This window comes from Streptomyces sp. NPDC046261 (assembly GCF_040646235.1).
In the GTDB taxonomy this organism is placed as follows: Bacteria; Actinomycetota; Actinomycetes; order Streptomycetales; family Streptomycetaceae; genus Streptomyces.
In genome coordinates, this window is record NZ_JBEYZU010000005.1 from 171218 (window position 1) to 228286 (window position 57069).

Consider the following 57069-nt stretch of genomic DNA (forward strand, 5'->3'; position numbering starts at 1 on the left):
ACGGTCGGGTGGGAGTCCTTGGGCACCTCGGGGCGCTTGACCGTCGACGGAAGCTTGCCCGCCGCCGTGGTCTCGCCGGTGATGAAGACCGTGCCGCCGGGCGTCGAGGACAGATCCATCGCGGTGAGCTTGCCGGTGGCCAGGGTCGTGGCGCGGTTCTTGGCCGCGTCCGCCGTGGCTATCTCCCCCGCGGAGACCCGGTTGACCGCACCCTGCGGGACCGCGGTGCTCGCGGCGAGGCCCTTGGCGGCCTTCGCGGCGGGACGGTCCATGTAGACCAGGCCGCCGTCGGCGTCCGGCTTGAGCTGGAAGGGGATCCCGTTGGTCTTCACCACGGGGGTCCGCTTGCCGCTCTTGTCGTCGATCTTGACGACGCGGGCGGAGTCCGCCGCGAGGATCTTCCCGCCGGCCGCCGGAACGGCCGAGGTGACCTGGCCCTCGAGCTCGACGGGTGTGGCGGTGGCACCGGTCGCCGCGTCCACCTTCACCAGGCGGGTGGCGTTCTTGTCCTCACCGGCGTACTGCGAGAGCACCGCGCTCTCGCCGGTGCCGCAGCCGGGGCTGAAGTGGGCGAGGGATGCCTGCAGGCCCAGCTTGTTGACCGCGCCGGTGCCCAGGTCCACGATCGCCGTGAAGGCGCCGTGGTGCATCAGGTCGGCCTTGTTGGTGAACGTACGGGGCGCGTAGGCGACCACGGCGCGCTTGCCGGAACCGGTCACACAGGCGTTGCCGATCCAGGTGTCGGTGTCGAAGCCCGGCTCGGACAGGGTCGCGGCGGTGCGCCAGGTGAACCCGTCCTTCTCGTCGGCCACCAGCAGGTGGAAGCCGTCGCCGTCACCGGACGTCGTCCACGCGTGGTCGGTGGACTTCTTGTAGTCCTTGCCCAGGATGCCGGCGCGCTGGGACGGCTCGACCGTCAGGCCCGCCTTCCCCTTGGTGTCCGCCGACGGGACGGGGGACGGCGCGGGCTTGCCGTCGGCCGCCCAGGCGGCGGCGACGCTGCCCTGGGTCAGACCGGCGACCATCAGAGCGGCGGCCGCGGCCGCTATGGGCACCCGCGCTCTTCGTCGGAATCTCAACGATTCTCCTTTTTCGCAGGGTCGAACCGCGGTCGGCGCACGCCGGACGCGGAGAGCGGCCGCCCCCGACCGGGCCCGTGGCAACAGGAGGGTCACCGGGCCGGAGGGCGGCACAACGTGGGGTTCCGGGTGAGCTCGGGCAGTCGACGCCGGGACGGCGGAGGGCATCCGAGGGGACCGGGAACGGTGCTCCTACAGGGAAGTTAATCGGGCGTCATCGAACGCGGGCACAGCCATGAGCGGCACAAACATCCCGGTAGGGCGAGGAGTTGAAAAGTCTCGTACAGGTGTCCGTAGCAGTTTCATAAAGGGCACTTAAAGGCACAAGATCTTTCAGTCGACTTGGCCGAAAAGGGCAAGGAGTGGCGTTAAGTGATCCAGGAAGAGGAAGCTCCGGATCAGGCGCAGATGTGATGAGCTGGTACGCCCGCCGGTTCAGCACACGGCTGTGACCGGCCGATAGAGATCGGGACAGACGGTACGCACGAGGAGGGCGGAGACGGCATGGCGATGGTCCACGAGTGGCACATGGCGGCCAACATCGGAGCGGGGCTCGGCTTCGGCGCGATCATCGGGCTGGAGCGACAGTGGCGGGCCCGGATGGCCGGGCTGCGGACGAACGCGCTCGTGGCCGCCGGCTCCGCCCTCTTCGTCCTGCTGTCGACCTACGGCTTCGCCGACGCCACCAGTTCGACCGGCTACGACGGCTCGCGCGTCGCCGCGCAGATCGTCTCCGGCATCGGCTTCCTCGGCGCCGGCGTCATCATGCGCGACGGGCTGAGCGTACGGGGCCTGAACACCGCCGCGACCCTGTGGTGTTCGGCCGCCGTCGGAGCCCTCGCCGGAACCGGCCTGTATGTGATCGCCGCGCTCGGCACGGTCGGCGTCGTCGGCGCCAACACCCTGCTGCGCCCGCTGGCCCGGGGCCTGGACCGCGGACCGCACGGCGGTGCGGAGATCTCCACCGACTACCACTTCGAGGTGGTGTGCACCGAGCCCGAGGAGGCCCACGTGCGCACCCTGGTCGTCCAGGCCGTCACCCGCCCCGGCTTCCGGCTGCGCTCGGTGGACAGCCGTGACGCGGAGACCGCGGGCAAGGTGACGGTCTCGGCCGAGCTCACCACCGAGCGCCGCGACGACAGCCTCCTGGAGGAGGCCGTCAGCAGGCTCTCGCTGGAGCCCGCCGTCTCCGCCGTCGGATGGACCGTGCTGCACGGCCCGGACGACGACAACGGCGATGCGGACGACGGCTACGACTCCGGCCGCCGCCGGGGCAGGCGGCGGGTGCGGAACCTGTTCACCGGGCGGTGAGCCCCGCCGCCGGCACCGGGGTCAGTCGGCGATGCCGCGGAAGGAGATGACCCGCTCCACGGTGGCGCGCACCAGGTACTCGCCGGCCACGGAGTTGCGCTCGCCGTACGCCGCCGCCCGCTCGGTCCCCATGTACCGGCCGCCGATGCGGGTGGCCCAGGCGCGCAGCTCGCCCGGGTCGTCGGTGAAACGGGCCGTGCACTCCAGGGTGACGTAGCTGTAGGGCGGTTCCTGGTCGTCCACGCACAGGGCGAAACGCGGCTCGCGGCGCAGCGCCCGGTACTTCAGCGACTCGTGCCAGGTGGTGAAGACGACCTCGACGGTGCCGGGGCCGGCGGTGTCGTCGAGGAGGAACCACACCGGGGTGACGTGCGGGCGGCCGTCCTTGCGGGTGGTCGCCAGCTTGCCGGTCCGGGAGCCGGACACGACGAACGCCCGCCACTCGTCCTCGGTCATGGGTCGCACGGGTGTCTCCCTTCTGCCTAGCGGGCGCTCAGGTCCGCGATGGTCTCGTTCAGCCAGGTGAGTTCGGCCTCCGAGGTGGCCCTGGCGATGGTCAGGACGCCGCGCCGGAACGGGTCGTCGACGTCCTTGATGCTCAAGGGGCGGTCCCCGCTGTAGAAGAAGCTGCTCGGCTCCTGGAGGAAGGTCAGCCGCCGGCGCAGCACGTCCGCCTGCGCCTGCGGCTCCGGAAGGTGACGCAGGAAGGCGAGGAGGGTGAACCAGCGGTTCTCGTCGGTGATGAAGGGGTCGTCGGGTTTGCGGAGCAACTCCAGCAGCGTCTGCCGGCCCTGGTCGGTCAGGCTCAGCATGTGCCGGGGCGCGGCCGCCGCGCCGGGTTGTGACTCCCGTACCAGCAGGCCGGCCTTCTCCATGCGCTTGATGGCGGGGTACAGGGTGCCGTGGCTGATGGCGCGTACGTGGCCGGTCAGCCGGGCGATGCGGGTGCGCAGCTCGTAGCCGTGCAGCGGTTCTTCGTAGAGGAAGCCGAGGGTGGCGAGGTCCAACATGCTTGACATGGTCGGACAGCATAGGGCTAGAGTTGGGCATAGGTCGATACGACTCATGGCGTATACGACATACATAGATGACGATGCCTGGCCTGCTGCGTGTCTTCCATCCGCGGATCCGGGCAAGGAGGTACAGCCTTGTCGGCCTCATCCATGCCGCAAACCGCCGAGAGCGCGACCCGGGGAGGATTAGCCGCCCCGCCGCCGGCGCCCGCGGCGTTCCCTGTCGCGGCGCTGGCCGCACTCTCGCTCTCGGTGTTCGCCCTGTGCTCGGCCGAGTTCGCCCTCATCGGCCTGCTGCTCAACGTCTCGGAGGACCTGAACGTCTCGGTGGGCAGCGCGGGTCAGCTGCTGAGCGCCTACGCGATCGCGGTCGCGGTCGGCGGTCCGCTCGTGACCGTCGCGACCTCGCGCGTCGCACCCAAACTGCTCGCGCTGGTCCTGCTGCTGGTCTTCGCGGCGGCCAACGTCCTCGGCGCCCTCGCGCCGTCCTTCTCCCTGCTCATGGGCGCCCGCACGCTGGGCGCGCTGACCCACAGCACCTTCGCGGCGGTGTGCATCCTCATCGCCGTACGCCTCTCGCCCCCCGACCGTCGCGCGTCCGCCATCGCCTGGGTGGCGGGCGGCCTCGGCCTGGCCACCGTGCTGGGCGGGCCCATCGGCACCGCGATCGGCGAACAGTGGGGCTGGCGCGCCACGTTCTGGTGCGTGGCCGGTGCCGCGGTGGTGGGCTTCGCGGCCCTGTCCTTCCTGGTCCCCGGCCACCTGGACCGCGGTGAGAGCGAGTCCATGCGCAGCGAACTGGGCATCCTGCGCCGCCCGCAGGTGCTGTGGGCCCTGGCGGTCACCGCCGTCTCGCAGGCGGGCTGGTTCCTGCTCTACAGCTACATCTCGCCGCTGCTGCAGAACGTGACCGGCTTCGGCGCGGGAGTCGCCACCATCCTGCTCTTCGTCTTCGGCTTCGGCGGCTTCGTGGGCAACGCCCTGGGCGGCAAGCTGGCGGACCGGACCCTGCGCGGGACGCTCGCGAGCATGCTCGTCCTGCTGGCGGCCACGTTGCTGCTGCTCTCCTTCACGGCCGAGTCCCGGATCGTCGTGCCGGTCGCGGTCTTCCTCATCGGCCTGGCGTCCGGCGCCCTCGTGCCGCCGCTGCAGTCCTGGGTGCTCGGCGCGGCGGGCGGCGGATCGGCGCTGGCCCTGGCGGCCAACACCTCGGCCTTCAACCTCGGCAACGCCGTGGGCTCCTGGTCCGGCTCGCAGTTCCTGGACTCCGGTACCGACGTCACCTCGCTGGCCTGGATCGGGGCCGTGGTCGTGGTCGTCGCGCTCGCCGGCGCGTGGGTGGCCCTCGGCCGCCGGAAGCGGGAGACCACGGGCAGCTGAAAGACCGCGGGCCCGCGTGGGGACCCCCGCTCCGCGCAGGCCCGCTTCCCCGGCCGGCCGGCAGACGCCGGCCGGCCGGCTCGTGCGTTCCGGGCCCGGGCCGCGGTCCCTCACGGTTGACCGATTCGCAGGGGTCCGCCGCGCCGGACTCTTCTGAACAGGCCCACTGCTGGTGAAGAATGAGACCGATCGGTATGAGTTGTGGACCAACCCCCGAGGAGAACCTGTGCCGAAGCCGAAGCAGTTCCGGTCCGAGCAGACGCGCCAGGCGCTGATCCTGGCGGCCGCGGAGCTCTTCGATCGCTACGGCTACGGCGCGACCAGCGTGAGCGACATCCTGGAGCACGCGGCGTCCTCGAAAGGGGCGATGTACTTCCACTTCGCCGGCAAGGAGGAGCTGGCGTACGCGGTGGTGGAGGAGCAGCACCGGCTCTGGACGGCGGAGGCCGAGGTGCTGGCGAGCGCCCAGGGGTCGGGTCTTGAACTGATGCTGCAGCTGTCGCGGGATCTGGCCGAGCTCCTGCGCGTCAATGTGGTGGTGCGCGCCGGCATCCGGCTCACCTTCGAGAACGCGACGTACCGGGACCCGGTCCCCGGGATCTACGGGGACTGGGTCGGCGTCATCACCGGCCTGCTGGAGCGGGCCCGTGACCAGCGGGAGCTGCGGGCGGACGTCCAGCCGGACTTCCTCGCCAGGGTCTTCGTCAGCTCCTACACCGGGGTACGGGTGCTGTCCCAGGCGCTGGGAACGGAACTGGCCCCGCAGCTGGGCGAGATGTGGGAGGCGCTTCTTCCGTGCGCCGTGCACCCGCGCAAGCTCGCCCACTTCCGGGCGTACGCCAGGGCCCTGCACTGCGGGGGGGTCGCCGTCGCGCGACCGGTCTGACCGGCAGGCACGGGCGGGCGCCGTCTGGCGCCCGCATCAGGGGAGTTGCTGATCCTTACGCGCCAATTCTGCGTCAAAAACGTGGAGTTGGGTCTGTGGTGGACGACAGGACGCGGAATCGCGGTCTCGTCCGCCGGTGCGAACCAGGGCGCGTGGGGCAGTAACTCCCCTTTTTTCGCTGCGCCTTCAGTGATGTCCCCCGTTGCCGACATGGTCAGCCCTTCCTGAACGTGTATGTAGCAGCCAGATATTCGTACCACGCGGTCTTGCTTGGCGCCCAGATTCTTTGCTCGGTCTTGGTGATCCCCGAACGCCCCCTTCTCGCGCTGCCCATATATCCGCATTCGCGCGGATTGCTCCGGTGAGTACTCCGCTGTCGGACGGATGAAACAGGGGCAAACCGGGCCATGGATCGAATCGATCTATGTCTGTTGACAAGGACGATCGGTTTGGTTTTAGTTGGGGTCTGGCGGCGGCCGGATCCGGCACGGACCCGGCACCGAGGACGCACATGTCCCCCCGCACACAGCGGAGTTGAGGACGCGTCACCACGACGACTGCCCTACACCCCAGCTCACCCCCCACCCCGGCCATCCGGCGCCCCGGCCCAGGCGCGCCGGACGCCGCTGCGGTGCGGCCGGCCGAAGAGGAGCGAACACCGTGAGGTTCGGCAACGACTTACGCATCAGAGCGGTCGGTTCCTGGTTCCCCGATACCAGCGAAACCGCTGCTCAGGCCATGGAGGACGGCCGTCTGGACGAGGGCTCCGCCCGACGCGCCGGCATCAGCGCTCTACCGGTCTCCCACGTCCCGGCACCCGACATGGCGGTGCTGGCCGCACGCACTGCACTTGAACGCTCCGGCTGGCAGTCGAACGACATCGACCTGCTGATCCATACCTGGCTCTACTACCAGGGCCACGAACTCTGGTCGCCCCCGCACTACATCGCCCACCGGCTCGGCGCCACCTCCTGCCTGCCCCTGGCCATCCACCAGGGCTGCGACGGCGGGGCGCTCGCCCTCTACGACGCCGCCCTGCGGCTGCGGGCGGACCCCGGCGTCTCCAAGGCCCTGGTCACCTCCTCCGACCGCTTCGTGCCACCCGGCATCGACCGCTGGAACTCCTACCCCTCCATGGGACTCGGCGACGCCGCCGCCGCGATCCTGCTGCACCGGTCCACGTCAGGCGACGACGCGTTCATCCTGCCGGCGCTGAACACCGTCTCCGCCGTCGAGATGGAAGTCGTCCTGCGCGGACACGCCCCCCTCGCCGCCGCACCCCTGGAGGCCGGCGCGCCCGTCGACGCCGTGACCGCCGCCCGCCAGGCCACCGCCGACATGGGCAAGGGCGTCTTCGACGCCATCGCCCGCGAACGCATCCGCACCGTCCTGCAGAACACCCTGCGCGACGCCCTCGTCGAACCCGACGACCCGCGCCTGCGCTGCCTCGTGCTGCCCCGGGTCGGCGCGCGCACCCTCGACGCCCAGTACCTCCCCGTCCTCGAGGACGTTCTCAAGTGCGAGCAGCTGCGCTTCGACGACCGCACCGGCCACCTCGGCTGCAGCGACTGGGGAGCCGACCTCGACGAGCTGTACACCCGCCAGCTCCTCGCCCCCGGCGAGATGGCCGTCCTCATCGGCGCGGGCGGCGGCTTCACCTGGGTGTGCGCCCTCGTCCAGGCACCCGGCACCGACTAGCGAGAAGGCGAGAGAGTGAACACCGGACTGTTGTCCCTCGGCACCCACCTGCCCGAGAACGTCATCGACAACCACCGCATAGCCCAGTGGACCGGCGCCGAAGCCGAGTGGGTGACCGAGCGCACCGGCGTCCTGGAACGGCGCTACTGCGCCCCCGGCACCACCACCTCGGAGATCGCCTACCGGGCGGCGGCCCACGCCCTGGACGGACTGCCCCAGCTCGCCCAGCAGTTGCAGCACATCGTCGTGGCCACCTCCACGCCCGACCAGCCGCAGCCCTCCACGGCCGCCGTCCTCCAGGACCGGCTCGGACTGCCCGGCGTGCCCGCCTTCGACGTCAACGCGGTCTGCTCGGGCTTCCTCTACGGCCTGTCCATCGCCGACTCCCTGCTCGCCACCCGGACACCCGGACGCACCGCGCTGGTCGTGGGCGCCGACATCTACTCGACCATGATGGACCGGACCGACCGTCGGACGGTCAGTCTCTTCGGCGACGGAGCCGGGGCCGTGGTCCTGGGACCCGTACCCGAGGGATACGGCATCCGCCACGTCCACCTGACCGCCGACGGCGCCCACCGCGAGTACGTCGAGGTCGTCGCGGGCGGCACCCGTCAGCCGCTGGACGCCGGGGCCCGCGAGCGCGGCGAACACCTCTTCCGCATGCGGGGCCGCGAGGTGCGCGAGTACGCGATGCGCACCTTCCCCAAGGTCATCTCGGAGGCCCTCGCCGGAAGCGGCCTGCGGCTCGAGGACATCGGACGCTTCATCTTCCACCAGGCCAACACCCGCCTCATCGAGAGCTGTGTCCGCGAGATGGGCCTCGACCCCGCCCGGGTCCCGCTCACCGCCCCCTTCCTGGGCAACACCGCGGCCGCCTCCATCCCGCTCACCCTCCACCACGAGCACGCCCGCCGCCCCTTCGAGCGCGGTGAACACCTGCTGCTCGCCGCCGTGGGCGGCGGCATGACCGCCGGCGCCGCCGTCGTCACCTGGTACTGACCGCGTTCCGCGCACCCCACCGATCCCCAAGGAAGGAGACCAGCGTGCGACTCGCTGGACGAACAGCAGTGATCACCGGAGGCACCCGTGGCCTCGGGCGTGCCATCGCGGAGCGCTATCTGGACGAGGGCGCCAACGTGGTGGCCGCGGCACGCAGCCCCTACGACTTCAAGGAGGTGCTGGACCGGCACCCGGACCGGGCCCGCCTGGAGATCGTGGACGTCACCCGCGCCGACTCGCTGCGCACCCTGATGGCCTCGGCCCGCGCCTGCTTCGGAGGGGTCGACGTGGTCGTCGCCAACGCCGGGGTCAGCCGCGACGGCCGGGTCGAGAAGCTGTCCGAGGAACACTGGCAGGAGATGGTCGCCACCAACCTCACCGGCACCTTCCTCACCACCCAGGCGGCCGTGCCGGTGCTGAGCGAGCGCGGCGGCCGGATCATCAACGTCTCCTCCAGCATGGCGACGCGGGTCGCCGTGGGCGCCGCCGGCTACTGCGCGACCAAGGCTGCCATCGAGATGTTCACCAAGGTCTCCGCCATCGAACTCGCCCGCAAGGGCATCCTGGTCAACGCCCTCGCCCCGGGAATCATCGACGCGGGCATGGGCGAGGACCTCAAGAGCAACGACAAGGCATGGGAGACCTACCGCACCCGCTTCGCCCTCGGCCGGGCCGGGCGCGCCGAGGAGGTCGCGGACGCCGCGGTCTTCCTGGCCGACGAGGCCAGCTCCTACGTCAACGGCCATGTGCTCGAGGTCAACGGAGGTCTGCTGTGGGCGTGATCGCAGACCGTCAGCACCCGGCCGGCGCCGGGTCCGGGCAGCGGCGGCCCGCCTCCCGCGGTGAGGTCCGGCTCGAGACGCTGCCCGGCGCGGTGGCCGTCATCCGGCTCGACCGCCCCCCGCTCAACATCCTCGACCGCGACATGCAGGCACAGCTGCACCGCGCCGCCGACGAGGCCGCGGAACGCGACGACGTCCGGGCGGTCGTCCTTTACGGCGGTCCGCGGGCGTTCTCCGCCGGCGCCGACATCCGCGAGATGGCCGGCATGTCGCACCTGGCCATGTCACGCCACGCCCCCCTTCTCCAGGCGGCGTTCAACGCCGTGGCCGCCATCCCCAAGCCGGTGATCGCCGCCGTCAACGGACCGGCGCTGGGCGGCGGATGCGAGCTGGCCCTCACCGCCGACCACCGCGTCTGCGGCCGCGGCGCCCGGCTGGGACTGCCGGAGGTGCTGCTGGGCGTCATGCCCGGCGCGGGCGGCACCCAGCGGCTGCCGCGCCTGGTCGGGCCCGCCCGCGCCAAGGACCTGATGATGACCGGCCGGGTCGTCAGCGCGGCCGAGGCCCGCTCCATCGGCCTGGCCGACGAGGTCGTCACCGACTCCCAGGTACTGGAGACGGCCGTGGCCCGGGCCACGGCCCTGGCCAAGGGCCCCGCCGTCGCCCTCGCGGCCATCAAACAGGCCGTCGACCAGGGCGGCACGACCGACCTGGGAACGGGACTCGCCCTGGAGACCCGGCTGTTCTCCGCCCTGTTCGCCACCGACGACCGGACCGCCGGCATGCGGGGCTTCCTCGAGAACGGGCCCGGCCGCGCCGAGTTCACCGGCCGGTGACCGAGCCCGCAGCAGACCACCGCACGACCCCCGAGGACACCGAGGAACAAGGAGCCAAGAGGTGACGACGAGCACACCGCCGCGGTCCGCGGCCACGGACACCAGGCCCATCACCCTGGTCGACGGATACGTCCCCGTCATCGACATCTCCGGAGCCCGCCAGGGCGACCGGGACAGCCGCCTCAAGGTCGCCCGGACCATCGGCGACGTCTGTGAGACCAGCGGCTTCATGGCCATCGCCGGGCACGGGGTGTCCCCGACGGCCATCCGCGACGTCTACGAGGCCACACGGGCCTTCTTCGCCCTCCCCGACGCACACAAGCAGCGCCTCCTCGCCGATGAGGACGACCCGCTGATGCGGGGGTTCGGCCGCAAGGGCAACCTGGCCGCGGCCAACACCGGGGCGGACCCGGAACAGGCCCGCCGGCTCGCGGACCTGTCCGAGACCTACACCTACAACCGGCTCGGCGACCCGGGAGCCACCGGCATCCCCGCCGACGCCCCCGCCCGGCTGAGCCTGCCCAACAAATGGCCGGACCTGCCGGGATTCCGGGAGGCCTACACCGCCTACTACGCGGCCATGGAGGAGCTGGCCCAGGAGCTCATGCGCCTCTTCGCGCTGGCCCTGGACCTGCCCGAGCACTGGTTCGACGACAAGATCGACCGGCACATGACGAACCTGACGGCCAACTACTACCCCGGCCAGCAGCACCCGCCGGCCCCCGGCCAGCTGCGCAAGGGGGTCCACAGCGACTGGGGCAGCCTCACCATCCTGTACCAGGACGGCGCCCCCGGCGGCCTCCAGGTCCTCGGCAAGGACGGCCGCTGGGTGGACGTGCCGGCCATCGCCGGGACGTTCGTCATCAACATCGGCGACCTGATGGCCTTCTGGACCAACAACCGGTGGGTGAGCACCGTCCACCGCGTGGTCAACCCGCCGCGCGAAGTGGCCCTGCGCGAGCGCTACTCCGTACCGTTCTTCCTCCAGCCCAACTACGACGCCCCCATCGAGTGCATTCCCACCTGCACCGGGCCGGGCAACCCGCCGCGCCACCCCGCCACCACCTCCGGGGCCTATCTCACCGGCAAGCTCAGCGCCGCGTACGGGATATGAGCGCCGGCCCACAGCCGCGGGCCGGGGCACGCGGCCGGCCCCGGGGATGGGCGATCTGTGCCGCCACCGCCGCGGGGGCGGTGCTGGCCCTGCAGGCGTGGGTCAACGGCCGGCTGGGCGAGGCGGTGCACGACCCGGTGGCGGCGGCCGCCGTCTCCGACGGCCTCAGCTTCGCGGTGCTGGCACTCGGCTGCCCCTTCCTGCCGGGATTCCGCCGCGGCGCCGCCAGGCTGGCCCAGCGCACCGCGCCCGGACCCGCCCGGGGCGCCGCCCCGGCGCCGGTGCTGCGGCCCTGGCACTTCCTCGGCGGCATCGTCGGCGGCGTGGTGGTGCTCTCCCAGGCGACGAGCACCGCCGCACTGGGCGCGGCCCTCTACACGATCGCCCTGGTGGCGGGCCAGAGCCTGAGCGGGCTGTGGGTCGACCACCGCGGCGTCGGCCCGGGGGAGGCCACCAGGGCCGACGCCCGCCGCCTGGCCGGCGCCGCGCTCGCCCTGGCCGCCGTGGCCGTACCGCTCCTGGGCTCCCTCACCGCCCACACCCTCTGGCTGGCCCTGCTCCCGTTCGCGGCGGGCATCGGCCTGTCCTGGCAGATGGCCGTCAACGGCAGGCTCAACGCCGTGGCCGGCAGCCCCTATCCGTCCGTGGCGCTGAACTTCCTCCTCGGCGTCCTCGTCGTCGCGGCCGCCCTGGTCGTCGACCTCGCCGCGTCGGGAGCGCCGGCGCACTGGCCGCACGATGCCCTGCTCTACAGCGGCGGCCTGCTGGGCGTGGTCTTCGTGCTGGCCTCGGTGCTCCTGGTGCGGCACACCGGCGTCCTGGTCATGGGCCTGGCCATGACCGCCGGGCAGACCCTGGGCTCCCTCGCCCTGGACCTCGCCGCCGACGGCGGCGGGCGGACGGGCATCACCACGCTTCTGTCCTCCGCGGCGATCCTCGTCGCCGCCGTCCTCGCCGCCCGGCCGCCCGCCGCGCGACGAGCCGATCCACACACTCCCCTTCCCGAAAGGCAGTTGACATGACCCTCCAGATCAGTGAAGAGACGACGGCCGGCACCGCCCTCGCCGGGCGCCCGGACATCGAGCTCCGCAGCGACATCACCGTCGAGCTCGTGGACCACAGCGCCAGCGACCTCAGCGTGGTCCGCGCGGCACGCGTCTCCACCGCCGGCGAACGCGCCCAGCGCGAGGACAAGGGCGACGGCTACACCGAGGGCCTGATCAAGTACCTGATGCGCTGCCGCCACGGCAGCCCCTTCGAGCACAACTACATGACGTTCCTCGTCAGCGCCCCCATCTTCACGGTCCGGCACATGATGCGGCACCGCACCTGGTCCTTCAACGAGGAGAGCGCCCGCTACCGCGAGCTGGAGCCGGTCTTCTACGTCCCCGACGAGCAGCGCCTGCTGCGCCAGGAGGGCAAGCCGGGGCACTACCAGTACGTCCCCGGCGGGCCCGGCGACCTCGAAGACGTCGTCACCTCGGCCAGCGAGGTCTACCTGGCCGCCTACCGCGAGTACAGCCGGATGCTGGACTCCGGCATCGCCCGGGAGATCGCCCGCATGGTGCTCCCGGTGGCCACGTACTCCTCGGTCTACGCCACCTGCAACGCCCGTGCCCTCATGCACTTCCTCGGCCTGCGCACCAACCGCCCCGACTCCGCCTACCCGTCCTCCCCGCAGCGGGAGATCGAGCTGGTGGCCGAGGGCATGGAGGCCGAGTTCGCCCGTCTGATGCCCCTCACCCACGCGGCGTTCGAGTCCTACGGGCGCGTCAGCCCGTAACCCCGCACGCCCCCACGACGGCCGGCCGGGCAGCGTCTCCCCCTTCCGCCGCCCGGCCGGCGCCCCCTCCTCCCTCACCCAGACAGGTTGGATTCCACGTGCGCGTCACCATTTATGCGGGATCGTCGTCCGGCAACCGTCCGGCCTTCGCCCAGGAGGCGGCCGCCTTCGCCCGCCGGCTGGCCCAGGCCGGGGCGGACATCGTCTACGGCGGCGGAAGCGTCGGCCTCATGGGAGTGGTCGCCGACGCGGCCCTCGCGGCCGGCGGCAAGGTCATCGGCGTGATCCCGACGTCCCTGGCCGATGCGGAGGTCGCCCACACCTCGCTCACCGAACTGCACGTCGTCGACACGATGCAGGAACGCAAGCACATGATGGAGACCCTCGGCGACTGCTTCGTCGCGATGCCCGGCGGCGTGGGAACGCTGGAGGAGACCTTCGAGGTCTGGGCCGCGCTGGTCCTCGGCCACCACGGCAAACCCGTCACCCTCCTGAACACCGAGAACTACTGGAGCCGTCTGCTGTCGCTGGCGACGAAGGCCGCCCACTACGGCTTCATGAGCCCCCGCGAGAGCGCCTCGCTGCTGCCGGTGCGCGACGCCGACGAACTGCTCCAGCTGATGAACCACTGGACCCCGCCGCCCCCGCGCTGGCAGCGGCCCGCCGCCGTCCCCGCCGCCCTGACCGCCGCCGGCTGAGGGATAAGGAGAGCCGCCATGGAAGCCGAAGCCCTCATCGAGCAGCTCCTCGGCCAGGACTGCGAGACCGTCGTGGACATCGCCGGCCTGCTCTGCGACCGCCACCCGCGCGAGCGCCGGGCGCTGAGCGTCGTCCACCCGGACGGGGAGCGACTGCGGGTGGAGCACGTCACGTACGGCGAACTCGCCGACCGTTCACAGCACCTGGCCGGCGGCCTCGCCGGCCTGGGCATCGGCCCCGGGGACCACGTGGCCACCCTCATGGGCAAGTCCGCCGAACTCGTCGTGGTGCTGCTCGCCCTCTGGCGGCTCGGCGCCGTCCACGTCCCCCTGTTCACCGCCTTCGCGGACGCGGCCATCGCCGCCCGCACCACCACGGCCAGGGCCCTGGTGACCGACGCGGACCTGCTGGCCAAGCTGGACCCGCTGCGCGACGCCGCCGGCGCGACGCCCTGGACGGTGGTCGTCAACGGCGACGCGGCCACGGCGGCCCCGGCCACGGGCACCGCGCCGACGCTGCGCGCGCTGGAGGCCGAAGGAGCCGCCGCACCCCCGCCGGCCCGCGTCCGGCGGGCGAGCGACGCCCCCTTCCTCACCCTCTACACCTCCGGCACCACGGGCGCGCCCAAAGCGGTCCCCGTCCCCGCCCGGGCCCTCGCGGCGTTCGTCTCCTACCAGCACCACGCGCTGGACCACCGCGCGGACGACGTGTTCTGGAACATGAGCGACCCCGGCTGGGGATACGGCCTCTACCAGGCCGTCATCGGACCGCTGGCCCTGGGCCGCCACACCCTGCTGCTCGCGTCCGGGTTCGACGCCGCCCTGACCCTGCGCGTCCTGGCCGAGCTGAAGGTCACCAACTTCGCGGCCGCGCCCACCGTCTACCGCGCCCTGCGCAATCACGACGGCCCCTTCAGCCGCCCGGCCGCCCTGCGCTGCTGTTCGGCCGCCGGTGAACCCCTGAACCCGGACCTGCCGCGCTGGGCGGAGGAACACCTGGGCGCGACCATCCACGACCACTACGGCCAGACCGAACTGGGCATGGTCCTCGGCACCGCCTGGCACCCCGGCCACCGTGCGGCACCCGTCCCCGGCCGCATGGGCCCGGCCCTGCCCGGCTGGACCCTGGCCGTGATCGACGAGAGCACCCACCGGCCGCTGCCCGCCGGGACGGTGGGCTGCCTCGCCGTCGACGTGCCGCGCAGCCCCCTGATGTGGTTCACCCACTACCTCGGGGGCCGGCCGCGGACCTCCGGGCGGTTCAGCCCGGACGGCCGGTGGTTCCTCACCGGCGACCTGGCGAGCGCCGACGACCAGGGCCGGTTCGCCTTCGCGGGCCGTGACGACGACGTCATCATCATGGCCGGCTACCGCATCGGCCCGGTGGACGTGGAGAACGCCCTCCTGGAGCACCCGGCCGTCGCCGAGGCCGCCGTCACCGCCGTCGACGACGATCTGCGCGGCGAGGTACTGGAGGCGTTCGTCGTCCTCACCCCCGCCTCCATCCCCGGCGACGACCTGGCCGACGCCCTCCGCCTCCACGTCAAGCACCGCCTCGCCGCCCACCTCTACCCCCGTGCCGTGCACTTCCGGCACTGCCTGCCCAGGACGGAGAGCGGAAAGGTGAAGCGGAAGCAGCTCCGCCACGAGCGCGAGCGGGAACTCGCGACGGTGTGACGGCCTCCCGGCAGGCACCCACGGTGAAGGCCGGGTGACCCGGCGTCGCTTCGATGAATCTTCACATGTGGGTGTGACCGGCGGTACGGGCCGCCGTGGGGCCCTCGGTATGCCGGTTATGCCCCGTGCGCTTGGTGAACCTGTGTCCATTTATGTTCCACGAGCGCCGAGGGCCCCTCGTATCTGTTACTCGATCCTGTGAAGAAGTTGTGATGGTTGGGTAAAGGAATCGGATAGCAGGTCCCTCCCGTGCGTCGTCGGACGTCAACGCGGTTGGCCGTGCCACCTGTTCGCGTGCTTATATCTGCGCACCGCAGCGGTCCTGAGAACGGTGGTCGGTCAAGACCGGGCCGCTGAGGTGCACATTGAGAAACATTCAGACAAATGAAGGGTGCGCGAATAATGCGTGACAACCTCGAGACCCGTGAGATCGCCGACGCCGAGCTGGACGCCGTTTCCGGCGGTGTCAGCATTTCCGGTGGCCTCCTCGGCGCCGTGACCGGCGACGTCCACAACGTGCTCGGCACCGTGACCTCGCTGCAGACCGTCCAGGCCGCCCCCGGCGTCGTCGGCCAGGTCGAGGGCATCGTCGGCGTGCAGGCCGGCGTCGCGGGTCTCTGAGCCCCAGGGCGCGATATCCGTATCCCGTGAACCCCGGAACCCCGGAACTCCCCTCCCTGTTCCGGGGTTCACGGCTGCCCGGAATTCCGCCGCACCCATCGGTACCCGTGTCACGAATGCAGTCGAAGGAATAGTTCGTGCAGTTCCGCCAGAAGGCGCTTTCCAAGCTGCAATCGCCCGAAGAACTCGATTTGCCCGTACGCTTCGCGCGCCCGCAAGGCCGGCTCGTCCTGGCCGTCACGGTCGTCGTCATGGCCGCCGCGAGCTTCTGGGCATTCACCGGATCGGTCTCCTCCAAGCTGAGCGCACCCGGCATCCTCACCCATGCCGAGGGCAGTTACCTGCTGCAGAGCCCCTTCGCCGGACAGATCACCACCGTCCTCGCCAAGGAGGGCCAACTCCTGCCCCCCGGCGCCCCTCTGCTCGAGGTCGGCACGGACCGGGGCGCCCGGACCGTACGCGTGGTGGCCGGGGGACGGGTGACGACCCTCGTCGCCAAGATCGGGTCGGTCGTCACGACCGGCGCCGACGTGGCGACCGTGGAACGGGGGACGAACCCCGACGACCCCATGGTGGCCGTGCTGTACGTGCCCGGCGGCAGCGGCGCCACGATCCCCGTGGGCGCCCCCGTCGACCTGAGCGTCCAGTCCGCACCCCGGCAGCGGTTCGGGGTGCTGCGCGGCCGCGTCAAGACGGTCGGCCGCGCGCCCCAGACACCGGCGCAGATCGGCGGCTTCCTCGGCGACAACCGGCTCGCCGCCCAGTTCACCCGGCAGGGCAACCCCGTCGCCGTGGTCGTCCAGCTGGAGCGCTCCGCCGCCACCGCCTCCGGCTACCGGTGGTCCTCCGCGGACGGACCCCCCTACGCCGTCGACTCCACGACACCGGTCACCGGCGCCGTCCACCTCGCCGCCCAGCGCCCCGTTGACTGGCTGCTGCCATGACCGCGCCGACGACCACCGGGCACCGCTCCGCGCGCCGCAAGCCCGCGCCCGTTCCCCGGGGCAGGGGCCGCAAGGCCGTCCGCACCCCCACCGTGCTGCAGATGGAGGCGGTGGAGTGCGGCGCCGCCGCGCTGGCCATGGTGCTCGGCCACTACGGCCGCTTCGTGCCCCTCGAAGAACTGCGCATCGCCTGCGGCGTCTCCCGCGACGGATCCCGCGCCAGCAACCTCCTCAAGGCCGCCCGCGGCTACGGGCTGAAGGCCAAGGGCATGCAGATGGACCTGGCCGCGCTCGCCCGGGTCGGCCCACCCGCCATCCTCTTCTGGGAGTTCAACCACTACGTCGTCTACGACGGCATGGGCCGCCGCCTCGGCCGCCGGGGCGTGTACGTCAACGACCCCGGCAAGGGCCGGCGCTTCGTGCCCATGGAGGAGTTCGACACCAGCTTCACCGGTGTCGTCCTCACCTTCGAGCCCGACGACGGTTTCCGCCGCACCGGCCGCAGGCCCGGCGTCATGGGCGCCCTGCCGGCCCGCCTGCGCGGCACCTCGGGCACCCTGCTCGCCGCCGTGATCTCCAGCCTCCTGCTGGTGGCCGTCGGCGCGACGGTGCCCGCGCTCAGCCGTACGTACATCGACATGTTCCTGATCGGCGAGCAGACGTCGGCGCTGGGCGTGCTGTTCGCGTCGATGGCGGCCGCCGTGGTGCTCACCGCGACGCTCACCGCCCTGCAACAGGCCAATCTGCTGCGCGGGCGCATCATCTCCTCCACCCTGGGCAGCGCCCGCTTCCTGCGGCATCTGCTCAGGCTGCCGGTCACCTTCTACTCCCAGCGCAACCCCGCCGACCTCGTCCAGCGCCTGCAGTCCAACGACGCCGTCGCCGAGACCCTCGCCCGGGACCTGGCCGCCGCCGGCGTCGACGCGGTGGTCGTGGTCCTCTACGCGGTGCTGCTGTGGACGTACGACCCGCAGCTCACCGTCGTCGGCGTCTCCATCGCGCTGCTCAACGTGGTGGCCATGCGCGTCGTGATCCGGGTGCGGGCCACCGGCACCCAGAAGCTGCGCGCCGAGAGCGCCCGCCTCACCAACACCTCCTACAGCGGCCTGACGCTCATCGAGACGATGAAGGCCACCGGCGGCGAGAACGGCTTCTTCCGCCGCTGGGCCGGCCAGCACGCCCTCACCCTCGACGTGCAGCAGCGGCTGGGCGTGCCCAGCGCCTGGCTGGCCGTCGTCGCCCCCACGCTGGCCGCGCTCAACAGCGCGCTGATCCTGATGACCGGCGGCCTGCGGGCCGTGGAGGGACACCTCTCGGTCGGACTCCTCGTCGCCTTCCAGGCCCTGGTCACCAGCTTCACCGCGCCCCTCACCCGCCTCAACGGCGTGGCCGGGCGGATCCAGGACTTCGCCGCCGACGTCGCCCGCCTGAAGGACGTGGAGAACTTCCCCGTCGACCCGCTCTACTCCCGCCGCGAACCCGCCGCCGGCACCCGCCGCCTCAAGGGCCACGTGGAGCTGGACGACATCACCTTCGGCTACAGCCCCCTGGACGCACCGCTGCTGAAGAACTTCTCCCTCTCGGTCGGCCCCGGGCAGCAGATCGCGCTCGTCGGCGGCTCCGGCAGCGGCAAGTCCACCGTCTCCCGGCTGATATCCGGCCTCTACGCCCCCTGGGAGGGCACCATCCGCATCGACGGGATGCGCCTGGAGGACATCCCGCGCGGCGCGCTCGCCGCCTCCGTCTCCTTCGTCGACCAGGACGTCTTCCTCTTCGAGGGCACCGTCCGCGACAACGTCGCCCTGTGGGACCCCTCCATTTCCGACGAGGCCGTCGTCGCCGCCCTGGAGGACGCCGCGGTGTACGACGTGGTGGCCCGGCGCCCCGGCGGCATCCACAGCCGCGTCGAGCAGGACGGGCGCAACTTCTCCGGCGGCCAGCGTCAGCGCCTGGAGATCGCCCGGGCGCTGGTGCGCCGCCCCAGCGTCATGGTCCTCGACGAGGTGACCAGCGCCCTGGACGCGGTGACCGAACAGGTCGTCATCGACAACCTGCGGCGCCGCGGCTGCGCCTGCGTCGTCATCGCCCACCGGCTGAGCACGGTGCGCGACAGCGACGAGATCGTCGTCCTCGACCGGGGCACGGTCGTCGAACGCGGCCGGCACGAACACCTGGTCGCCGCCCAGGGCGCGTACGCCGACCTGGTCAAGGAGCACTGAGGTGACGGCTCTGCATGACGCCCAGGCCCCCGACGCCGTCGTGGCGGCCCTGGGCGGACTGGGCACGGAGGTCGACTGCACGGGCCTGCGCAGCCTGTCCCTGGAAGGACCGCTCGTACTGTGGCTCGTCGTGGACGGCGAGCTGGACCTGTTCGCGGTCGACGCCGACCGGGCCGGCCACTGGCACTTCCTGGGCCGGCTGGAGCCGGGCACGCTGCTCCTGGGCCCGGCCGAGGGCCCCGAGCACACCCTGCTCGGCCGGCCCCTGCAGGGCTGCCGGCTGCGCCGCATCGAACTGCGCGAGCTGTACCGGCCGGAGTACGGCGCACACGGCGGCCAGTGGTACGAAAGCGCCGACGGGGCACTCAGCCCCCTGGAGCACGCCTTCGCGCTCGGCGTCGGCCGCGGCCTGCGCGTGCTCTACCAGGCACCGCTGGAGAGCCGGACCACCACCGGCCGGGCCGGGGCCGACGACGACATCCTGTGGATGCACATCACCCCGGGCCATGTGCAGTACGGCGCGGCCTACGAGGGGTACACCGCCGGCACCCTCCTCGTCGACGGGGCGATGTGGCAGGGCATGGTCGACCAGCAGTACCGGCTGCTGTACGCCCTGGACCGCTGGATCGAGCAGCTCGAGCGCGCCCACGAGGACCGTGCGGCGGCCGGCATCGAGGCCGGCGAGGCCGCCCGCACCCAGGCGGACCAGGCGCTGCTGGCCTCCATCGACCGCTCCGGCAGGCGCTCCGGGCGCGGCGCGAGCGACGACGCGACCTTCGCCGTGTGCCGCCTGGTCGCCGACGAGGCCCGCATCGCCCTGTCCGACCCGGGCGAGGCGGGCGCCGGAGCGGAGCGGCTGGACCCCGTCGAACGCGTCGCCCTCGCCTCGCGCGTCCGCACCCGCACCGTCCGGCTCGGCGGACGCTGGTGGCGCGAGGACAGCGGGCCCCTGGTGGGCCGGCGCGCGAGCGACGAGGCACCGGTCGCGCTGCTGTGGCGGCGCGGCGGATACGAGGCCGTCGACCCCGCCACCGGCGAGCGGGAGCGCGTCGGCAAGGCCAACGAGGCCCGCTTCGCACCGCAAGCCGTCATGTTCTACCGCCCCCTGCCCGACGGGAAGCTGAGCCCCCTGCGGCTGCTGCGCTTCAGCGTGCGCGGCACCCGCGCGGAGATGCGCGGCCTGGCCCTGGGCGCTCTGGTCGCGATCGGCCTGGGCGCGCTCGTACCCATCGCCACCGGCAGGGTGCTCGGGTCCTACGTGCCCGCCGCCGAGAACGGCCTCATCGTCCAGACGTGCCTCGCGCTCATCGCGACCAGCGTCGTCTCGGCCGCCTTCATGCTGCTGCAGAACCTCTCCCTCCTGCGCATGGAGGGCCGCATCGAGGCCACCTTGCAGCCGGCCGTCTGGGACCGGCTGCTGCGGCTGCCGACGACGTTCTTCGCCGGCCGCTCCACCGGCGAACTGGCCGGCGCGGCCATGGGCATCAGCGCCATCCGCCGCGTGCTGTCCGGCATCGGCTCGGTGTCCGTACAGGCGGGCACCGTCGGCACGATGAACCTCGTGCTGCTGCTCGTCTACAGCGTGCCCCTGGCGATGGCGGCCGTCGCCATGCTGCTGGCCGTCGCCGCGGTCTTCCTGGGCCTGGGCCTGTGGCAGCTGCGCTACCAGCGGCAGCTGATCAGGCTCGGCAACCAGCTCAACAACCAGGCGTTCCAGACCCTGCGCGGGCTGCCCAAGCTGCGGGTGGCCGCGGCCGAGTCCTTCGCCTACGCCGCCTGGGCACGGGAGTTCGCCCGCACCCGCGAGCTGCAGCAGCGCATCGGCCGCGTCAAGAACGTCATCACCGTCCTCAACGCCGTCTACCTGCCGCTGTGCACGCTGGTGATGTTCATGCTGCTGGCCGGGCCGGCCCGGGGCAGCATGTCCGCCGGCGAGTTCCTCACCTTCAGCACCGCCGTGACGATGCTGCTGTCCTCGGTCACCCAGCTGACCGGCGCGCTCCTCTCGGCCGCCGCCGTGCAGCCGATGTTCGAGCAGGTCAGGCCGATCCTGCGGGCGACCCCCGAGGTGCGCGGATCCAGCACCCGGCCCGGCGAGCTGAGCGGCGGCATCGAGGTCCGCCGGCTGTCCTACCGCTACGCCGCCGACGGCCCGCTGGTGCTCGACGACGTGTCCTTCCAGGTGCGGCCGGGCGAGTTCGTCGCGATCGTCGGGGCCAGCGGCTGCGGCAAGTCGACCCTGCTGAGGCTGCTCATCGGCTTCGACAAGCCGGCGTCCGGCAGCGTGCTCTACGACGGCCAGGACCTGGCGGCGCTCGACCAGGCGGCGGTGCGCCGCCAGTGCGGCGTCGTCCTGCAGAACGCCCAGCCCTTCTCCGGCTCGATCCTCGACTGCATCTGCGGCGCCGAGGCGTACTCGCTCGAAGAGGCGTGGGAGGCGGCCGCGATGGCGGGTCTCGCCGAGGACATCAAGGCCATGCCCATGGGCATGCACACCGTCCTGTCCGACGGCGGCGGCACCGTCTCGGGCGGCCAGCGCCAGCGGCTGATGATCGCCCAGGCCCTCATCCGCAAGCCACGCGTCCTCTTCCTGGACGAGGCCACCAGTGCCCTGGACAACGAAGCCCAGCGCGTGGTCATCGAGTCCACCCGCGCCCTGCGCGCCACCCGCGTCGTGATCGCCCACCGGCTGTCGACGGTCATGGACGCCGACCGGGTCGTCGTCATGTCGGAGGGACGCGTCGTCCAGCAGGGGACACCGGCGCACCTGCTCGCGGACGCGGGCGGCCTCTTCCACGAACTGGTCCGCCGCCAGATCAGCTGACCGGTGGCCGCGCCGGCCTGGGTTTGTCACGGCAGGCGCCGTGGTAATCGGTGAGTCGTCGGGGACGCAGGCGGCTACGAAAGGCGTGAGTGAGGATGAACATCGGCCACGATCCGCTCAAGGCGCCCTGACCGGCGGTGCGCACCCCACAGCCGTGCCGGTGACCGGCGCCCCGGACGACGATGGCGTGGAGCTGGTCGTCTTCGTCGGTCTCCAGGCGTCGGGCAAGTCCACGTTCTACGCCCGTGCCTTCGCCGGTACGCACGCGCACGTGAGCAAGGACCTCTTCCGCCGGGCCCGGCACCGGCAGCGCCGCCAGATGCGCCTGGTCGACGAGGCCCTGGCCCAGGGGGTGCCGGTGGTGGTGGACAACACCAACCCCTCGCCGCACGAATGGGCACCCCTGATCGCCGCCGGCCGCGCGCACGGCGCCCGCGTGGTCGCCTACTGGTTCCCGCCCGACGTCAGGGGCGCGCTCGCCCGCAACGCCGCGCGGCAGGGGCCCGAACGGGTGCCGGACGTCGGGGTGTACGCGACGCTGAAACGGCTCCGCAGACCGCTGCGGTCCGACGGTTTCGACGCGGTGTACGAGGTCCGGTTCGACGGCGAGGGCGGATTCCTGGTGGACTCGGCGGAGGATCCCGGGCCGGGCCACGAGTCCACCTGGGGCCTCGACGTGCCCCCGTGGCCCGCCCCCGGCCAGGAGCCACGGCCGCTCGCCGTCTTCGACCTGGACGGCACGCTGGCCGACGTCCGCCACCGGCTGCACCACCTGGAGAGCCGGCCGCGCGACTGGGACGCCTTCTTCGCCGCCGCCGCGCAGGATCCCCCGCTCGCCGAGGGCGTCGCACTGCTCACGGCGGCCGCCCAGCGGTGCGAGGTGGCGTACGCGACCGGCCGCCCGGAGCACTGCCGCCAGGACACCCTCGACTGGCTCGCCCGGCACGACCTGCCCGAGGGCCGGCTCCTGATGCGCCGCCGGGGCGACCGCCGGCCGGCCCGCGTCTGCAAGCCGGAGCTGCTGCACGAGCTCGCCCGCGACCGGGTCGTCGCGGTGGTGGCCGACGACGACCACCAGGTGTGCGACGCCTATGAAGCCGAAGGCTTCCAGGTGCTGCGGGCCACCTGGATGACCCGGCAGCCTCTCCTGGAACAGGTCCAGGAGAGCGAGGGCCGCACGTAGCGGGGCCGGGGGTGGTCACTCCTTGCCGAAGACGGCCTTCTGCACGTCGGCAGGGGTCTCGTACTGCTTGTCGGGCAGGTGGGAGATCTTGTCCACCACGTCGCGGCCCGCCTTGTTCTTCTTGGCGACCTCGACGAGCTTCTCCCGGTCGGTGGGGTAGGGCGCGTCCTTGAGCGCCTTCTGGAACTTGATGGGGTCGGACTCGGCCATGGCAACCTCCAGGCGATGGGTACTGCCACCCGGAGGAACCGGGCGCAGAGCCTCCCAGTACCCCTGAAACACCCCGATATGCCGAGTCTGTCTCGTCTGTCAGGATTTACCGGTTCGCCGGGCGCAGTGAGTCCAGGTGCCGGCGCAGCACCTGCCGCATCGCGCGCGGGGTCACCTCGGTGGGCCCTTGTGCGACGGCCTGCAGGGCCAGGCCGTCCAGCAGCGCCGACAGCCGCAGCGTCTCCACCGCGATGTCCAGGTCCTCGGCCAGTCCGCCCGCCCGTCGTGCCTCGCCCAGGACGCGGGTGAGCAGCTCGCGCATGCCCTGGTGCGTCCGCTCCGCGCGGGGCCGCAGTTCGGGCCGCGTGCGGGCGGCCGTGGTGAAGGTCAGCCAGAGCGCGGCCTCTTCGTGACGGGCGCCGTCGAGCGGCAGGAACTCGGCCAGCAGCTCCTCGGTTCCCGTGCGGCGGTCCGCGGCGTCGGTCGCCGGGTCCAGCAGGGCGCCGGCGTGGTCGCGTACACGGCGCTCGATGCGGTCGGCCAGCTCGTCCATGGCGAAGAGCAGCATCTCGCCGTGGTCGGTGAAGTAGTGCCGGACCGAGCCGACGGCCAGCCCCGCCTCCTGTGCGACGTTGCGCAGCGACGCGCTCTCCAGGCCGTCCCGGCCGGCCACCCGCAGCACCGCGTCGGCCACTGCCTGGCGGCGGGCCTCACGGTCGACGATCTTCGGCATGTTGCCTTTATAGCACGGTCGGGCTAAATTCGATTTAGCACGACCGAGCTATTTAAGGGGTGGGAGTGAACGTCTGGCTGCTGGCCGGCCTCATCGCGGTGGGCGTCGTCGCCGTCGTGATCAAGCGGCTGATCGGTGAACCGCTCACCGTACGGGACCTGTTCGGGCCGCCCGTCGTCCTGACCGGCCTCGGCGTCTGGGCACTGTGCGGCGCGCGGGGCCTCGACGGCGCCGACATCGCGTGGGCCGCGACGGGCGCCGTCCTGGGCGTCGCGCTCGGCGCCGTGCGGGGGCGGACCGTCCACGTCTTCGAGCGGGGCGGCGTGCTGTGGCAGCGCTATACCGGGCGCACCTTCCTCGTCATGGTGGTGTCGGCGGTGGTGATGGGCGGCTTCGGCCTCCTCGCGGTGCGGATGGGCATGCACGAGGAGGCCCGGCCGGTGCATCTGTCCATCGGTGTGGGGTTCCTCGGCGAGGCGTTGGTGATCGGCCGGCGCGGACTGGCGAGCGGGGTGCGGTTCGCGCCCGAGCGGAAGCGGTGACGCGACGGGCCAAGGGGCCGGCCGCGGCGAAGCCCTACTCGCCCACGTCCCGGCTGCGCAGGTCCGCCAGGGTCTCGCGGCGTACGAGCAGGCGGGCGCGGCCGTCCGAGACGGCGGCCACCGGGGGTCGGCCGACCAGGTTGTAGGCCGACGCCATCGACACCTGGTACGCCCCCGACGCCGGGACCGCCAGGACGTCGCCGGGACGGACGTCGCCCGGCAGCGCCACGTCCTCGGCCAGCACGTCGCCCGCCTCGCAGTGGCGGCCCACCACGCTCACCCGCCGCTCGGGCACCGCGGAGGCGCGGCCCACCAGCCGGACCGTGTAGCGCACGCCGTACAGCGCGGGGCGGGGGTTGTCGCTCATGCCGCCGTCGACGGCCACGAACACCCGGTCGCCCGTGGACTTCACCGCCAGCACCCGGTACAGCGCCACCCCCGCCGGCCCCACGATCCAGCGGCCCGGCTCGACCGTGAGCCGGGGGACCGGCAGATCGGCGTGGGCGCACCGCAGGGACAGCTCGCTGCCGACCCGGGCGGCATAGGAACGGGGATCCAGGGTCGGGTCGCCGTCGCGGTAGGCGATGGCGAAGCCGCCGCCCAGGCCGAGTTCGGGGAACGTCACGCCGTGCAGGTCGCGGAGGCGGGCCAGCAGGTCCACCAGGCGCCGCACGGCGGTGACGTACGGCCCCACGTCGGCGATCTGGGACCCGAGATGGCAGTGCAGACCCATGAGTTCGAGGCGGGGCTGGCCCAGGACACGGGCCACCGCGTCCTCCGCCTCGCCGCCCGCGATCGGCAGTCCGAACTTCTGGCCCTCGACCCCCGTCCGTACCGCCGCGTGCGCGCCGGCCTCGACGCCCGGCACCACGCGCACCAGCACCCGCTGGCGGGCGCCCGGCGGCACCAGGGCCGCGAGCCGGGCGATCTCGCCGGTGCCGTCCAGCACGATCCTGCCGACCCCCAGCCGCAGCGCGGTACGCAGGTCCTCGGGGCTCTTGGCGTTGCCGTGCAGGACGACGCGCTCGGCGGGGAAGCCCGCGTGCGCGGCGAGTTCCAGCTCGCCCGCCGAGCAGACGTCGAGCGAGAGCCCCTCCTCCCCGATCCAGCGGATCATCGCGCGGGAGAGGAACGCCTTGCCGGCGTAGGCCACGCCGGCGTCCGGCAGGGCGGTGCGCCAGGCCCTGGCCCGGGCCCTGACCTCGTCCTCGTCGAGGACGTAGCAGGGCGTGCCGAAGCGGTCGGCGAGCTCGGAGAGGGCGACGCCGCCGACGGCCAGGTCGCCCGGGGGCAGGGTGCGGGTGGAGGCGGGCCAGACCGGGGCGGAGCAGGGCTCCCCGGGCGGCGTCGGGAGCACGGCGGGGGCCAGGGGAAGGGACACGGATGAACTCCTTCGAGGGACAGGGAACGGGTGCGAGGAGTCAGCCGGGGAACGTCGGCAGGAGGGGCGTGGTGTCCTCGGGGGAGGGCCGCACGGGCGGCGCCGTCAGCTGCGGGTCGACGGACACCAGCGTGACGCCGAGCGGCGCCGCCAGGGAGCGCACGGCCGGCAGGGCGAGACGCACCGACGGCACGGCCCGGCCCAGGCAGTCGGCGAGCCGTCGCCGGCTGGTGAAGGCGACGACCGTTCGGGCACCGAGGGGTGTGCGGTAGACGCGCAGGGAGAAGCCGCCGGGGCAGGGCCGCACGGGCACGTAGAGCGGATCCTCCCGGCCGGGATGGGACGGTTCTCCGTCGTCGGCCGGATGGCTCTCCGGGCTCGCGGGAGTGTCGGGGCGGGCGACCGCGGCCACGGCGGCCGCCTCGGCGGGCGTACGGCTCACATGCATGACGGTCCTTGGGAGGAGTCGGGAGGGTGCGTCGGTCACGCTATGCCCGGCGCCCGCCCGCGCGAGCGCCTCCTTGACAGCACGTTGACCCCTCCCGGCGGTCCCTTGACGGCTCGTTGACACCCGCGCGCCCCCGCGGCGGCGTCCCCAGGCCGCCCGGTCCCGGCCCTGCCGCGCCGACGCCCGCCTTGAGATATTTGGAACAATCGCGAACACGGGGCAACGGGAGGACATGTGACGGCTGTGGACCCGACCGGAACGGCCGGTCAGGCGGACGGATTCCGGGCGGCCCGGGACTTCCTGCTCGCCCACCGCGAGGACTACACGGCGGCCCGCGAAGGCTTCGTCTGGCCCCGCCCCGCCCGGTTCAACTGGGCGCTGGACTGGTTCGACGCGATCGCCCGGGACAACGACCGCACCGCCCTGTGGATCGTGGAGGAGGACGGCGGCGAGACGCGCCTGACCTTCGACGCGCTGCGCCGCCGCTCGGACCGGGTCGCCAACTGGCTGCGCGCCCAGGGCGTACGCGCCGGGGACCGCCTCGTCGTCATGCTCGGCAACCAGGCCGAACTGTGGGAGACCGCCCTCGCCGCGATGAAGCTGCGCGCCGTCGTCATCCCCGCCACGCCCCTGCTGGGCCCCGCCGACCTCGCGGACCGCATCGCGCGCGGCCGGGCCCGTCATGTGATCGTACGGGCCGGGGACACCGGCAAGTTCGCGGACGTACCCGGCGACTACACCCGCATCGCGGTCGGGGCCGCGCCCGCGGGCTGGCTGGCGTACGCCGACCACGAACGGCATCCCGAGGAGACCTTCACCCCCGACGGCCCGACCCACGCCGACGAACCCCTGCTGCTGTACTTCACCTCCGGCACCACCGCTCGCCCCAAGCTCGTCGAGCACACCCACATCTCGTACCCCATCGGTCACTTGTCGACCATGTACTGGATCGGGCTGCGGCCCGGCGACGTCCACCTCAACATCTCCTCGCCCGGCTGGGCCAAGCACGCCTGGTCCAACCTCTTCGCGCCCTGGAACGCCGAGGCGACCGTCTTCGTCCACAACTACACGCGCTTCGACGCGGCCCGCCTGATGGCCGAGATGGACCGCTGCGGCGTCACGAGCTTCTGTGCCCCGCCGACCGTGTGGCGGATGCTCATCCAGGCCGACCTCGGCGCGCTGCGCACCCCGCCGCGCGAGGCGGTGGCCGCGGGGGAGCCCCTCAACCCCGAGGTGATCGAGTCCGTGCGGCGGGCCTGGGGCGTCACCATCCGCGACGGCTTCGGGCAGACCGAGACCTCCGTCCAGGTCGCCAACCCGCCCGGCCAGCCCCTCAAGACCGGCTCCATGGGCCGCCCCAGCCCCGGTTTCACCGTCGCCCTGCTCGACCCGCACACCCAACTGCCCGCCGACGAGGGCGAGATCGCCCTCGACCTGAGCACGCGCCCCGTCGGCCTGATGACCGGCTACGCGGGCGACGCCGAGCGCACCGCCGAGGCCATGGCGGGCGGCTACTACCGGACGGGTGACATCGGCCGCCGTGACGAAGACGGATATATCTTTTATGTCGGTCGAAGTGATGACGTCTTCAAATCGAGTGACTACAAGATCTCCCCCTTCGAGCTGGAGAGCGCCCTCCTCGAGCACGAGGCCGTCGCCGAGGCCGCCGTCGTCCCCGCCCCCGACCCGCTGCGGCTGTCCGTGCCGAAGGCGTACGTCGTCCTCGCCGACGGCTGGGAGCCGGGCCCGGACACCGCCAAGGCCCTCTTCGCCCACTCGCGGTCCGTGCTCGCCCCGTACAAGCGGGTCCGCCGGCTGGAGTTCGCCGAGCTGCCCAAGACCGTGTCCGGCAAGATCCGCCGCATCGAGCTGCGCGAACGCACCGCGCGGGGCGGCGGCACCGAGTACCGAGAGGAAGACCACCGGTGACCACCGTGAGCACACCCTCCGCCGCCCACGCGGCAGGCCCCACCGACACCCCGCTGCTCGACCGCACGATCGGCGCCGATCTCGCCCGCACGGTCGCGCGGTTCGGCGACCGCGAGGCGCTCGTCGACGTCCAGGGCGGCCGGCGCTGGACGTACACGGAGTTCGCGCGGGCGGTGGAGGAGGTCGCGCTGGGCCTGCTCGCCAAGGGGGTGGCCAAGGGCGACCGGGTGGGGATCTGGGCCGTCAACTGCCCCGAGTGGGTCATGGTGCAGTACGCCACCGCCCGCATCGGCGCCGTCATGGTCAACGTCAACCCCGCCTACCGGGTGCACGAGCTCGAGTACGTCCTGCGCCAGGCGGGCATCAGCGTGCTCGTCTCCTCCGTCGAGTACCGCACGAGCGACTACCGCCGCATGGTCGAACAGGTCCGCGCCACCTGCCCGGACCTGCGTGACGTCGTCTACATCGACGACCCGACGTGGGACGGGCTCGTACGCCTCGGCGCGGCCACCGGCCCCGGCCGGCTCGCCGAGCGGGAGGCGCGGCTGCACTGCGACGACCCGGTCAACATCCAGTACACCTCCGGCACCACCGGCTTCGCCAAGGGCGCCACGCTCTCGCACCGCAACATCCTCAACAACGGTTACTTCGTGGGCGAGGGCCTCGGCTACACCGAGCAGGACCGCATCGCCCTGCCCGTGCCCTTCTACCACTGCTTCGGCATGGTCATGGGCAACCTCGCGGCCACTTCGCACGGCGCCTGCGTCGTCATCCCGGGCCCGGTCTTCGACGCCACCGCCACTCTGCACGCCGTCGAGCGCGAGCGCTGCACGTCGCTGTACGGCGTGCCCACCATGTTCATCGCCGAGCTCGGGCTCGCCGACTTCGCCACGTACGACCTCTCCTCGCTGCGCACCGGCATCATGGCGGGCTCGCCGTGCCCCTCGGAGGTGATGAAGCGGGTCGTGACGGAGATGCACATGGCCGAGGTGGCGATCTGTTACGGGATGACCGAGACCTCGCCCGTCTCCACCCAGACCCGCCGCGACGACGACCTCGCACGCCGCACCGGCACCGTCGGCACCGTGCTGCCGCACGTGGAGGTCAAGATCGTCGACCCGGCGACCGGTGCCACGGCCGGCCGTGGCGAGCCGGGCGAGCTGTGCACGCGCGGCTATTCGGTGATGCTCGGCTACTGGAACGACGCCGAGCGCACCGCCGACGTCATCGACGCGGACCGCTGGATGCACACCGGCGATCTCGCCGTGATGGACGAGGACGGCTACGTGCGGATCGTCGGCCGCATCAAGGACATGATCATCAGGGGTGGGGAGAACGTCTACCCGCGGGAGATCGAGGAGTTCCTGCACGCCCATCCCAAGATCAGCGACGTACAGGTCATCGGCGTCCCCGACGAGAAGTACGGCGAGGAGATCATGGCCTGCGTCATCCTCAACGACCCGGCCGACACCCTCACCCGCGACGAGCTCGCCCGCTACTGCCGCGGCCGGCTCGCGCACTACAAGGTGCCGCGCCACCTGCGGGTGATGGAGGCGTTCCCCATGACCGTCAGCGGCAAGGTGCGGAAGGTGGAGCTGAGGCAGGAGGCGACGGAGCTGCTGGGCGCCGCGCCGACGGCGGTGGCCCGGCCGTGAACCGCCCTGCCGTCGCCGCCGGGGCCGGTGGGCGGCGGTCGGGCGGGCGGGTGCGGGGCGGGCCGAAAGCGGCCCGCCCCGCCACCCCCCCGTGTGGTTCCCCCGTGTTTCCCCCGTGGACGGGCCCGCGTTCCCCCGTGTCCCGCGGGCCCTGTGCCCAGTCTCCGCCCGTACGGCGTCAACTCGCCATGCCGCGTGGCGTGTTCAGAGCAAGAATTGAGCTTCGCGGTACCACGGCGGTTCAGCCCCTGCCGCGCCGCACCAGCTCGTCGGCCCAGTCGTTGAGGGCCTGCGGCGTGCCGGCCAGGTCCATCACGAACAGCGGCAGCCGGAGGTCGTCCGCCCGGCAGCGGGCGTCGTGCGCGTAGCCCGCCAGCGAGAAGCAGGCGGCGGCCGCCGAGTCCAGCAGGCCGTGCAGCCACAGGCATTCGATGTCGCGCAGGGTGGTCGGCAGGGTCGTGGGATCCACGCGGGCGACGAGGCCCGAGGCGCGCAGGTCCACCCCCGACGCCGTGGGCGCCGGGCAGTTCCCGGGGCGGCGCACGTCGCTGAAGCCCAGCCACCGCAGATAGCGCTCGGCGGCCATCACCGCGTCCCGCTCGGTGCGGATGGTCACCGGCCGGAAGGGCGGGCGTGCGGGGGTCCGGGGCGGCTTCGGCGCCTCCTCGCCGGCCGGCCGCTCCGGCTCCGTGTCGCGCGGGGGCGGCACGGGCAGCCGTACGACCGTCCCGCAGGAGCAGCCGAACTCGGGGCGCGGCCACTGGCCCTGGCGGTCGCAGGAGGGACAGCGGACCGCCACCCAGGAGTCGCGCCAGGTGCGGTGGGCCAGTAACTCGGGGGTGGCATCGGGCAGTACGGGCACGGTCAGCGGTGCTCCGCACGCGCAGGGGAAGGTGGGCGGGGTGAAGGAGTGCTCCCGGCGGCACGTGGGGCAGTGCACCGGCACGCTCTTGGCCATTTCGGCTCCAGCGAGGGGTCCGTAGGGGTTGTGGGGTACCCCATCGTCCACGATGCGGGGGCGGCCGGGGAGTGAATCGCCAAGGCGGGCGCGAGCGAAGGCCGGACGGCGGCGCCGGGGGCGCGACAGGACAGGTGACGGCGCCACCGCCCGGGGTCTGTGGTGCGGATGTTACGGAAGGGGTTCGAACTCCCGTACGGAGTCGATGTCGGGGCCGTGCGGGGTGTTGGCCTCGCGCTCGATCATGATCTCGACCAGCACCGGGCGGGAGGTCGAGACGGCCTCCTTGCGGGCCCACTCGATCGCCGGCCGGATGTCCGCCGGGTCGACGACCCGCCGCCCCGAACAGCCGTACGCCTGCATCAGCTTGACGTGATCGGTGCCGGTCTCGTCGTAGTGGATGTCCACCTGGTAGTTCATGCCGTAACCGATCGAGGCCTGCCGGATCAGGCCCAGGTACTCGTTGTTGAGCATGATCAGGACGTAGGGCACGTCGTACTGCGCCGCGACCGCCAGCTCCTCGACCATGTACTGGAAGCCGTAGTCGCCGACGACGCCCACCACCTCCGTACCGCCCCGGCCCATGCCCTCCAGCGCCTTCTTCACGCCGATCGCCGCCGGCACCTCCCAGCCGAGCGGCCCGGCCTGGCCGCACACCTGGTAGCGGCGGGGCAGATGCGCCTTCTGATGCTGGCCGCCCCAGATCTGGTAGAGGCCGATGGCGGTGACGAAGTAGGTGTCCGGACCGAAGATCTCGTTGATCTCCTTGTAGATCCGGGGCGCCTTGACGGGCACGGTGTCGAAGTCCTCGCGCCGGGTGAGGGTCCGCTTGAGCCGGCGGCAGCGCGCGGTCCAGGGCGCGATGTCCGGGGTGACGCCGCGCGCCCGGGCGGCGTCCAGCAGCGCGGCGAGGAAGAGGCGCGCGTCGGAGACGATGCCCAGGTCCGGCTCGATCACCCTGCCGAGCTGGGTGGGCTCGATGTCCACGTGGACGAACGTCCGCGCGCCCCGGTACGTGGTGAGGTCGGCGCCCGTGTGCCGGTCGCCGAAGCGGGCGCCGACGGCGAGCACGAAGTCCGACTCCAGGAACGAGGCGTTGGCGTACCGCTGCGAGGTCTGGATGCCGGTGGTGCCCATGTGGAGCTCGTGATCGTCCTCGATCGCGCCCTTGCCCATCAAGGTGACCTGGAAGGGCACGCCCAACCCCTCCACCAGCGCCCGCAGCTCCTCCGCCGCCCCGGCGCCGATCACTCCGCCGCCGGCCAGGATCAGCGGCCGCTCGGCCGCGAGCAGCAGGTCCAGGGCGGCCTCCACGCGGGGCGGGTGGGGCGCGACCGTACGGACGGGAAGCCGGGTGTCGGTCGTGGCGTCGTAGCGGATCTCCCGCCGCGCGATGTCCACCGGGATGTCGATCAGTACGGGCCCGGGGCGCCCCTCGCGGGCGGTCCGGAACGCCTCACGGAAGATCCAGGGGATCTGCGCCGCCTCCTTGACCTGCACGGCCCACTTGGTGACCGGGCGGGCGACCGCGACGATGTCGACGGCCTGGAACGCCTCCTGGTGCAGCTTGGTCGAGACCGCCTGGCCGGTGACGCAGACCATCGGGATCGAGTCGGCGAAGGCGGTGTACAGGCCGGTGACGAGGTTGGTGCCGCCGGGTCCGGAGGTGGCGATGGCGACGCCGACCCGCCCGTTGGTACGGGCCCAGCCGTCGGCCATGTGGGTCGCGCCCTCCTCGTGACGGACGGTCAGGTGCTCGATGCCGCCGACCGCTTCCATGGCCTGGTACAGGGGCAGGATCGCCGCGCCGGGGCAGCCGAAGGCGATGTCGACGCCCTCGTCCTTCATGATGTGCACGGCCGCCCGCATGGCGGGCATGGTGACGGCGCTCACGGCGTGAGCCCCGACAGCCGCTCGACGCCCCGCAGCAGCGCCGAGTGGTCCAGGCCGCCGTCGCCCTGGGCGCGGGCGGCGGCGACGAGGGTCGCGACCACGCCGCCGAGCGGCAGTGCGGCGCCCACCTCGCGGGCGGCGGCGGTGACGATGCCCATGTCCTTGTGGTGCAGGTCGATCCGGAAGCCGGGGGCGAAGCCGCGGGTGAGGAAGTTGTGGCGCTTGCGGGTGAGCACGGCGGAGGCGGCGAGCCCGCCGCCCAGCACGTCCAGGGCGGCGGCGAGGTCGACGCCGGACTTCTCCAGGAAGACCACGGCCTCCGCGCAGGCCTGGATGTTCGCGGCGACGATCAGCTGGTTGGCCGCCTTGACGGTCTGGCCCGCACCGTGGGGGCCGCAGTGCACGACGGTCGTGCCGAGGGCCTCGAAGAGGGGGCGTGCCGCGGCGAAGTCCTCCCGGTCGCCGCCGACCATGATGGACAGGGTCCCCTCGACGGCCCCGGCCTCGCCGCCGGACACGGGCGCGTCCAGGACGCGCACGCGCCGCTCGGCGGCGGCCCGCGCGAGCTCGGCGGAGGTCCGGGGGGTGATCGAGGACATGTCGACAAGGAGGGTGCCGGGCGCGGCGTGGGCCAGGATGCCGTCGTCGCCGTGGGCGACGGCGGTGACCTGGGCGTCGGCGGGGACCATGGTGACGACGACGTCGGCACCGCGGACGGCGTCCCGCACGGAGGCGGCGGGGGTGCCGCCATGGGCGGCGAGGCGGTCGAGCTTGTGGGGTTCGAGGGTGTACCCGGTGACGGGGTAGCCGGCCTTGAGCAGGTTCTCGGCCATGGGGGAGCCCATGATGCCGAGTCCTATCCAGGCGACGCGGGGCAGGGACACGGTGTCTCCTTCCGAGGAGTGGCGTCGGGTGGGGTCAGCGGCCGGTCAGCCAGCCGAAGCTGTCCGCGCTCGCGCCGGCGGGGCGGTATTCGAGGCCGGTCCAGCCGTCGTAGCCGGCCGCGCGGAGGCGGCCGAGCAGGGCGTCGACGTCGAGGCCGCCGGTGCCCGGCGCCCCGCGCCCGGGCGCGTCCGCGATCTGCACGTGCCCGGCGCTCGCGCCGTACCGGTCGATGACGGCCGACAGGTCCTCCCCGCCCACGGCCAGGTGGTACAGGTCCAGGAGCAGGCGTGCGTTGCCCAGCCCCGTCGCGGCGTTGACCTTGTCGACGACCGCCGCGGCGTCCGCGGCCGTCACGAGCGGATAGCGCGGCGATTCCAGCGCGTTGAGGGGTTCGACCAGCAGCACCGCCCCCACCCGGTCCGCGGCCCGCGCCGCCAGGGCGAGGTTCTCCAGCGCGAGGGCGTCCTGCACGCCGGGGTCCACCCCGTCGACGCGGTTGCCGTACAGCGCGTTGAGCGCCCGGCAGCCCACGGACCGGGCGAAGTCGGCGGCGACGTCGAGGTTGGCGCGGAAGCGCTCCGACTCGGCGCCCGGCACGGACAGCGCGCCCCGGTCGGGGCCGGGGAGGCGCCCGGCGTAGAAGTTGAGCCCCACGAGCCGGGTCCCGGCGCTGCTCAACGCGTCGGCGAGCGCGGTGAGTTCGTCATGCGGGGGTACGGGGGCGTCCGGCCATGGCCACCACAGCTCCACGGCGGTGAACCCGGCCGCGGCGGCCGCGGCGGGCCGCTCCAGCAGGGGCAACTCCGTGAAGAGCAGGGAGAGGTTCACATCGAATCGGTGATCGGAGAAGGCTGTCATGGGAGCCTCATTTCCGTATAGTGGAATATGAATTCCGTCCACAGGAAACGGTCCTCCGCTCCGACTCCCCCTGTCAAGGCCCGGCACCGCCGCAGTACGTTGACCGGGTGCGATTGAGAGTGGAGTTCACGACCGAGCCCTTCGACCTCGACGAGCCGCCGCCCCACGCCGTGGCGGCCCGCGAGGTCGTGCAGACCGCCGAGCTGGACGCCGTGGACGTCGGACCGTTCGGCAACACCGTCGAGGGCCGGGCGGCCGTCGTGCTGCCGGCCCTGGAGGCGCTGGTGCGCGCTTCGTTGGAGGCGGGCGCGACGCGCGTGTCGCTACAGGTCAACGTCGTCGACGAGGCGGCGGGGGACGGCGCGTGAGCGCCGACGCCTTCCGCGCCGCCGTCAAGCCGCTGGTCGACGCCATGGGCGGGCAATTGATCGAACCGGAGCAGGCCGGCGACGACGACGTCGTCCTGTCCTGGGAGGGGCGCGTGGTCGTCGCGGTGCGGCTCCCGCATCTGTCCGACTCGCTGGAACGCATCCTCGCCGACCTCGGGCGCCGGCACGGCAAGCCGCTGGCGGAGCTGGACCGTCGGACCAAGCAGACGGTCGTACGGAACCTGGAGGCGCGCGGCGCCTTCACGCTGCGGCACGGCGTGGAGACCGTCGCCGCCGCCCTCGGCGTCAGCCGCTTCACCATCTACAACTACCTCAACCGCGAGTAGCCCCGGGCGGGCGGGCCGGTCGCGCGGGCAGTTTTTCAACAAACTGTTGACGCGGTGTTCTTCAGGGCGTTAGCTATGCGCAGCTCATCCGAGCGCAGCGACAAGCGCCACGGAGGTTGCCGTGACTGCGAGTTCGACTCCGGGCCTCGCCCGGTTCAACGCGGCCGGGGAGCGCGCCGCCCGGTCCGCCCTGCACGAGATCTGCGCCAGCACCGCGTGGGCGGACGCCGTCCTCGCCGGGCGCCCCTACCGCGACGCGGAGGAACTGCTCACCGCCAGCGACGCCGCCGTGGCCGGCCTCGGCGCGGCGGACCTGGCCGAGGCCATGGCCGCGCACCCGCCCATCGGCCGGCCGGTCCCCGGCGACGCGGTCTCCGCCCGGGAACAGCGCGGCATGGCGGGCGCGCCCGAACGGCTCAGAGCCGCGATGTACGAACTCAACCTGGCCTACCAGGAGAAGTTCGGGCACGTCTTCCTGATCTGCGCCACCGGACTGACGGCCGAACAGATGTATGACGCCATCCGTAACAGGATCGACAACCCCCCGGAACGCGAGCACGAGATCGTTCGCGGGGAACTGGGAAGGATCAACCGCATCCGGCTGGCCGGGCTCGCCGTACGGCCCGTGCCCGCAGGGGAAGGAGCGGCCCGCACATGAGCACCGGGACGACCGCGTCGGTGTCCACGCACGTGCTGGACACCACCGCCGGACGCCCGGCCACCGGCGTCGCGGTGGAGCTGTCCGTACGCGACCGGAGCGGCTGGAGCGTGCTCGGCACGTCCACAACCGACACGGACGGGCGCTGCGCCGACCTGCCCGCGCTGCCGCCGGCGGGCACCCGTGCGCGCCTGCGCTTCGACGTCGAGCCCCACCTTTCCCCCCGGCGGGCCGGGGGCACGGCCTTCTTCCCGGAGGTGACGGTCACCTTCACCGTCGTCCCGGGCGAGCACTACCACGTGCCCCTGCTGCTCAGCCCGTTCGGCTACTCCGTATACCGAGGGAGCTAGCACCGTGATCCTTGGGCAGAACCAGTACGGCAAGGCCGAGAGCCGCGTCGTCAGAATCGTCCGCGACGGCGCCACGCACCACATCAAGGACCTCAACGTCTCCGTCGCCCTCTCCGGCGACATGGAAGAGGTCCACCTCTCCGGTTCCAACGCCAACGTCCTGACCACCGACGCCACCAAGAACACCGTCTTCGCCTTCGCCAAGGAACACGGCGTCGACTCCGCCGAGCAGTTCGGCATCCACCTGGCCCGGCACTTCGTGACCAGCCAGGCATCGATCCGCACCGCCCGCATCCGCGTCGAGGAGTACGCCTGGGAGCGCATCGCCGTCCCCGGGCCCAAGCAGCACTCCTTCGTCCGCCGCGACCAGGAGACCCGTACCGCCCAGATCACCTTCGACGACGGCGGCGCGTGGCAGATCGTCTCCGGGCTCAAGGACCTCGTCGTGCTGAACTCCACCGACTCGGAGTTCCACGGCTACGTCAAGGACCGCTACACCACCCTCCCCGAGACCCGCGACCGCATCCTCGCCACCGAGGTGAACGCCTGCTGGCGGCACGCGTGGACCGAAGAGACCGCGGGCGCCCGGCCCGTGGACTGGGACCGCTCCTACGCAGAAGCGCGCCGGCACCTGCTGTCCGCCTTCGCCGACACCTACTCGCTCTCACTGCAACAGACGCTCTACCAAATGGGCTCGCGCGTCATCGACCAGTGTCCCGGGATCGACGAGATACGGCTGTCCCTGCCCAACAAGCACCACTTCCTCGCCGACCTCGCGCCGTTCGGCCTCGAGAACGACAACGAGGTCTACTACGCGGCCGACCGCCCCTACGGCCTCATCGAGGCGACCATCCTGCGCGACGGCGCCGAAGCGGGCATACCGGCCGACCTGACGAACCTCTGAGGACGACCACGTAAGGACACCGCACCCATGCCAGCACCCCCCTCGGCCGCCCGCGTCGTCATCGAGAACTGCGCCGTCGCGACCGTCGACGCGCACGACACCGAGTACGAGCGCGGCCACATCGTCGTCAGCGGCGCCACCATCGAATCCGTAGGCCCCGGGCCCGCGCCCGCCGGCCTGACGGACGTCGTGCGCCGCGTCGACGGCACCGGGCACCTGGCCACCCCCGGCCTCGTCAACACCCACCACCACTTCTACCAGTGGCTCACCCGCGGCCTCGCCCAGGACGCCAACCTCTTCGACTGGCTCGTCGCCCTCTACCCCGTCTGGGCCCGCATCGACGAGCCGATGGTGTACGCGGCCGCACGCGGCTCCCTCGCCATGATGGTCCGCGGCGGCGTCACCACCGCCATGGACCACCACTACGTCTTCCCCCGCGGCGCCGGCGACCTCCTCGGCGCCGAGATCCGCGCGGCCCGCGAGATGGGCGTACGGTTCAGCCCCACCCGGGGCTCCATGGACCGAGGCCAGTCGGCGGGCGGACTGCCCCCGGACTTCGCCGTGGAGAGCACCGAGGCCGCGCTCCGCGCCACCGAGGAGGCCGTCGACACCTACCACGACCCCTCCTTCGGCTCGATGCTGCGCGTCGGCGTCGCCCCCTGCTCGCCGTTCTCCGTCTCCACCGAACTCCTGCGCGAATCCGCCGCGCTCGCCCGCCGCAAGGGCGTACGGCTGCACACCCACGGCTCGGAGACCGTGGAGGAGGAGCGGTTCTGCAAGGAACTGTTCGGCATGGGGCCGACGGACTACTTCGCCTCCACCGGCTGGCTCGGCGAGGACGTCTGGATGGCCCACTGCGTCCACATGAACGACACCGACGTCGAGACCTTCGCCCGCACCGGCACCGGGGTCGCGCACTGCCCCTCCTCCAACGCCCGGCTCGGCGCCGGCACCGCCCGCGTCCCCGCGATGCTGCGCGCCGGCGTACCCGTCGGCCTCGGCGTCGACGGCACCGCCTCCAACGAGTCCGGCGAACTCCACACCGAGCTGCGCAACGCCCTCCTCGTCCACCGGCTCGCCGGCGGCGAGAAGGCCCTGAACGTCCGTCAGGCGCTGCGGCTGGGCACCCACGGCGGCGCCCGCGTCCTGGGCCGGGCCGACGAGATCGGTTCGCTGGAGGCCGGCAAGCTCGCCGACCTGGTGCTGTGGAAGCTCGACGGCCTCGGCCACTCCACCATCGCCGACCCCGTCGCCGCCCTCGTCCTCGGCGCCCCCGCGCCCGTCACCCTCTCCCTCGTGGGCGGCGCCCCCGTCGTCGAGGACGGCCGGCTGGTCACCGCGGACGAGGACACCATCGCCCGTGAGGCCCGGGCCGAGGCCCGCCGCCTGGCGCGGATCGCGGCCGACGCCGGCTGAAGCGCCGGGCCTGCCGGACCCGCCGAGGGGGACGGCCCTCGGCGGCCGGGCCGGGGCGCGGGAATCCGCCCGCGCCCCGGCCCTTCTCCCGCCCCACCGACAGGAGGAACCGCCGTGGTCATGGTGCCCAGGCCCAGCAGACCGCCCACCGGCGGGCGGCGGCCGGCCGCCGCCGGGGACGGGGACGGCGGCGACGCCCATCCCGTGGACCGGCTGCCCCGGCCCGCGCAGTTGCTCACGGGCGGCTTCCAGCACGTGGCCGCCAGCTACGCCGGAGTGGTCGCCCCGCCGCTGGTCGTCGGCGCGTACGTCGGGCTCTCCCCGGTGGAGATCACCTTCCTGGTCGGGGCCAGCCTGTTCACCGCCGGCATCGCCACGCTCCTGCAGACCGTCGGGCTGTGGAAGGTCGGCGCCCGGCTGCCGTTCGTCAACGGCGTCTCCTTCGCCGGCGTCGCGCCGATGCTGGCCGTCGCCGACGCGCAGGCCGACCGCCGGGACGCCCTCCCCGTCATCTACGGCGCCGTCATCGTGGCCGGCGCGCTGGGCTTCCTGCTCGCCCCCTCCTTCTGCAAACTCGTCCGCTTCTTCCCACCCGTCGTCAGCGGCACCGTCATCACCCTCATCGGCATCACCCTCCTGCCCGTCTCCTTCGGCTGGATCCAGGGCGGCCACCCGGACCGCCCCGCCCCGCTCACCAACCTCGCCCTGGCCGGCGCGACCCTGGCCGTCGTGCTCGCCCTGCGCCGGCTGCTGAGGGGCTTCCTGCAGCAGATCGCGATCCTGCTCGGGCTGCTCGCCGGCACCCTGCTCGCCATCCCGGCCGGGGCCGTCGACACCACCGCCACCCGGCACGCCGCCCTCGTCGGCTTCCCCACCCCCTTCCACTTCGGCTCCCCGCACTTCGAGCTGTCGGCCATCGTCTCGATGTGCGTCCTGATGCTGGTGTGCATGACCGAGAGCACGGCCGACATGCTCGCCCTCGGCGAGATCGTCGACCGCGAGGCGGACGAGAAGGTCATCGCCGCCGGCCTGCGCGCCGACACCCTCGGCACCGCCCTCAGCCCGCTCTTCAACGGCTTCGCCAACAGCGCCTTCGCACAGAACATCGGCCTGGTCGCCCTCACCCGGGTCCGCAGCCGCTTCACCGTGGCCGCGTGCGGGCTGATGTTCGTCCTGCTGGGCCTGAGCCCGGTGTTCGCCTCCCTCATAGCCGTCGTGCCCCAGCCGGTGCTCGGCGGCGCGGGCATCGTCCTCTTCGGCACGGTCGCGGCCAGCGGCATCAACGTGCTGCGCACCGCCGGCCTCGACCAGGGCGACAACCTGCTGATCGCCGCCACCTCACTCGGCGTGGGCCTGGTCCCGGTGGTCTCCCGCACCTTCTACGACAACGCCGCCATCCCCGAGACCCTGAAGATCATCCTGGACTCGGGCGTCAGCGCCGGCTGCCTGACGGCCGTCGTGCTCAACCTGGCCTTCCATCACCTGGGGCGGGGCGCGCGCCTCGGCCACCGGGGCGCACCGCTGCGCCACAATCGGCATGAATGACACCCATTCGTACCGAAAGGTGCCGTCGTGGAGCAGCAACCGCCGGAGGCGAACCACGAGAAGGGGGGAAGCACCGAGGAGGAGAAGAAGCCCGGCTTCGTCTTCCCCAGTGCCCTGACCGTCCTCGTGGCGGTGACGCTGGCCGTCTGGGCGCTCACCTTCGTCATTCCCTCCGGCGTCTACGACCGCGACGCCGAGGGCGACCCGGTCCAGGGCACGTACCACCACGAATTCGCCCCCGGAGGGCTGACCCACCGGGTGGGCGACCTCTTCCTGGCGCCCGTCAACGGGCTCTACGGCGTCCGCGACCAGAAGACGGGCGAGGTGGCGCCGGACGCGGTCGGCGCGCTGTACGGCAGTGCCGGGGTCTTCCTCTTCGTCCTGGCGATCGGCGCGTTCATCACCGTCGTCTTCGCCACCGGCGCCCTCGACCGCGGCATCGAGCGGCTCGCCCACCGGCTCCGCGACCGCGGCGCGCTGCTCATCGCCGGCGTGATGATCGTCTTCTCGCTCCTGGGCACCGTGGAGGGCTTCGCGGAGGAGACGCTCGGCTTCTACGGGCTGCTGGTGCCGCTGATGCTGGCGCTCGGCTACGACCGGATGGTCGCCACCGGCACGATCATCCTCGGCGCGGGCATCGGCGTGCTCGCCTCCACCGTCAACCCGTTCGCCACCGGCGTCGCCTCCTCGGCCGCCGGGATCTCGCTGGGCGACGGCATCGTGCTGCGCTTCGCGATGTGGGTGGTGCTGACGGGGGTGACCATCGGCTACGTCGTGCGCTACGCGAGCAGGGTGCGGGCCGATCCGGGCCGTTCGCTGGTCGGCTTCCGGGAAGGGGACCGCGAGCTGGCCGCCCAGGCGGTCGAGCCGCCGGAGCTCACGGGCCTGCAGAAGGGCGTGCTCGTGATGGTCGCGCTGGTCTTCGCCTTCATGATCTTCTCGGTCATCCCCTGGGCGAGCGCGCTGTCGGGCAAGGCCGACGCCACCCCCTACACCTGGGAACTGGGCTGGTCCTTCGCGCAGTTGGCGGCCCTGTTCATCGTCGCGGCCGTGCTGGTCGGGCTGGTCGCCCGGCTGGGCGAGCAGAAGCTGAGCGCCACCGTCGTGCAGGGCGCGGCGGACTTCATCGCGCCCGCGCTCGTGATCGTCCTCGCCCGTGGCGTCACGGTCATCATGACCAACGCGAAGGTCATCGACACCGTGCTGCACGCCGTCGAGGGCGCGGTCTCCGGCACCCCGCCGGTGGCCTTCGCGATCCTGGTGTACGTCGTGAACCTGCCGCTGGCCTTCCTGATCCCCTCCACCTCCGGCCACGCCACCCTCGCGATGCCGATCCTGGCGCCGCTGGCGGAGTTCGCGGACGTCTCGCGCGCGGTGGTGGTCACGGCCTGGCAGGCGGCCAGCGGCTGGATGAACCTGTGGGTGCCGACCACCGCCGTGGTCGTCGGCGGGGTGTCGCTGGCGAAGGTCGGCTACGACCGCTATCTGCGGTTCGTCTGGCCGCTGCTGCTGATGCTGGCCGTGCTGATCTGCGGCTTCGTGGCGCTGGGCGCGGCCCTGACATGACGGGGGCCGCGCCCCATGGCCCCCGGCCGGATCAGTCGAGGAGCTCGTAGGCCGGCAGGGTGAGGAAGTCGGCGTAGTCCTCGTCGAGGGCGACCTTCAGCAGCAGGTCGTGGGCCTGCTGCCAGGCGCCGCTCTCCGTGCGGGCGGCCGCGAGCTCCTCGGCGGCGACCTCGCGGACCAGCTTGGCGGTGACCTTCTCGCCGGTGTCGAGGACGACGCCCGCGTCGACCCACTGCCAGATCTGCGAACGGGAGATCTCCGCCGTGGCCGCGTCCTCCATGAGGTTGAAGATGGCGACCGCGCCCAGCCCCCTCAGCCACGCCTCGATGTAGCGCAGGCCGACCTGGACGGCGTTGCGCAGCCCGGCGGCGGTCGGCGCGCCCTGGAGGGTGTCGACCGCGATGAGCTGATCGGCCGTCACCTCGACGTCCTCGCGCAGCCGGTCCTTCTGGTGCGGCCGCTCGCCCAGCACCGCGTCGAAGCAGGCGCGCGCGACCGGGACCAGATCGGGGTGGGCGACCCAGGAGCCGTCGAAGCCGTCCCCCGCCTCCCGGTTCTTGTCGGCGCGGACCTTCTCCAGGGCGACCTCGTTGACCGCGGGGTCCCTGCGGGAGGGGATGAACGCGGCCATGCCGCCGATGGCGTGGGCGCCGCGCTTGTGACAGGTGCGCACCAGCAGCTCGGTGTACGCGCGCATGAACGGGGCCGTCATGGTCACGGCGTTGCGGTCGGGGAGGACGAACTTCTCCCCGCCGTCACGGAAGTTCTTGATGAGGGAGAAGAGGTAGTCCCAGCGGCCCGCGTTGAGCCCCGAGGCATGCTCGCGCAGCTCGAAGAGGATCTCCTCCATCTCGTAGGCGGCGGTGATCGTCTCGATGAGCACGGTGGCGCGGACCGTGCCCCGCGCCACGCCCACGTACTCCTGCGCGAAGACGAAGACCTCGTTCCACAGCCGGGCCTCGAGGTGCGACTCGGTCTTGGGGAGGTAGAAGTACGGCCCCTTGCCCAGGTCGAGCAGGCGCCGGGCGTTGTGGAAGAAGTAGAGGCCGAAGTCGGCGAGGGCGCCGGGCAGGGGGCGGCCGTCGACGGTGATGTGCCGCTCGTCCAGGTGCCAGCCGCGCGGGCGCATGACGACCGTGGCGAGCTCCGCGGCGGGCCTCAGCGCGTACGTCCTGCCCTCGGGCGAGGTGAAGTCGATGCGGCGCTCGTAGGCGTCGATGAGGTTGAGCTGGCCGCTGACGACGTTGTGCCAGGTGGGGGAGGAGGCGTCCTCGAAGTCGGCGAGCCAGACGCGGGCGCCGGAGTTGAGGGCGTTGATCGTCATCTTGCGGTCGTCGGCGGGGCCGGTGATCTCCACGCGCCGGTCCTCCAGCGCGGCGGGGGCGGGCGCCACCCGCCAGTCGGGGTCGGCGCGGACGTGGGCGGTCTCCGGGAGGAAGTCCAGCCGGCCGGTACGGGCGATCTCCGCGCGGCGCGCGGCACGGCGGGCCAGCAACGCGTCGCGGCGCGGGGTGAACCGGTGGTGCAGGGCGGCGAGAAAGGCGAGCGCCTCCTCGGTGAGCACTTCCTCCTGCCGCTCCACGTGCGGGGCCTCGACGACGGCCAGCGGGGACGGCGCTGGTGCGGACATGGGCTTCTCACTCCTTCAGCGGGCGGTGCGTCGCCCGGCGGGCCGCCGGGGTGGACCGGTCACGGCAGGGGCACATCGGCATGGCACACGGTGCCGCGTGCAGTGGAGACTATTTTCCTCATGGTGGAAGTTCAAGGGCTCATTCCAGCAACCCGAGCGCCTCCGGGGTGTCGATGTCGTCCGGCGCCGCGACGTCCGAGCACTCCACGAGCACGACGGCACCGGCGTGTTGACGCAGGTACGCCCGCGCCCCCCGGTCGCCGGTGGCCGCCCGGGCCACCCCTGCCCAGTGCTCCCGCCCGAACACCACCGGATGCCCGCGCTCGCCCCCGTACGCCGCCGCCACCAGCTCCGCCCCCTCCCGGCGCGCGGCCAGTACCCGCGCCACCGCCCGTGCGCCGATGCGCGGTTGGTCGACCAGCATCACCAGCGCCGCCGACGCTTCCGTGGCGGCCAGGGACGCGAGACCGGCCCGCAGGGACGAGCCCATGCCCTCGGCCCAGCGCGGGTTGTCCACCAGGACCGTTGCTCCCGGGAGCGGGCCGAGCCGCTCCCGTACCCGCGCCGCCTCCGCACCCAGCACCACGTGCACCGAGGCGCAGCCGCCCTCGTGCATCTCCCGCATCACGCGCTCCACCAGGAGCCCGCCGTCGCCGCACTCCAGCAGCGCCTTGGGGCGCCCGCCCAGCCGCCGTCCGCCACCCGCCGCCAGCAACAGGCCCGCCACCGGAGCCCGTTTCGCACTCGTGTCCGTCACAGCTGCCATAGCCCCTGCTTACCGCATGCGTGACCTGATGTGCGCCGGACGTCAGTTCGTCACTCGTACGTGAACACGCGGCCTGAATTTCGCTGTGCGTGTGGCGCGTCGCACGGAAAGTGGCGTTAACTGATCCGCGCGAGCGAGCGTGTGGGAGGGGGAGAGTCGTGGCGGAAGGCGCCGTTGTGGTGGCAGAGGAGCGAGCGGACCGTTTCGGCGAAGAGCCGGATCCGAGAGCGGGCGAGCTGGGCGCGGCGGTGTCCCGGCTGCGCCGGGCGCTGGCCGGGCATCCCGCCGTCTTACCGGACAGGGACGCGGCCGAGGACGAACTGGCCGCCCTGGACGCGATGGCGCGCGCCGGCGCGACGGACGTCTCCCGGCTGCGCCGTTCGCTGCTGCTGGTGGCCGGCGCGGTGGGTTCCGTCAGCGCCCTGGCCCCCGCCCTCGGTGACGTGCGCGCGGCGGTCGACCGCTTCGGCGGACTGCCGGGCGAAGCGCCGGAGGGCGTGCCGGACGGCGCGTCCGGTGCGGGCCTGCCGCGCCCCCGTGAGGGCGGCTGACGCCCGCCCGGTTCAGGCGGAGTCAGAGGGAGTCAGAGGGAGTCAGAGGGAGTCAGAGGGAGTCAGAGGGAGGGCGTCGTGCCCGCGAGCGTGACGGACAGCTCCGCGGCGACCTCCCGCAGCAGTGGGACGATCCGCTCCGTGGCGGCCTCCGTGACCCGGCCCGCAGGGCCGGAGACGGAAATGGCCGCCGAAGTGGGGGAGTCGGGCACGGGGACCGCGAGGCAGCGCACCCCGATCTCCTGCTCGTTGTCGTCCATCGCGAAGCCCGCCTCGCGCACCCGGGCCAGCTCCTCCAGGAAGCCGTCGGGCGTGGTGATCGTCTTCTCGGTCGCGGCCGGCATGCCCGTACGGGCCAGGAGGGCGCGGACCTCGTCGTCGGGCGACTGGGCGAGCAACGCCTTGCCCACGCCCGTGGAGTGCGGCAGCACGCGCCGGCCGACCTCGGTGAACATCCGCACCGAGTGCCGCGAGGGCACCTGCGCCACGTACACGACCTCGTCGCCGTCCATCAGGGCCATGTTGGCGGTCTCGCCGGTCTCGTCCACCAGCCGGGCCAGGTGTGGGCGGGCCCAGGTGCCCAGCAGCCGGGCGGAGCTCTCGCCGAGCCGGATCAGCCGGGGACCGAGGGCGTAGCGCCGGTTGGGCTGCTGGCGGACGTAGCCGCAGGCCACCAGCGTGCGCATCAGCCGGTGGATGGTGGGCAGCGGCAGCCCGCTGCTCGCCGACAGCTCGCTCAGGCCGACCTCGCCGCCGGCGTCGGCCATCCGTTCGAGCAGGTCGAAGGCGCGCTCGAGGGACTGGACGCCACCGCTGGCCGGGGCGGTTCGGGGCTCGGCGGACGGGGGCACGGCGCTCCTTCCGGGAGGGGTGGCATGGGGCGGAAGCAGCCTACCGGCCCCCGCTGCCGGACCATGCCGGTTTCTGTTGCGTGAAATCGGCATTCCGTGCAGTGAAAGGGTCTTGACGGGCGTGGGCGGCGACTGAAGACTGCCCGCAGGGTTCGTTCAACAGATCGTTGAAGTTCAGGAATTGACGAATCCACGGTGTGTGATGCGGCTGTCGGGAGGTCACGGCGTGGACCGGAACGTGGAGCTGATCCTGCGATCGACACGGGTCGTCGTACCCGAGGGCATCCGCCCCGCGGCCGTCGCCGTGACCGGCGGGCGGATCGCCGCCGTCCTGCCGCACGGGGATGCGGCCCCGCCCGGTGCCGTCGTCGAGGATTTCGGGGACGACGTGCTGCTGCCCGGGCTCGTCGACACCCACGTCCATGTGAACGACCCCGGCCGCAGCGAGTGGGAGGGCTTTCGCAGCGCCACCCGTGCCGCGGCCGCCGGAGGCGTCACCACCCTCGTCGACATGCCCCTCAACAGCCTCCCGCCCACCACCACCGTGGCCGGCCTGCGCGCCAAGCGGGCCGCCGCCCGCGCCGGCGCGCACACCGACGTCGGCTTCTGGGGCGGCGCGCTGCCCACCAACCTCGCCGACCTGCGGCCGCTGCACGACGCCGGGGTCTTCGGCTTCAAGTCCTTCCTCTCGCCCTCCGGCGTCGAGGAGTTCCCGCACCTGGGCCGGGCCGACCTCGAGGCCGTGGCCCGGGAGATCGCCGCCCTCGGCGGCCTGCTGATCGTGCACGCCGAGGACCCGCACCACCTTGAGGACGCCCCGCGGGCCGGCGGCACGCGCTACGCCGACTTCCTCGCCTCCCGCCCCCGAGCCGCCGAGAACGAGGCCGTCGGCGCGCTCCTGGCCGCCGCCCGCCGGCACGGCACGCGCGTCCATGTCCTGCACCTGTCCAGCGCCGACGCGCTGCCCGCGCTGGCCGCCGCCCGGGCCGGGGGCCTGCCCGTCACCGTCGAGACCTGCCCGCACTTCCTGACCCTGACCGCCGAGGAAGTGCCCGACGGGGCCACCGAGTTCAAGTGCTGCCCGCCCATCCGCGAGGCGGCCAACCAGGAAGCGCTCTGGGCCGGGCTGGCCGAGGGGACCATCGACTGCGTGGTCTCCGACCACTCGCCCTGCACGGCCGACCTCAAGGTCCCCGACTTCGCCAGGGCGTGGGGCGGCATCTCCTCCCTCCAGCTGGGCCTGCCCGCCGTGTGGACCGCCGCCCGGCGGCGCGGGCACACCCTGCACGACGTGGCCCGCTGGATGGCGGGCGGCCCCGCCGCCCTGGCGGGCCTGGCCGCCAAGGGCGCCATCGCACCGGGAAAGGACGCCGACTTCGCCGTCCTCGCCCCCGACGAGACCTTCACCGTCGACCCCGCCGCGCTCCACCACCGCAACCCCGTCACGGCCTACGCGGGCCGGACCCTGCACGGGGTCGTACGGTCCACCTGGCTGCGCGGCCGCAAGATCGCCGACCACGGCACCCCCCTGACCGAGCCCACCGGCCGACTCCTGGAGCGCGCATGAGCACGAGCGGCATATCCGGCACCTCCGCATCCCCCGTCACCCCCTCCCGCACCGGGGACACCTCCTTCACCGGCGCCGCCGAGCCCTACGCCGGCGGCGACCCCTACGCCGACTACCGTCGAGCACCCTCCTCCTGCTCGTCCTTCACCCGCCTGCCCGACCTCGCCGACCGGCGGCTCGGCGCCTCCGTGATCGCCGCCAGCGACGAGTTCTTCGCCGAGCGCGAGAACCTCATCGAGCCGGGCCCCGCCCGCTTCGACCCCGGACACTTCGGGCACAAGGGCAAGGTCATGGACGGCTGGGAGACCCGCCGCCGGCGCGGCACCTGCGCCGAGCGCCCGCACCCCACGGACGAGGACCACGACTGGGCGCTGATCCGGCTCGGCGTCCCCGGCGTCGTCCACGGCATCGTCGTCGACACCGCCCACTTCCGGGGCAACCACCCCCAGGCCGTCAGCGTCGAGGCCACCGCGCTGCCCGGCTCCCCGTCGCCGCAGGACCTGCTCGCCGCCGACGTGCCGTGGACGCCCCTCGTCCCGCGCACCCCCGTCGGCGGCCACGCCGCCAACGGCTTCCCCGTCGAGTGCCGGCAGCGCTTCACCCACCTGCGGCTCAACCAGCACCCCGACGGCGGCATCGCCCGGCTGCGCGTCCACGGCGAGGCGGCCCCCGACCCGGTCTGGCTCGCGGCGCTGGGCACCTTCGACCTCGCCGCCCTGGAGAACGGCGGGCATGTGGAGGACGCCTCCGACCGCTTCTTCTCCTCCCCGGCCAACAGCATCCACCCCGGCCGCTCCCGCAAGATGGACGACGGCTGGGAGACGCGCCGCCGCCGCGACACGGGCCACGACTGGGTGCGCTACCGCCTCACCGGCCACTGCGTGCCGCGGGCCGTCGAGATCGACACCGGCTGCTACAAGGGCAACGCGGCGGGCTGGGCGGCCCTGTCCGTGCTCGACGCCACCACGGGCGCCGACCCCGCCGACCACACCACGGGCTGGAGCGAGCTGCTGCCGCGCACCCGCCTGCAGCCCGACACCGTCCACCGCTTCCCGCTGGCCGGGGCCCCCACCGCCACGCACGTACGGATCGACATCTTCCCCGACGGGGGCATCGCCCGCCTGCGCGTCCACGGCTCGCTGACCGAGGAGGGCGCCGCACGGCTGCGGCGCTGACGGCGCCGGTGGGCCGGGGCCGGCCTCAGGCCGCGGGCACCGCGGCCAGCGTGTTCCAGAACATCGACTCGTACTCCTGCAGCAGCCGGCCGTAGCGGTGCGCCGACCGCTCCGACAGCCGGCCGTCCAGCAGCCCCTCCGCCACCGCCGCCAGCGCCTTCTCCGTGAGCTGCGGATCGGGCCCGGCGAAGAAGTCGAAGAAGCCGCACGCCTCGTCGTCGAAGCCGTAGTGGGCGCGCAGCGCCTCGCCGACCGTGGCGCAGTAGCCGCCCCACGCGGCGAAGTTGGCGGTGAGCGCCACCACCGCGTCCACCGGCTCGGCGCCCAGGGCCAGCCAGGCGACGTACGCCGGGTAGGTCTGGCAGCCGGCCCGCGGCTCATGGGCCCGTACCGCCTCCTCGTCCAGCCCGCAGGCGGCCGCGAGCGGCGGCAGCAGGCCGAGCGCGAGGCTCTCGCCATGGGCCAGGTGGGCGAAGAAGTGGGCGACGGCGCTGTGGTGCCGGCCGGTCGCGCGCGCCGCGAGGTGCTCGAAGCTGCGGCCGTCGGCGGCGATGACGTGGTGCTGCTCCAGGGCGAGGGCGGCGACGGCCGCCCGTGGCGCCCGGCCCGCGGCGATCAGGGGGACGAGGCGGTTGGAGCCGGGCGGGAGGCTGCGGACGGCGTCGTCGAGGACGTCCCGGGCGGTACGGGCCATGCGGCCAGGGTATCCACGGGCCGCTACTTCGCCCCGCCGAGATAGAAGAGGAGGAAGAAGAAGGCCACGATGAAGTGGACGGCGACGAGGTAGATGAAGACCCGGACCGTCATGCCCATCGGGGCCCGGTCCTCTTCCACGTAGTCCTTCGCGTTGTCGCTCATGGCATTGCCCTCCGGGTCGGTGCCGGGCCACCGAGACACAACTCGGCGGCGCCGCTCTGCATCAGCGTGTGCATGAACAGCAGATCCACTCCCTCGCGCGAGGCGGCCGCGATGCGGTGAGGGGTGAGGGAGTCGAAGTGGGCGGCGTCCCCCGCGTCGAGCAGATGGGTGCTCTCGCCGAGGGTCAGCCGCAGCCGCCCGCCGGTGACGTAGAGCCACTCCTCGCCCGGGTGCACCCGCACGAGCTCCTCCTGGACGCCCGGGCCCTGCGGCACGTGCAGCCGCAGCGCCTGCATGGCCCGCCCCGAGCCGCCGGCCCGCCAGTACGTCCAGCCGCCCGCCTCCTGCGCCTCCATGCGGTCCGCGCGTACGATCGGATCGCGCTCCTCGGGCAATTCGCCCAGCAGGTCGGATACGGTCGTCCCGTACGTGCGCGCCAGCGCCAGCAGCATCGGCAGCGAGGGGGTCCGCTGCCCGGTCTCCAGCCGGGAGAGGTGGGCGGGCGAGAGCCCGACCCGCGCCGCGGCGGCTTCCAGCGTCAGCCCGCCGCGCTTGCGCAGGGCGCGCAACTGTGGGGCCACGGCGGGCAGATCGTCTGCACTCATGCGTCCGGTATAGCCCGGTCCTGCCTCTGGGGCAAAAGTTTTGCCTCCTGGGCAAGTTTCTGGGCCCGTTACCCCCAGTACCCCCCGTTCCGGCGGCCGCTCGCGGTTAACGTCAGGAAAACATCAAGGATTGGCGTTGACATGACATGCGCTACGCGCGTCATGCTGGTCGTCATGACAACCCCCCATCGTCTGGCCCGTTTCGCGGCCCTCGCCGCCCTGGCCTCCACGCTCCTGGTCGGCGGCCCCGCCGTCGCCGCCACGCCGACCGCCGCCGGGACGTCGGCCGTGCTCGCGTCCGCCGCGCCCGTCGGCGACATCTGCTACTCCGACCTGCCGTCCCAGGCCCACGACACCCTGCGCCTGATCGACAAGGGCGGCCCGTACCCGTACCCGAAGGACGGCACGGTCTTCTCCAACCGCGAGGGCGTCCTGCCCAAGCAGGCCGGCGGCTACTACCACGAGTACACCGTCAAGACCCCGGGCTCCCCGGACCGCGGCGCCCGCCGGATCGTCACCGGCGAGAAGACCCACGAGGACTACTACACCGCGGACCACTACAAGACCTTCGACCTGGTCGACTTCTCCTGCTGAGCACGCACGGTGTCGTCCACCGGCCGCCGGTAGCACCGGTGGCGACGGGTCCCGCCTCCTTCCACGGGGGCGGGACCCTTTGCCGTAGGGGTGCGGGCATGGCATTCCCGCCACGGCGCGCCGCACCTCGTCGCGGTCGCCGCCGTCGGGCCGGGGCCGATTGTCAGTGGCTCCCGCTACCGTTTTGGTGAGGCACGACCACACCCACGCACTTCGAGAAGGGCGGCGAACTTCCGTGTACCGGTGGGAGATCACCCGGGCCGCGCTGGCCCAGCGCGTCGTGCCCAGGTCCGTGGCGACAGCTACGACCAGGCCGCGACGACGGCCGGCACCCTGCTCTCCGCCGGGATCACGAGCCTGGAGATATCCCTGACGACCCCCTTCGCCCTGGAGGCCGTCACCACGCTCTCCCGCGAGGTCGGCGAGGAGGGCATCATCGGCGCCGGAGCGGTCCTGGACGCGCCCTCCGCCCGGATGGCCATCGACGCCGGCGCCCGCTTCCTGGCCTCGCCCTGCCTCGACGCCGGCGTCATCCGCACCGGCCACCGCTACGGCGTACCGGTCTTCCCGGGCGTCGCGACGCCGACCGAGCTGGTGCGCGCCCTGGAGCTGGGCGCCGACGCGCTCAAGCTCTTCCCCGCCGTGGGCCGGCACCCCGACTGGCTCGGCGCGGTGCGGGCCGAGCTGCCGCAGGCGGCGCTGGTGCCCAGCGGTGGGATATCCGTCGACAGCGCCCCCGACTGGATCGCGGCCGGCGCCGTGGCCTGCGGCCTCGGCTCCGAACTCTCCGAGGGCGACCGGGACTCGGTGGCCAAGCGCGCCGGGGAGCTGCTCGGCCGGCTGGCGGAGGCCGGTCGGCGCCGCGGCTGAACGCCGCCTCCAACTCCCGGAGGGGAAGCGGCCTTTGGCCTCCTCCTCACGGCCGATGCCCATGACCGTACGCCGCCGTATGGTGAAGGAGCGACCGACGGGCGACCGCACGCATCCTTCCCGCACGCGATGCCCGTCCTCGAGCGATCTTCGATGACCAGGGGGTAGCGCCATGGGAGCCACGACGGACACGTGCGGCGGCATAGCGGACACGGGCGGCGGCATAGTCGATCTGGCGGCGATGGGCGCCGAGTTCGCCCGCGACCCGTACAGCGTCTACGCGAGGCTGCGCGAGCAGGGGCCGGTGCACCGGGTGCGGATGCCCGAGGGTGCGATGTGCTGGCTCGTGGTCGGCTACGACGAGGTGCGGGCCACGTTCAACGATCCGCGGCTGTCGAAGGACTGGGAACGGGCCTCGGACGACCTCGGCCTGCCACGGATCGCCTCCGGGCCGCACATGCTGATCGTCGACCCGCCGCACCACGGCCGCCTGCGCAAGCTCGTCGCCAGTCAGTTCACCGCGCGGCGCGTCGAGGCCCTGGCCCCGCGCGTCCAGGAGCTCACCGACGGCCTCCTGGACGCGATGCTCGCCGCCCCGGACCGCCGCGCCGACCTCGTCGACGCCCTTGCCTTCCCCCTGCCCATCAGCGTCATCTGCGAACTCCTGGGCGTCCCGGACCTCGACCGGCAGTCCTTCCGCCAATGGTCGAACACCGCCATCGGCTCCGCCCCCTCCCCGGTGAAGGCCCAGGCGGCCGCCCACATCGCCGCCTACCTCGCCGAGCTGGTCGCCGCCAAGCGCGAGCGGCCCGGCGAGGACCTGCTGAGCGCCCTGATCCGCACCACGGACGACGACGGCGACCGGCTCTCGCCCGAGGAGCTCCTCGGCATGGCGTGGGTCCTGCTGGTCGCCGGCCACGAGACGACCGTCAACCTCATCTCCAACGGCGTCCTCGCGCTGCTCCGCCACCCCGGGCAGCTCGCCGACCTGCGGGCCGACTTCGGGCTGCTCGACAACGCCGTCGAGGAGATGCTGCGCTACGACGGGCCGGTGGAGACCGCCACGTACCGCTTCACCACCGAGCCCGTCGAGATCGGCGGCACGGTGGTGCCGGGCGGCGGCGAGCTCGTGCTCCCCGTCATCGCCGACGCCGACCACGACCCGGCCCGCTTCCCCGACCCCGGCCGCTTCGACATCCACCGCGACGCCCGCGGTCACGTCGCCTTCGGCCACGGCATCCACTACTGCGTCGGCGCCCCGCTGGCCCGGCTGGAGGCGAAGATCGTCATCCGCTCGCTCCTGGAGCGCTGCCCGGACCTCGCCCTGGACGCCCACCCGGCGGCCCTGACCTGGCGCGAGGGCCTGCTGATGCGGGGCCCGCACCGCCTGCCCGTCCGGTTCTAGCCGGGCGGCGCGACCGACGGGACCAGCGGGACCAGCGGGACCAGCCCACATATGTCAGGACAACCGGACCTCCGGACTTCCCGTCATCAGGTCCCGGGGCTACGCTCCCCCCGTGGCGAAGCACCAACCCCTCCAGTTCTCCCTCGACCGCAGCAGCCCGGTCCCGCTGTACTTCCAGCTGTCCCAGCAGCTGGAGGCCGCCATCGAGCGCGGCGAGCTCGCCCCCGGCAGCCTGCTCGGCAACGAGATCGAGCTCGCCGGGCGGCTGGGCCTGTCCCGGCCCACGGTCCGCCAGGCCATCCAGTCGCTGGTCGACAAGGGCCTGCTCGTGCGCCGCCGCGGCGTGGGCACCCAGGTCGTGCACAGCCAGGTCAGGCGGCCGCTGGAGCTGAGCAGCCTCTACGACGACCTGGAGGCGGCCGGCCAGCGGCCCGCCACCCGGGTGCTGCGCCACGCCGTCGAGCCCGCCACCGCACACGTCGCCGCCGCGCTCGGGGTCGCCGAGGGCGCCGACGTGGTGGTCGTCGAGCGGCTGCGCCTCTCGCACGGCGAGCCCATGGCGCGGCTGACCAACCACCTGCCGGCCGGCCTGCTCGACCTGGAGGACGAGACGCTGGAGGAGACCGGCCTCTACCGCCTGATGCGCCTCGCCGGCATCACGCTGCACAGCGCCCGGCAGACCGTCGGCGCGCGCGCCGCCACCGCCGCCGAGGGCGAGCTGCTGGCCGAGCCGGAGGGCGCGCCGCTGCTGACGATGGAGCGGACGACCTTCGACGACACGGGCCGTGCGGTGGAGTTCGGCTCGCATCTGTACCGTGCCTCCCGGTACTCCTTCGACTTCCAGCTCCTGGCACGCCCGTGACGGTGGGCCGAACTGTCAGGGCATAAGAATGTACTGACAAAGTCTTGACGTGGTGTGTCGCCCGCCACTACAAATCCACCCACAGAGGAACGACGCGCGACGAACAAGGAATGCAGCCCCGCACGGCACCGCCGACGCCCCGGCCGACAGCGGTGACGGATGGTGACGGATACTTGGGCGGTTGGGTCTGTGATCGGGCCCGGCCGCACCGTGACAGACAGTGGAAGGGCAAGTCCTCGTGGCAAGGGTTCGGACAGGCGTACGTGCGGTGAGCGCCGTGCTGGCAGCGGTGCTCGGCGCCACACTGGCGGGGTGCAGCAGCACGGGCGGCAAGCGCGCCGAGGAGCGGGCCGCCAAGGCCGCCCAGGGGCGTGCCGCGGTCGACACCCCCCGGTGGACCTTCGCGATGGTCACCCACTCGGGCGATGGTGACACCTTCTGGGACATCGTCCAGGCCGGTGCCAAGCAGGCGGCCGCCAAGGACAACATCAAGTTCCTCTACGCCCATGACGTCGAGGGGAACAAGCAGGCGCAGAACGTCCAGGCCATGATCGACCAGAAGGTCGACGGCCTGATCGTCACGCTCGCCAAGCCCGACGCCATGAAGGACGTCGTCGCCAAGGCGAAGAAGGCCGGCATTCCGGTGATCACCGTGAACTCGGGCTCCGAGAAGTCCAAGGAGTTCGGGGCGCTCACCCACATCGGCCAGGACGAGACCATCGCCGGCGAGGCCGTCGGCGAGCAGCTCAACCAGCGCGGGAAGAAGAAGGCCGTCTGCGTCCTGCACGAGCAGGGCAACGTCGGCCACGAGCAGCGCTGCGACGGCGTGAAGAAGTCCTTCAAGGGCGACCTGCAGAACCTCTACGTCGAGGGCACCAACATGCCCAACGTGCAGTCGTCCATCGAGGCGAAGCTGCAGTCCGACAAGGACATCGACGCGGTCGTCACCCTCGGCGCGCCCTTCGCTCCCACCGCCGTCAAGGCCGCCGAGCAGGCCGGCAGCAAGGCGGAGGTCGACACCTTCGACCTCAACGCCAAGGTCGCCGAGGCCCTCCAGGCCGGCACCCTGGGCTTCGCCGTCGACCAGGACCCCTACCTCCAGGGCTACGAGGCGGTCGACCTGCTGTGGCTCTACCGCTACAACCGCGACATGCTCGGCGGCGGCCGCCCGGTCCTGACCGGACCGCAGATCGTCACCAAGGACGACGCGAAGACCCTGGCCGAGTACACCAAGCGGGGCACGCGATGAGCGCGCCCGCGACAGCCCCCGTCCAGGACGCGCCCGACGAGCGCATCGTGAGCCGCTCCTACCTGCGGCGCATGCTCGGCCGCCCGGAGCTGGGCGCGGTCGTCGGCGCCGCCGCCGTCTTCGTCTTCTTCTCGTTCGTGGCCGAAAGCTTCCTGCAGGCTTCCAGCCTGTCCACCGTGCTCTACGCGTCCTCGACGATCGGCATCATGGCCGTACCGGTGGCGCTGCTGATGATCGGCGGGGAGTTCGACCTGTCGACCGGCGTCATGGTGACGACCTCGGCCCTGGTCTCGTCGATGTTCAGCTACCAGATGACGGCGAACGTCTGGGTGGGCGTGGGGGTCTCCCTCCTCACCACCCTGGCGATCGGCTTCTTCAACGGCTTCATGCTGACGCGCACCAAGCTGCCGAGCTTCATCATCACGCTCGGCACGTTCCTGATGCTGACGGGCCTCAACCTGGGCTTCACCAAGCTCATCAGCGGCACGGTCTCCACCAAGACCATCGGGGACATGGAGGGCTTCGAGTCCGCCCGCAAGGTGTTCGCCTCCCATCTGACGATCGGCGGGGTGGACCTCCAGGTCACGATCCTGTGGTGGTTCGCCCTCGTGGCCCTGGCCACCTGGGTCCTGCTCCGCACCCGCGTGGGCAACTGGATCTTCGCGGTCGGCGGCGGCGCGGACGCGGCCCGCGCGGTCGGCGTCCCCGTCAACCGCACCAAGATCGGCCTGTACATGGCCGTGGCCTTCTGCGCCTGGATCTCGGGCCAGCACCTGCTCATGTCCTACGACGTCGTCCAGTCGGGCGAGGGCGTCGGCAACGAGTTCCTCTACATCATCGCGGCCGTCATCGGCGGCTGCCTGATGACCGGCGGCTACGGCTCGGCCATCGGGTCCGCGGTCGGCGCGTTCATCTTCGGCATGACCAGCAAGGGCATCGTGTACGCGCAGTGGAACCCGGACTGGTTCAAGTTCTTCCTCGGCGCCATGCTGCTCCTGGCGACCCTGCTGAACGCCTGGGTCCGTAAGCGCGCGGAGGCGACCAAGTGAGTGCTCTCGTCAAGCTCACGGACGTGAGCAAGTACTACGGCAACATCCGCGCGCTCGAGGGCGTCTCCCTGGAGGTCCACGGCGGCGAGATCACCTGTGTGCTGGGCGACAACGGAGCCGGCAAGTCCACCCTGATCAAGATCATCGCGGGGCTGCACCAGCACGACGCGGGCTCCTTCGAGATCGAGGGCGAGGAGGCGAGGCTCGCCTCGCCCCGGGAGGCCCTGGGCCGCGGCATCGCCACGGTCTACCAGGACCTCGCGGTCGTGCCCCTCATGCCGGTGTGGCGCAACTTCTTCCTCGGCTCGGAGCCCACGACGGGCGTGGGCCCCTTCAGGCGCCTCGACGTCCAGCGGATGCGCGAGACGACCCGTGCGGAGCTGCTGCGCATGGGCATCGACCTGCGCGACGTCGACCAGCCCATCGGCACGCTCTCCGGCGGTGAGCGCCAGTGCGTGGCGATCGCCCGCGCCGTCTACTTCGGCGCGAAGGTGCTCGTCCTGGACGAGCCCACCGCGGCGCTCGGCGTCAAGCAGTCGGGCGTGGTCCTCAAGTACGTCGCCGCCGCCCGCGACGCGGGCCTGGGCGTGGTCTTGATCACGCACAACCCGCACCACGCGTACCTCGTCGGTGACCGCTTCGTGCTGCTCAAGCGCGGGGCGATGGCGGGCAGCCACACGAAGGCGGAGATCGCCCTCGACGAGCTCACGCGGCAGATGGCGGGCGGCAGTGAGCTCGACCAGCTCAGCCACGAGCTGGAGCGGGCGCCCGGTCCCGATGTCATCGGGGGCAAGCCGGTGGACGCCGCGGGGGGCGGCGACTGACGGCGTTCCTTGCCCGGCGCCGGGGGCGCCGTCCTCACCAGCGCCGTTGTGCGACGCACCGGGCTGGTGAGGCACAATCGGCGACGACCGTAGATACGAGGCCCCGGCCTCCTGAGACCACTGCAGGGACATCGACTCGTGCGAGCACGCACCGGCAGCGCCCGTAGAACCGCCAGGCCCCACGCAGTGGTGGAGGTGTCGCGATGAGCATGTACCGCGAGCGGGTATACCGGGGCACCGGAAGAGCGACCGTGCTGCGCACGGCCGGCACGCGCGAGCGTCGCTCGCACCTCACCGCGCCCCGCGTCCCCACCGTCGGCATCGACATCGGCGGCACCAAGGTCATGGCGGGCGTCGTCGACGCCGACGGCAACATCCTGGAGAAGCTCCGTACGGAGACCCCGGACAAGTCCAAGAGCCCCAAGGTCGTCGAGGACACCATCACCGAGCTGGTCCTCGACCTCTCCGACCGCCACGACGTCCACGCCGTCGGCATCGGCGCCGCGGGCTGGGTCGACGC

At 72.6% G+C, this 57069-nt stretch carries 55 protein-coding genes and 2 pseudogenes (2 of these 57 only partly in view); 40 read left to right on the top strand and 17 right to left on the bottom strand.

Annotation, left to right across the window (positions count from 1 at the left end; all coding sequences use genetic code 11):
• Positions 1–1079 carry the 5' end (the start) of a GDSL-type esterase/lipase family protein gene (locus ABZ956_RS12135; protein WP_361890877.1) on the bottom strand. Its footprint begins 2875 nt before the window's first position, so 1079 of the gene's 3954 nt are visible here — the first part of the coding sequence; it begins with the start codon at positions 1077–1079; the stop codon falls past the left edge of the window.
• Positions 1080–1583: 504 nt separating this feature from the next.
• On the opposite strand from ABZ956_RS12135, the gene ABZ956_RS12140 reads away from it, so the two are divergent.
• A complete protein-coding gene (locus ABZ956_RS12140; RefSeq protein ID WP_361890880.1) occupies positions 1584–2390 on the top strand; it encodes an MgtC/SapB family protein in 807 nt (268 codons plus the stop codon).
• A gap of 21 nt (positions 2391–2411) precedes the next feature.
• Here ABZ956_RS12140 and ABZ956_RS12145 read toward each other — a convergent pair whose 3' ends face one another.
• Positions 2412–2846, bottom strand: coding sequence for a PPOX class F420-dependent oxidoreductase (locus ABZ956_RS12145; RefSeq protein WP_361891446.1), 435 nt, complete (start codon positions 2844–2846; stop codon positions 2412–2414).
• Positions 2847–2872: 26 nt separating this feature from the next.
• On the bottom strand, positions 2873–3400 hold the full coding sequence (locus tag ABZ956_RS12150) for a PadR family transcriptional regulator (protein ID WP_361891449.1): 528 nt from the start codon (positions 3398–3400) through the stop codon (positions 2873–2875).
• Positions 3401–3538: 138 nt separating this feature from the next.
• On the opposite strand from ABZ956_RS12150, the gene ABZ956_RS12155 reads away from it, so the two are divergent.
• The 17 genes and pseudogenes from ABZ956_RS12155 to ABZ956_RS12235 all read left to right on the top strand — a co-directional run bounded on the left by ABZ956_RS12155 (position 3539) and on the right by ABZ956_RS12235 (position 23047).
• Complete coding sequence (locus tag ABZ956_RS12155) at positions 3539–4783, top strand: MFS transporter (protein WP_361890883.1); 1245 nt, start codon at positions 3539–3541, stop codon at positions 4781–4783.
• Positions 4784–5009: 226 nt separating this feature from the next.
• The gene (locus tag ABZ956_RS12160) at positions 5010–5669 is read left to right on the top strand and encodes a ScbR family autoregulator-binding transcription factor (RefSeq protein WP_361890886.1); all 660 of its coding nucleotides are present in this window, start codon (positions 5010–5012) and stop codon (positions 5667–5669) included.
• Positions 5670–6329: 660 nt separating this feature from the next.
• A complete protein-coding gene (locus ABZ956_RS12165; protein WP_361890889.1) occupies positions 6330–7367 on the top strand; it encodes a ketoacyl-ACP synthase III family protein in 1038 nt (345 codons plus the stop codon).
• Between the two features lie 15 nt (positions 7368–7382).
• Entirely contained in the window at positions 7383–8366 is a 984-nt protein-coding gene (locus ABZ956_RS12170) for a ketoacyl-ACP synthase III (protein WP_361890892.1), read from the top strand.
• 44 nt (positions 8367–8410) lie between these two features.
• Positions 8411–9148 carry an SDR family NAD(P)-dependent oxidoreductase gene (locus ABZ956_RS12175; protein ID WP_361890895.1) on the top strand — a complete coding sequence of 246 codons (738 nt, stop codon included), beginning with the start codon at positions 8411–8413 and terminating at the stop codon, positions 9146–9148.
• A gap of 80 nt (positions 9149–9228) precedes the next feature.
• Positions 9229–9984, top strand: coding sequence for an enoyl-CoA hydratase-related protein (locus ABZ956_RS12180; RefSeq protein ID WP_361891451.1), 756 nt, complete (start codon positions 9229–9231; stop codon positions 9982–9984).
• A 61-nt stretch (positions 9985–10045) separates the two neighbouring features.
• Entirely contained in the window at positions 10046–11098 is a 1053-nt protein-coding gene (locus ABZ956_RS12185; RefSeq protein WP_361890898.1) for a 2OG-Fe(II) oxygenase family protein, read from the top strand.
• Entirely contained in the window at positions 11095–12120 is a 1026-nt protein-coding gene (locus tag ABZ956_RS12190; protein ID WP_361890901.1) for a DMT family transporter, read from the top strand. Before ABZ956_RS12185 ends, ABZ956_RS12190 begins: the two co-directional genes overlap by 4 nt.
• Complete coding sequence (gene thyX, locus ABZ956_RS12195) at positions 12117–12881, top strand: FAD-dependent thymidylate synthase (protein ID WP_361890904.1); 765 nt, start codon at positions 12117–12119, stop codon at positions 12879–12881. The genes ABZ956_RS12190 and thyX overlap by 4 nt, the downstream gene beginning before the upstream one ends.
• A gap of 98 nt (positions 12882–12979) precedes the next feature.
• The gene (locus tag ABZ956_RS12200) at positions 12980–13579 is read left to right on the top strand and encodes a TIGR00730 family Rossman fold protein (RefSeq protein WP_361890906.1); all 600 of its coding nucleotides are present in this window, start codon (positions 12980–12982) and stop codon (positions 13577–13579) included.
• A gap of 18 nt (positions 13580–13597) precedes the next feature.
• Positions 13598–15256, top strand: coding sequence for an AMP-binding protein (locus ABZ956_RS12205; RefSeq protein ID WP_361890909.1), 1659 nt, complete (start codon positions 13598–13600; stop codon positions 15254–15256).
• 402 nt (positions 15257–15658) lie between these two features.
• Positions 15659–15877, top strand: coding sequence for a hypothetical protein (locus tag ABZ956_RS12210; protein WP_361890912.1), 219 nt, complete (start codon positions 15659–15661; stop codon positions 15875–15877).
• Between the two features lie 137 nt (positions 15878–16014).
• On the top strand, positions 16015–16821 hold the full coding sequence (locus ABZ956_RS12215; RefSeq protein WP_361890915.1) for an HlyD family efflux transporter periplasmic adaptor subunit: 807 nt from the start codon (positions 16015–16017) through the stop codon (positions 16819–16821).
• Complete coding sequence (locus ABZ956_RS12220; protein ID WP_361890918.1) at positions 16818–19040, top strand: NHLP family bacteriocin export ABC transporter peptidase/permease/ATPase subunit; 2223 nt, start codon at positions 16818–16820, stop codon at positions 19038–19040. Before ABZ956_RS12215 ends, ABZ956_RS12220 begins: the two co-directional genes overlap by 4 nt.
• Position 19041: 1 nt before the next feature.
• Positions 19042–21864, top strand: coding sequence for an NHLP bacteriocin export ABC transporter permease/ATPase subunit (locus ABZ956_RS12225; RefSeq protein ID WP_361890921.1), 2823 nt, complete (start codon positions 19042–19044; stop codon positions 21862–21864).
• 187 nt (positions 21865–22051) lie between these two features.
• Positions 22052–22399 (top strand): annotated as a pseudogene (locus tag ABZ956_RS12230) (ATP-binding protein); the annotation flags it as partial.
• A 141-nt stretch (positions 22400–22540) separates the two neighbouring features.
• Positions 22541–23047: a hypothetical protein gene (locus ABZ956_RS12235; RefSeq protein ID WP_361891454.1), complete on the top strand. Its 507-nt coding sequence runs from the start codon at positions 22541–22543 to the stop codon at positions 23045–23047.
• A gap of 15 nt (positions 23048–23062) precedes the next feature.
• Here the strand turns inward: ABZ956_RS12235 and ABZ956_RS12240 are convergent, their stop codons facing one another.
• Together ABZ956_RS12240 and ABZ956_RS12245 are read right to left on the bottom strand one after the other, a co-directional pair.
• Positions 23063–23257, bottom strand: coding sequence for a DUF2795 domain-containing protein (locus tag ABZ956_RS12240; RefSeq protein WP_361890924.1), 195 nt, complete (start codon positions 23255–23257; stop codon positions 23063–23065).
• Between the two features lie 106 nt (positions 23258–23363).
• Entirely contained in the window at positions 23364–23990 is a 627-nt protein-coding gene (locus tag ABZ956_RS12245; RefSeq protein WP_361890927.1) for a TetR/AcrR family transcriptional regulator, read from the bottom strand.
• A gap of 65 nt (positions 23991–24055) precedes the next feature.
• Here ABZ956_RS12245 and ABZ956_RS12250 point away from each other — a divergent pair, with 65 nt between their 5' ends.
• A complete protein-coding gene (locus ABZ956_RS12250; protein WP_361890930.1) occupies positions 24056–24532 on the top strand; it encodes a DUF1453 domain-containing protein in 477 nt (158 codons plus the stop codon).
• Between the two features lie 34 nt (positions 24533–24566).
• On the opposite strand, the gene lysA is transcribed toward ABZ956_RS12250, so the two are convergent.
• Both lysA and ABZ956_RS12260 read right to left on the bottom strand, forming a co-directional pair.
• Complete coding sequence (lysA, locus tag ABZ956_RS12255) at positions 24567–25901, bottom strand: diaminopimelate decarboxylase (RefSeq protein WP_361891456.1); 1335 nt, start codon at positions 25899–25901, stop codon at positions 24567–24569.
• Between the two features lie 52 nt (positions 25902–25953).
• Positions 25954–26355, bottom strand: a complete 402-nt coding sequence (locus tag ABZ956_RS12260) for an SAV_915 family protein (protein WP_361890933.1) — start codon at positions 26353–26355, stop codon at positions 25954–25956.
• Positions 26356–26604: 249 nt separating this feature from the next.
• On the opposite strand from ABZ956_RS12260, the gene ABZ956_RS12265 reads away from it, so the two are divergent.
• Together ABZ956_RS12265 and ABZ956_RS12270 are read left to right on the top strand one after the other, a co-directional pair.
• Entirely contained in the window at positions 26605–28290 is a 1686-nt protein-coding gene (locus ABZ956_RS12265; protein WP_361891458.1) for an AMP-binding protein, read from the top strand.
• Entirely contained in the window at positions 28287–29945 is a 1659-nt protein-coding gene (locus ABZ956_RS12270; RefSeq protein WP_361890936.1) for an AMP-binding protein, read from the top strand. The genes ABZ956_RS12265 and ABZ956_RS12270 overlap by 4 nt, the downstream gene beginning before the upstream one ends.
• 241 nt (positions 29946–30186) lie before the next feature.
• Here the strand turns inward: ABZ956_RS12270 and ABZ956_RS12275 are convergent, their stop codons facing one another.
• The 4 genes from ABZ956_RS12275 to ABZ956_RS12290 all read right to left on the bottom strand — a co-directional run bounded on the left by ABZ956_RS12275 (position 30187) and on the right by ABZ956_RS12290 (position 34539).
• On the bottom strand, positions 30187–30903 hold the full coding sequence (locus tag ABZ956_RS12275; RefSeq protein ID WP_361890939.1) for a hypothetical protein: 717 nt from the start codon (positions 30901–30903) through the stop codon (positions 30187–30189).
• A 171-nt stretch (positions 30904–31074) separates the two neighbouring features.
• Complete coding sequence (gcl, locus tag ABZ956_RS12280) at positions 31075–32772, bottom strand: glyoxylate carboligase (protein WP_361891461.1); 1698 nt, start codon at positions 32770–32772, stop codon at positions 31075–31077.
• 20 nt (positions 32773–32792) lie between these two features.
• Positions 32793–33680 carry a 2-hydroxy-3-oxopropionate reductase gene (locus ABZ956_RS12285; protein ID WP_361890942.1) on the bottom strand — a complete coding sequence of 296 codons (888 nt, stop codon included), beginning with the start codon at positions 33678–33680 and terminating at the stop codon, positions 32793–32795.
• Between the two features lie 34 nt (positions 33681–33714).
• Complete coding sequence (locus ABZ956_RS12290; protein WP_361890945.1) at positions 33715–34539, bottom strand: TIM barrel protein; 825 nt, start codon at positions 34537–34539, stop codon at positions 33715–33717.
• A gap of 107 nt (positions 34540–34646) precedes the next feature.
• Between ABZ956_RS12290 and ABZ956_RS12295 the strand changes: the two genes are divergently transcribed.
• The 8 genes from ABZ956_RS12295 (at position 34647) to ABZ956_RS12330 (ending at position 41693) form a co-directional block, all read left to right on the top strand.
• The gene (locus ABZ956_RS12295; RefSeq protein ID WP_361890948.1) at positions 34647–34907 is read left to right on the top strand and encodes a hypothetical protein; all 261 of its coding nucleotides are present in this window, start codon (positions 34647–34649) and stop codon (positions 34905–34907) included.
• 44 nt (positions 34908–34951) lie between these two features.
• The gene (locus ABZ956_RS12300; protein WP_361891464.1) at positions 34952–35254 is read left to right on the top strand and encodes a helix-turn-helix domain-containing protein; all 303 of its coding nucleotides are present in this window, start codon (positions 34952–34954) and stop codon (positions 35252–35254) included.
• Positions 35255–35375: 121 nt separating this feature from the next.
• Positions 35376–35912, top strand: a complete 537-nt coding sequence (gene uraD / locus ABZ956_RS12305) for a 2-oxo-4-hydroxy-4-carboxy-5-ureidoimidazoline decarboxylase (protein ID WP_361890951.1) — start codon at positions 35376–35378, stop codon at positions 35910–35912.
• Positions 35909–36262: a hydroxyisourate hydrolase gene (uraH, locus tag ABZ956_RS12310; RefSeq protein ID WP_361890954.1), complete on the top strand. Its 354-nt coding sequence runs from the start codon at positions 35909–35911 to the stop codon at positions 36260–36262. The genes uraD and uraH overlap by 4 nt, the downstream gene beginning before the upstream one ends.
• 4 nt (positions 36263–36266) lie before the next feature.
• Positions 36267–37166: a factor-independent urate hydroxylase gene (gene pucL, locus ABZ956_RS12315; protein ID WP_361890957.1), complete on the top strand. Its 900-nt coding sequence runs from the start codon at positions 36267–36269 to the stop codon at positions 37164–37166.
• A gap of 27 nt (positions 37167–37193) precedes the next feature.
• A complete protein-coding gene (locus ABZ956_RS12320; protein WP_361890960.1) occupies positions 37194–38582 on the top strand; it encodes an 8-oxoguanine deaminase in 1389 nt (462 codons plus the stop codon).
• Between the two features lie 120 nt (positions 38583–38702).
• Positions 38703–40127 carry a nucleobase:cation symporter-2 family protein gene (locus ABZ956_RS12325; protein ID WP_361890963.1) on the top strand — a complete coding sequence of 475 codons (1425 nt, stop codon included), beginning with the start codon at positions 38703–38705 and terminating at the stop codon, positions 40125–40127.
• Between the two features lie 114 nt (positions 40128–40241).
• Positions 40242–41693, top strand: a complete 1452-nt coding sequence (locus ABZ956_RS12330; protein WP_361891467.1) for a YfcC family protein — start codon at positions 40242–40244, stop codon at positions 41691–41693.
• Positions 41694–41724: 31 nt separating this feature from the next.
• Here ABZ956_RS12330 and aceB read toward each other — a convergent pair whose 3' ends face one another.
• The gene (gene aceB / locus ABZ956_RS12335; RefSeq protein ID WP_361890966.1) at positions 41725–43323 is read right to left on the bottom strand and encodes a malate synthase A; all 1599 of its coding nucleotides are present in this window, start codon (positions 43321–43323) and stop codon (positions 41725–41727) included.
• A gap of 139 nt (positions 43324–43462) precedes the next feature.
• Positions 43463–44089 carry a nucleotidyltransferase family protein gene (locus tag ABZ956_RS12340; RefSeq protein WP_361890969.1) on the bottom strand — a complete coding sequence of 209 codons (627 nt, stop codon included), beginning with the start codon at positions 44087–44089 and terminating at the stop codon, positions 43463–43465.
• 179 nt (positions 44090–44268) lie between these two features.
• Here ABZ956_RS12340 and ABZ956_RS12345 point away from each other — a divergent pair, with 179 nt between their 5' ends.
• Entirely contained in the window at positions 44269–44640 is a 372-nt protein-coding gene (locus ABZ956_RS12345) for a DUF5955 family protein (RefSeq protein WP_361890971.1), read from the top strand.
• Between the two features lie 62 nt (positions 44641–44702).
• On the opposite strand, the gene ABZ956_RS12350 is transcribed toward ABZ956_RS12345, so the two are convergent.
• Positions 44703–45491 carry an IclR family transcriptional regulator gene (locus ABZ956_RS12350; RefSeq protein ID WP_361890973.1) on the bottom strand — a complete coding sequence of 263 codons (789 nt, stop codon included), beginning with the start codon at positions 45489–45491 and terminating at the stop codon, positions 44703–44705.
• A 226-nt stretch (positions 45492–45717) separates the two neighbouring features.
• Here ABZ956_RS12350 and allB point away from each other — a divergent pair, with 226 nt between their 5' ends.
• A complete protein-coding gene (gene allB, locus ABZ956_RS12355) occupies positions 45718–47058 on the top strand; it encodes an allantoinase AllB (RefSeq protein ID WP_361890976.1) in 1341 nt (446 codons plus the stop codon).
• Positions 47055–48233 (top strand): allantoicase, encoded by a 1179-nt coding sequence (gene alc / locus ABZ956_RS12360; protein WP_361890979.1) that lies wholly within the window; start codon positions 47055–47057, stop codon positions 48231–48233. The genes allB and alc overlap by 4 nt, the downstream gene beginning before the upstream one ends.
• A gap of 25 nt (positions 48234–48258) precedes the next feature.
• On the opposite strand, the gene ABZ956_RS12365 is transcribed toward alc, so the two are convergent.
• The 3 genes from ABZ956_RS12365 to ABZ956_RS12375 are packed head-to-tail and all read right to left on the bottom strand — an operon-like array spanning position 48259 to position 49696.
• On the bottom strand, positions 48259–48927 hold the full coding sequence (locus ABZ956_RS12365; RefSeq protein ID WP_361890982.1) for a transcriptional regulator: 669 nt from the start codon (positions 48925–48927) through the stop codon (positions 48259–48261).
• A gap of 23 nt (positions 48928–48950) precedes the next feature.
• A complete protein-coding gene (locus ABZ956_RS12370) occupies positions 48951–49091 on the bottom strand; it encodes a DUF6126 family protein (RefSeq protein ID WP_361890985.1) in 141 nt (46 codons plus the stop codon).
• On the bottom strand, positions 49088–49696 hold the full coding sequence (locus tag ABZ956_RS12375) for an XRE family transcriptional regulator (RefSeq protein ID WP_361890987.1): 609 nt from the start codon (positions 49694–49696) through the stop codon (positions 49088–49090). The genes ABZ956_RS12370 and ABZ956_RS12375 overlap by 4 nt, the downstream gene beginning before the upstream one ends.
• 174 nt (positions 49697–49870) lie before the next feature.
• Between ABZ956_RS12375 and ABZ956_RS12380 the strand changes: the two genes are divergently transcribed.
• The 8 genes and pseudogenes from ABZ956_RS12380 to ABZ956_RS12415 form a co-directional block, all read left to right on the top strand.
• Positions 49871–50290: a ribonuclease domain-containing protein gene (locus tag ABZ956_RS12380; protein WP_361890990.1), complete on the top strand. Its 420-nt coding sequence runs from the start codon at positions 49871–49873 to the stop codon at positions 50288–50290.
• A 235-nt stretch (positions 50291–50525) separates the two neighbouring features.
• A pseudogene (locus ABZ956_RS12385) lies at positions 50526–51160 on the top strand (2-dehydro-3-deoxyphosphogluconate aldolase).
• A gap of 172 nt (positions 51161–51332) precedes the next feature.
• Complete coding sequence (locus ABZ956_RS12390; protein ID WP_361890993.1) at positions 51333–52565, top strand: cytochrome P450; 1233 nt, start codon at positions 51333–51335, stop codon at positions 52563–52565.
• A gap of 112 nt (positions 52566–52677) precedes the next feature.
• On the top strand, positions 52678–53427 hold the full coding sequence (locus tag ABZ956_RS12395; protein WP_361890995.1) for a GntR family transcriptional regulator: 750 nt from the start codon (positions 52678–52680) through the stop codon (positions 53425–53427).
• Between the two features lie 268 nt (positions 53428–53695).
• On the top strand, positions 53696–54676 hold the full coding sequence (locus tag ABZ956_RS12400; RefSeq protein ID WP_361890998.1) for a sugar ABC transporter substrate-binding protein: 981 nt from the start codon (positions 53696–53698) through the stop codon (positions 54674–54676).
• On the top strand, positions 54673–55725 hold the full coding sequence (locus ABZ956_RS12405) for an ABC transporter permease (RefSeq protein WP_361891001.1): 1053 nt from the start codon (positions 54673–54675) through the stop codon (positions 55723–55725). Before ABZ956_RS12400 ends, ABZ956_RS12405 begins: the two co-directional genes overlap by 4 nt.
• On the top strand, positions 55722–56549 hold the full coding sequence (locus ABZ956_RS12410; protein ID WP_361891004.1) for an ATP-binding cassette domain-containing protein: 828 nt from the start codon (positions 55722–55724) through the stop codon (positions 56547–56549). The genes ABZ956_RS12405 and ABZ956_RS12410 overlap by 4 nt, the downstream gene beginning before the upstream one ends.
• Before the next feature lie 203 nt (positions 56550–56752).
• Positions 56753–57069, top strand: partial view of an ROK family glucokinase gene (locus tag ABZ956_RS12415; RefSeq protein ID WP_361891007.1) — the 5' portion only. The gene runs 805 nt beyond the window's last position; 317 of the gene's 1122 nt are visible here — the first part of the coding sequence; the start codon lies at positions 56753–56755; the stop codon falls past the right edge of the window.

Excerpts from the sequence above, each read along its gene's own strand:
- ABZ956_RS12370 (WP_361890985.1), bottom strand. The coding sequence starts at position 49,091 with ATGAGCGACAACGCGAAGGACTACGTGGAAGAGGACCGGGCCCCGATG.
- ABZ956_RS12190 (WP_361890901.1), top strand. The coding sequence starts at position 11,095 with ATGAGCGCCGGCCCACAGCCGCGGGCCGGGGCACGCGGCCGGCCCCGG.
- ABZ956_RS12375 (WP_361890987.1), bottom strand. The coding sequence starts at position 49,696 with ATGAGTGCAGACGATCTGCCCGCCGTGGCCCCACAGTTGCGCGCCCTG.
- ABZ956_RS12275 (WP_361890939.1), bottom strand. The coding sequence starts at position 30,903 with ATGGCCAAGAGCGTGCCGGTGCACTGCCCCACGTGCCGCCGGGAGCAC.
- thyX (WP_361890904.1), top strand. The coding sequence starts at position 12,117 with ATGACCCTCCAGATCAGTGAAGAGACGACGGCCGGCACCGCCCTCGCC.
- ABZ956_RS12205 (WP_361890909.1), top strand. The coding sequence starts at position 13,598 with ATGGAAGCCGAAGCCCTCATCGAGCAGCTCCTCGGCCAGGACTGCGAG.
- ABZ956_RS12240 (WP_361890924.1), bottom strand. The coding sequence starts at position 23,257 with ATGGCCGAGTCCGACCCCATCAAGTTCCAGAAGGCGCTCAAGGACGCG.
- ABZ956_RS12390 (WP_361890993.1), top strand. The coding sequence starts at position 51,333 with ATGGGAGCCACGACGGACACGTGCGGCGGCATAGCGGACACGGGCGGC.
- ABZ956_RS12300 (WP_361891464.1), top strand. The coding sequence starts at position 34,952 with ATGGGCGGGCAATTGATCGAACCGGAGCAGGCCGGCGACGACGACGTC.
- ABZ956_RS12220 (WP_361890918.1), top strand. The coding sequence starts at position 16,818 with ATGACCGCGCCGACGACCACCGGGCACCGCTCCGCGCGCCGCAAGCCC.
- gcl (WP_361891461.1), bottom strand. The coding sequence starts at position 32,772 with ATGCGGGCGGCCGTGCACATCATGAAGGACGAGGGCGTCGACATCGCC.
- ABZ956_RS12210 (WP_361890912.1), top strand. The coding sequence starts at position 15,659 with ATGCGTGACAACCTCGAGACCCGTGAGATCGCCGACGCCGAGCTGGAC.
- ABZ956_RS12245 (WP_361890927.1), bottom strand. The coding sequence starts at position 23,990 with ATGCCGAAGATCGTCGACCGTGAGGCCCGCCGCCAGGCAGTGGCCGAC.
- ABZ956_RS12150 (WP_361891449.1), bottom strand. The coding sequence starts at position 3,400 with ATGTTGGACCTCGCCACCCTCGGCTTCCTCTACGAAGAACCGCTGCAC.
- ABZ956_RS12140 (WP_361890880.1), top strand. The coding sequence starts at position 1,584 with ATGGCGATGGTCCACGAGTGGCACATGGCGGCCAACATCGGAGCGGGG.
- ABZ956_RS12365 (WP_361890982.1), bottom strand. The coding sequence starts at position 48,927 with ATGGCCCGTACCGCCCGGGACGTCCTCGACGACGCCGTCCGCAGCCTC.
- ABZ956_RS12320 (WP_361890960.1), top strand. The coding sequence starts at position 37,194 with ATGCCAGCACCCCCCTCGGCCGCCCGCGTCGTCATCGAGAACTGCGCC.
- aceB (WP_361890966.1), bottom strand. The coding sequence starts at position 43,323 with ATGTCCGCACCAGCGCCGTCCCCGCTGGCCGTCGTCGAGGCCCCGCAC.
- ABZ956_RS12380 (WP_361890990.1), top strand. The coding sequence starts at position 49,871 with ATGACAACCCCCCATCGTCTGGCCCGTTTCGCGGCCCTCGCCGCCCTG.
- ABZ956_RS12340 (WP_361890969.1), bottom strand. The coding sequence starts at position 44,089 with ATGGCAGCTGTGACGGACACGAGTGCGAAACGGGCTCCGGTGGCGGGC.
- uraH (WP_361890954.1), top strand. The coding sequence starts at position 35,909 with ATGAGCACCGGGACGACCGCGTCGGTGTCCACGCACGTGCTGGACACC.
- ABZ956_RS12405 (WP_361891001.1), top strand. The coding sequence starts at position 54,673 with ATGAGCGCGCCCGCGACAGCCCCCGTCCAGGACGCGCCCGACGAGCGC.
- ABZ956_RS12325 (WP_361890963.1), top strand. The coding sequence starts at position 38,703 with ATGGTGCCCAGGCCCAGCAGACCGCCCACCGGCGGGCGGCGGCCGGCC.
- ABZ956_RS12290 (WP_361890945.1), bottom strand. The coding sequence starts at position 34,539 with ATGACAGCCTTCTCCGATCACCGATTCGATGTGAACCTCTCCCTGCTC.
- ABZ956_RS12145 (WP_361891446.1), bottom strand. The coding sequence starts at position 2,846 with ATGACCGAGGACGAGTGGCGGGCGTTCGTCGTGTCCGGCTCCCGGACC.
- alc (WP_361890979.1), top strand. The coding sequence starts at position 47,055 with ATGAGCACGAGCGGCATATCCGGCACCTCCGCATCCCCCGTCACCCCC.